Origin of the sequence: Mesorhizobium sp. M0410, from assembly GCF_040321435.1 — a bacterium.
In the GTDB taxonomy this organism is placed as follows: Bacteria; Pseudomonadota; Alphaproteobacteria; order Rhizobiales; family Rhizobiaceae; genus Mesorhizobium.
The window spans coordinates 226,143-282,433 of sequence record NZ_JAMYRN010000006.1 but is presented as its reverse complement, the minus strand read 5'-3'; the positions used below and the strand labels follow the sequence as shown (position 1 = coordinate 282,433).

The 56,291-nt window shown below is 63.1% G+C and carries 52 protein-coding genes, 1 tRNA gene and 1 riboswitch (1 of these 54 only partly in view); of the genes, 32 read left to right on the top strand and 21 right to left on the bottom strand.

What is annotated here, in order from left to right:
* The 3 genes in view from proS to NKI63_RS11235 are tightly spaced (each overlapping or abutting the next) and all read left to right on the top strand, a layout consistent with a single transcriptional unit that may run on beyond the window.
* Positions 1-1,096 carry the 3' portion of a proline--tRNA ligase gene (gene proS / locus NKI63_RS11245; RefSeq protein ID WP_352821495.1) on the top strand. Its footprint begins 233 nt before the window's first position, so the window shows 1,096 of its 1,329 coding nt (coding positions 234-1,329); its start codon lies beyond the left edge, outside the window; it ends in the stop codon at positions 1,094-1,096.
* Positions 1,093-2,379 (top strand): lipoprotein-releasing ABC transporter permease subunit, encoded by a 1,287-nt coding sequence (locus NKI63_RS11240; protein ID WP_352477560.1) that lies wholly within the window; start codon positions 1,093-1,095, stop codon positions 2,377-2,379. Before proS ends, NKI63_RS11240 begins: the two co-directional genes overlap by 4 nt.
* Positions 2,376-3,059, top strand: a complete 684-nt coding sequence (locus NKI63_RS11235; protein WP_254818120.1) for an ABC transporter ATP-binding protein — start codon at positions 2,376-2,378, stop codon at positions 3,057-3,059. The genes NKI63_RS11240 and NKI63_RS11235 overlap by 4 nt, the downstream gene beginning before the upstream one ends.
* 387 nt (positions 3,060-3,446) lie before the next feature.
* Here the strand turns inward: NKI63_RS11235 and lipB are convergent, their stop codons facing one another.
* Positions 3,447-4,190 (bottom strand): lipoyl(octanoyl) transferase LipB, encoded by a 744-nt coding sequence (lipB, locus tag NKI63_RS11230; protein ID WP_352821490.1) that lies wholly within the window; start codon positions 4,188-4,190, stop codon positions 3,447-3,449.
* A gap of 175 nt (positions 4,191-4,365) precedes the next feature.
* Between lipB and NKI63_RS11225 the strand changes: the two genes are divergently transcribed.
* Positions 4,366-4,450, top strand: a tRNA-Leu gene (locus NKI63_RS11225).
* 253 nt (positions 4,451-4,703) lie between these two features.
* Positions 4,704-5,771, top strand: a complete 1,068-nt coding sequence (locus tag NKI63_RS11220) for a cyclic nucleotide-gated potassium channel (RefSeq protein WP_352821487.1) — start codon at positions 4,704-4,706, stop codon at positions 5,769-5,771.
* 344 nt (positions 5,772-6,115) lie between these two features.
* Here NKI63_RS11220 and NKI63_RS11215 read toward each other — a convergent pair whose 3' ends face one another.
* Positions 6,116-6,931 carry a phosphatase PAP2 family protein gene (locus NKI63_RS11215; protein WP_352821549.1) on the bottom strand — a complete coding sequence of 272 codons (816 nt, stop codon included), beginning with the start codon at positions 6,929-6,931 and terminating at the stop codon, positions 6,116-6,118.
* Between the two features lie 435 nt (positions 6,932-7,366).
* On the opposite strand from NKI63_RS11215, the gene NKI63_RS11210 reads away from it, so the two are divergent.
* The 4 genes from NKI63_RS11210 to NKI63_RS11195 all read left to right on the top strand — a co-directional run bounded on the left by NKI63_RS11210 (position 7,367) and on the right by NKI63_RS11195 (position 10,434).
* Positions 7,367-7,684 (top strand): ArsR/SmtB family transcription factor, encoded by a 318-nt coding sequence (locus NKI63_RS11210; protein WP_023676569.1) that lies wholly within the window; start codon positions 7,367-7,369, stop codon positions 7,682-7,684.
* Positions 7,681-8,163, top strand: a complete 483-nt coding sequence (locus tag NKI63_RS11205) for an SRPBCC family protein (RefSeq protein ID WP_254818127.1) — start codon at positions 7,681-7,683, stop codon at positions 8,161-8,163. Before NKI63_RS11210 ends, NKI63_RS11205 begins: the two co-directional genes overlap by 4 nt.
* 348 nt (positions 8,164-8,511) lie before the next feature.
* Positions 8,512-9,909, top strand: a complete 1,398-nt coding sequence (mgtE, locus tag NKI63_RS11200; RefSeq protein ID WP_502894205.1) for a magnesium transporter — start codon at positions 8,512-8,514, stop codon at positions 9,907-9,909.
* Positions 9,910-10,047: 138 nt separating this feature from the next.
* Positions 10,048-10,434: a MerR family transcriptional regulator gene (locus NKI63_RS11195; protein ID WP_254818129.1), complete on the top strand. Its 387-nt coding sequence runs from the start codon at positions 10,048-10,050 to the stop codon at positions 10,432-10,434.
* Positions 10,435-10,453: 19 nt separating this feature from the next.
* Here NKI63_RS11195 and NKI63_RS11190 read toward each other — a convergent pair whose 3' ends face one another.
* Both NKI63_RS11190 and NKI63_RS11185 read right to left on the bottom strand, forming a co-directional pair.
* Complete coding sequence (locus NKI63_RS11190; protein WP_352454650.1) at positions 10,454-10,960, bottom strand: methyltransferase family protein; 507 nt, start codon at positions 10,958-10,960, stop codon at positions 10,454-10,456.
* 16 nt (positions 10,961-10,976) lie between these two features.
* Positions 10,977-11,975 (bottom strand): heparan-alpha-glucosaminide N-acetyltransferase, encoded by a 999-nt coding sequence (locus NKI63_RS11185; RefSeq protein WP_352821484.1) that lies wholly within the window; start codon positions 11,973-11,975, stop codon positions 10,977-10,979.
* 246 nt (positions 11,976-12,221) lie between these two features.
* Between NKI63_RS11185 and NKI63_RS11180 the strand changes: the two genes are divergently transcribed.
* The 5 genes from NKI63_RS11180 to cobO all read left to right on the top strand — a co-directional run bounded on the left by NKI63_RS11180 (position 12,222) and on the right by cobO (position 15,969).
* Positions 12,222-13,421 (top strand): MFS transporter, encoded by a 1,200-nt coding sequence (locus NKI63_RS11180; RefSeq protein WP_352821481.1) that lies wholly within the window; start codon positions 12,222-12,224, stop codon positions 13,419-13,421.
* 187 nt (positions 13,422-13,608) lie between these two features.
* A riboswitch (cobalamin riboswitch) is annotated at positions 13,609-13,807 on the top strand.
* A gap of 36 nt (positions 13,808-13,843) precedes the next feature.
* Positions 13,844-14,023 (top strand): CbtB domain-containing protein, encoded by a 180-nt coding sequence (locus NKI63_RS11175; protein WP_352821478.1) that lies wholly within the window; start codon positions 13,844-13,846, stop codon positions 14,021-14,023.
* Between the two features lie 15 nt (positions 14,024-14,038).
* Entirely contained in the window at positions 14,039-14,821 is a 783-nt protein-coding gene (locus tag NKI63_RS11170) for a CbtA family protein (protein WP_352821475.1), read from the top strand.
* Positions 14,814-15,335: a bifunctional adenosylcobinamide kinase/adenosylcobinamide-phosphate guanylyltransferase gene (gene cobU / locus NKI63_RS11165; protein ID WP_352821472.1), complete on the top strand. Its 522-nt coding sequence runs from the start codon at positions 14,814-14,816 to the stop codon at positions 15,333-15,335. Before NKI63_RS11170 ends, cobU begins: the two co-directional genes overlap by 8 nt.
* A 1-nt stretch (position 15,336) precedes the next feature.
* Positions 15,337-15,969, top strand: a complete 633-nt coding sequence (gene cobO / locus NKI63_RS11160; RefSeq protein ID WP_352821469.1) for a cob(I)yrinic acid a,c-diamide adenosyltransferase — start codon at positions 15,337-15,339, stop codon at positions 15,967-15,969.
* Between the two features lie 297 nt (positions 15,970-16,266).
* Here cobO and cbiB read toward each other — a convergent pair whose 3' ends face one another.
* The gene (gene cbiB, locus NKI63_RS11155) at positions 16,267-17,238 is read right to left on the bottom strand and encodes an adenosylcobinamide-phosphate synthase CbiB (protein ID WP_352505718.1); all 972 of its coding nucleotides are present in this window, start codon (positions 17,236-17,238) and stop codon (positions 16,267-16,269) included.
* Here cbiB and cobD point away from each other — a divergent pair.
* From cobD to NKI63_RS11140, 3 genes are all read left to right on the top strand, one after another.
* Entirely contained in the window at positions 17,237-18,295 is a 1,059-nt protein-coding gene (cobD, locus tag NKI63_RS11150; protein WP_352505719.1) for a threonine-phosphate decarboxylase CobD, read from the top strand. The genes cbiB and cobD overlap by 2 nt on opposite strands.
* Positions 18,292-18,795 carry a tyrosine phosphatase family protein gene (locus tag NKI63_RS11145; RefSeq protein WP_352505720.1) on the top strand — a complete coding sequence of 168 codons (504 nt, stop codon included), beginning with the start codon at positions 18,292-18,294 and terminating at the stop codon, positions 18,793-18,795. Before cobD ends, NKI63_RS11145 begins: the two co-directional genes overlap by 4 nt.
* A gap of 61 nt (positions 18,796-18,856) precedes the next feature.
* Complete coding sequence (locus NKI63_RS11140) at positions 18,857-20,068, top strand: serine hydrolase domain-containing protein (protein WP_352777492.1); 1,212 nt, start codon at positions 18,857-18,859, stop codon at positions 20,066-20,068.
* A gap of 64 nt (positions 20,069-20,132) precedes the next feature.
* Here the strand turns inward: NKI63_RS11140 and NKI63_RS11135 are convergent, their stop codons facing one another.
* On the bottom strand, positions 20,133-20,936 hold the full coding sequence (locus NKI63_RS11135; RefSeq protein ID WP_352505723.1) for a creatininase family protein: 804 nt from the start codon (positions 20,934-20,936) through the stop codon (positions 20,133-20,135).
* A gap of 222 nt (positions 20,937-21,158) precedes the next feature.
* Complete coding sequence (locus tag NKI63_RS11130; RefSeq protein WP_352505724.1) at positions 21,159-21,542, bottom strand: RidA family protein; 384 nt, start codon at positions 21,540-21,542, stop codon at positions 21,159-21,161.
* 381 nt (positions 21,543-21,923) lie between these two features.
* Between NKI63_RS11130 and NKI63_RS11125 the strand changes: the two genes are divergently transcribed.
* The 6 genes from NKI63_RS11125 to NKI63_RS11100 all read left to right on the top strand — a co-directional run bounded on the left by NKI63_RS11125 (position 21,924) and on the right by NKI63_RS11100 (position 28,067).
* Complete coding sequence (locus tag NKI63_RS11125) at positions 21,924-22,928, top strand: ABC transporter substrate-binding protein (protein ID WP_352505725.1); 1,005 nt, start codon at positions 21,924-21,926, stop codon at positions 22,926-22,928.
* Positions 22,929-22,931: 3 nt separating this feature from the next.
* Complete coding sequence (locus NKI63_RS11120) at positions 22,932-23,774, top strand: ABC transporter ATP-binding protein (protein WP_352505726.1); 843 nt, start codon at positions 22,932-22,934, stop codon at positions 23,772-23,774.
* Entirely contained in the window at positions 23,761-24,612 is an 852-nt protein-coding gene (locus tag NKI63_RS11115; RefSeq protein ID WP_352505727.1) for an ABC transporter permease, read from the top strand. The genes NKI63_RS11120 and NKI63_RS11115 overlap by 14 nt, the downstream gene beginning before the upstream one ends.
* A gap of 178 nt (positions 24,613-24,790) precedes the next feature.
* Positions 24,791-26,092, top strand: coding sequence for a cytosine deaminase (locus NKI63_RS11110; protein WP_352505728.1), 1,302 nt, complete (start codon positions 24,791-24,793; stop codon positions 26,090-26,092).
* Entirely contained in the window at positions 26,089-27,489 is a 1,401-nt protein-coding gene (locus NKI63_RS11105) for an FAD-binding oxidoreductase (protein ID WP_502896041.1), read from the top strand. Before NKI63_RS11110 ends, NKI63_RS11105 begins: the two co-directional genes overlap by 4 nt.
* Positions 27,486-28,067 (top strand): NAD(P)H-dependent oxidoreductase, encoded by a 582-nt coding sequence (locus NKI63_RS11100; RefSeq protein ID WP_352738707.1) that lies wholly within the window; start codon positions 27,486-27,488, stop codon positions 28,065-28,067. Before NKI63_RS11105 ends, NKI63_RS11100 begins: the two co-directional genes overlap by 4 nt.
* A gap of 6 nt (positions 28,068-28,073) precedes the next feature.
* Here NKI63_RS11100 and NKI63_RS11095 read toward each other — a convergent pair whose 3' ends face one another.
* The 5 genes from NKI63_RS11095 to NKI63_RS11075 form a co-directional block, all read right to left on the bottom strand.
* Positions 28,074-30,548 (bottom strand): GcvT family protein, encoded by a 2,475-nt coding sequence (locus NKI63_RS11095; RefSeq protein WP_352505729.1) that lies wholly within the window; start codon positions 30,546-30,548, stop codon positions 28,074-28,076.
* Positions 30,545-31,726: a pyridoxal phosphate-dependent aminotransferase gene (locus tag NKI63_RS11090; RefSeq protein WP_352505730.1), complete on the bottom strand. Its 1,182-nt coding sequence runs from the start codon at positions 31,724-31,726 to the stop codon at positions 30,545-30,547. The genes NKI63_RS11095 and NKI63_RS11090 overlap by 4 nt, the downstream gene beginning before the upstream one ends.
* Positions 31,726-32,625: a homocysteine S-methyltransferase family protein gene (locus tag NKI63_RS11085; RefSeq protein ID WP_352821457.1), complete on the bottom strand. Its 900-nt coding sequence runs from the start codon at positions 32,623-32,625 to the stop codon at positions 31,726-31,728. Before NKI63_RS11085 ends, NKI63_RS11090 begins: the two co-directional genes overlap by 1 nt.
* Positions 32,622-35,075 (bottom strand): GcvT family protein, encoded by a 2,454-nt coding sequence (locus NKI63_RS11080; RefSeq protein WP_352821454.1) that lies wholly within the window; start codon positions 35,073-35,075, stop codon positions 32,622-32,624. The genes NKI63_RS11085 and NKI63_RS11080 overlap by 4 nt, the downstream gene beginning before the upstream one ends.
* A gap of 76 nt (positions 35,076-35,151) precedes the next feature.
* Positions 35,152-35,739: a helix-turn-helix domain-containing protein gene (locus tag NKI63_RS11075; RefSeq protein WP_352505733.1), complete on the bottom strand. Its 588-nt coding sequence runs from the start codon at positions 35,737-35,739 to the stop codon at positions 35,152-35,154.
* A gap of 276 nt (positions 35,740-36,015) precedes the next feature.
* Here NKI63_RS11075 and NKI63_RS11070 point away from each other — a divergent pair, with 276 nt between their 5' ends.
* Positions 36,016-36,714: a nitroreductase gene (locus NKI63_RS11070; RefSeq protein WP_254818152.1), complete on the top strand. Its 699-nt coding sequence runs from the start codon at positions 36,016-36,018 to the stop codon at positions 36,712-36,714.
* A gap of 21 nt (positions 36,715-36,735) precedes the next feature.
* Here the strand turns inward: NKI63_RS11070 and NKI63_RS11065 are convergent, their stop codons facing one another.
* The 4 genes from NKI63_RS11065 to NKI63_RS11050 all read right to left on the bottom strand — a co-directional run bounded on the left by NKI63_RS11065 (position 36,736) and on the right by NKI63_RS11050 (position 41,956).
* The gene (locus tag NKI63_RS11065; protein ID WP_352505736.1) at positions 36,736-37,323 is read right to left on the bottom strand and encodes a sarcosine oxidase subunit gamma; all 588 of its coding nucleotides are present in this window, start codon (positions 37,321-37,323) and stop codon (positions 36,736-36,738) included.
* On the bottom strand, positions 37,316-40,312 hold the full coding sequence (locus NKI63_RS11060) for a sarcosine oxidase subunit alpha (protein ID WP_352821449.1): 2,997 nt from the start codon (positions 40,310-40,312) through the stop codon (positions 37,316-37,318). The genes NKI63_RS11065 and NKI63_RS11060 overlap by 8 nt, the downstream gene beginning before the upstream one ends.
* Entirely contained in the window at positions 40,309-40,605 is a 297-nt protein-coding gene (locus tag NKI63_RS11055) for a sarcosine oxidase subunit delta (protein ID WP_023676536.1), read from the bottom strand. The genes NKI63_RS11060 and NKI63_RS11055 overlap by 4 nt, the downstream gene beginning before the upstream one ends.
* Positions 40,606-40,696: 91 nt before the next feature.
* The gene (locus NKI63_RS11050) at positions 40,697-41,956 is read right to left on the bottom strand and encodes a sarcosine oxidase subunit beta (RefSeq protein WP_352821447.1); all 1,260 of its coding nucleotides are present in this window, start codon (positions 41,954-41,956) and stop codon (positions 40,697-40,699) included.
* Between the two features lie 236 nt (positions 41,957-42,192).
* Between NKI63_RS11050 and NKI63_RS11045 the strand changes: the two genes are divergently transcribed.
* The 7 genes from NKI63_RS11045 to NKI63_RS11015 all read left to right on the top strand — a co-directional run bounded on the left by NKI63_RS11045 (position 42,193) and on the right by NKI63_RS11015 (position 51,565).
* Complete coding sequence (locus NKI63_RS11045) at positions 42,193-44,682, top strand: mechanosensitive ion channel family protein (protein WP_352738695.1); 2,490 nt, start codon at positions 42,193-42,195, stop codon at positions 44,680-44,682.
* Between the two features lie 154 nt (positions 44,683-44,836).
* Positions 44,837-45,100, top strand: coding sequence for a hypothetical protein (locus NKI63_RS11040; RefSeq protein WP_254818157.1), 264 nt, complete (start codon positions 44,837-44,839; stop codon positions 45,098-45,100).
* A gap of 268 nt (positions 45,101-45,368) precedes the next feature.
* A complete protein-coding gene (locus NKI63_RS11035) occupies positions 45,369-47,930 on the top strand; it encodes a GcvT family protein (protein ID WP_352738693.1) in 2,562 nt (853 codons plus the stop codon).
* A gap of 93 nt (positions 47,931-48,023) precedes the next feature.
* Positions 48,024-48,872, top strand: coding sequence for a DUF1194 domain-containing protein (locus NKI63_RS11030; RefSeq protein WP_352738691.1), 849 nt, complete (start codon positions 48,024-48,026; stop codon positions 48,870-48,872).
* A gap of 112 nt (positions 48,873-48,984) precedes the next feature.
* The gene (locus NKI63_RS11025) at positions 48,985-49,935 is read left to right on the top strand and encodes an ABC transporter substrate-binding protein (protein ID WP_352821441.1); all 951 of its coding nucleotides are present in this window, start codon (positions 48,985-48,987) and stop codon (positions 49,933-49,935) included.
* Between the two features lie 71 nt (positions 49,936-50,006).
* Positions 50,007-50,783, top strand: a complete 777-nt coding sequence (locus NKI63_RS11020; RefSeq protein ID WP_352737211.1) for an ABC transporter permease — start codon at positions 50,007-50,009, stop codon at positions 50,781-50,783.
* Positions 50,780-51,565, top strand: coding sequence for an ABC transporter ATP-binding protein (locus tag NKI63_RS11015; RefSeq protein ID WP_352737210.1), 786 nt, complete (start codon positions 50,780-50,782; stop codon positions 51,563-51,565). The genes NKI63_RS11020 and NKI63_RS11015 overlap by 4 nt, the downstream gene beginning before the upstream one ends.
* A gap of 31 nt (positions 51,566-51,596) precedes the next feature.
* Here the strand turns inward: NKI63_RS11015 and NKI63_RS11010 are convergent, their stop codons facing one another.
* The 3 genes from NKI63_RS11010 to NKI63_RS11000 all read right to left on the bottom strand — a co-directional run bounded on the left by NKI63_RS11010 (position 51,597) and on the right by NKI63_RS11000 (position 53,538).
* Positions 51,597-52,535: a GlxA family transcriptional regulator gene (locus NKI63_RS11010; RefSeq protein ID WP_302895626.1), complete on the bottom strand. Its 939-nt coding sequence runs from the start codon at positions 52,533-52,535 to the stop codon at positions 51,597-51,599.
* Positions 52,536-52,882: 347 nt separating this feature from the next.
* Positions 52,883-53,029: a hypothetical protein gene (locus tag NKI63_RS11005; protein WP_198030510.1), complete on the bottom strand. Its 147-nt coding sequence runs from the start codon at positions 53,027-53,029 to the stop codon at positions 52,883-52,885.
* A gap of 323 nt (positions 53,030-53,352) precedes the next feature.
* Positions 53,353-53,538 (bottom strand): hypothetical protein, encoded by a 186-nt coding sequence (locus NKI63_RS11000; RefSeq protein WP_023719925.1) that lies wholly within the window; start codon positions 53,536-53,538, stop codon positions 53,353-53,355.
* Positions 53,539-53,766: 228 nt separating this feature from the next.
* On the opposite strand from NKI63_RS11000, the gene NKI63_RS10995 reads away from it, so the two are divergent.
* On the top strand, positions 53,767-54,666 hold the full coding sequence (locus tag NKI63_RS10995; RefSeq protein WP_023676521.1) for a LysR substrate-binding domain-containing protein: 900 nt from the start codon (positions 53,767-53,769) through the stop codon (positions 54,664-54,666).
* Between the two features lie 6 nt (positions 54,667-54,672).
* Here NKI63_RS10995 and NKI63_RS10990 read toward each other — a convergent pair whose 3' ends face one another.
* Positions 54,673-55,656 (bottom strand): alpha/beta hydrolase, encoded by a 984-nt coding sequence (locus NKI63_RS10990; RefSeq protein ID WP_352737209.1) that lies wholly within the window; start codon positions 55,654-55,656, stop codon positions 54,673-54,675.
* Positions 55,657-55,926: 270 nt separating this feature from the next.
* Entirely contained in the window at positions 55,927-56,109 is a 183-nt protein-coding gene (locus NKI63_RS10985) for a hypothetical protein (RefSeq protein ID WP_352477599.1), read from the bottom strand.
* Between the last annotated feature and the right edge of the window lie 182 nt (positions 56,110-56,291).

Here is a 56,291-nt window from a genome sequence, read left to right as displayed (position 1 = left end):
GCTGTGGCGCGAAAGTGGCCGCTATGAAGATTACGGCAAGGAGATGCTGCGCATCAAGGACCGGCAAGACCGCGATATGCTCTACGGGCCGACCAACGAGGAGATGGTCACCGAGATCTTCCGCTCCTACGTCAAGTCCTACAAGGACCTGCCGCTCAACCTCTATCACATCCAGTGGAAGTTTCGCGACGAGGTGCGCCCGCGCTTCGGCGTCATGCGTTCGCGCGAGTTCCTGATGAAGGACGCCTATTCCTTCGACCTCGATTATGAAGGCGCCAAGGCTGCCTATAACCGCATGTTCGTGTCCTACCTCAGGACGTTTACGCGCATGGGGCTGCAGGCTATCCCGATGCGCGCCGACACCGGGCCGATCGGCGGCGACCTCAGCCATGAGTTCATCATCCTGGCCGACACCGGCGAGAGCCAGGTGTTTTGCCACCGCGATTATCTCTCGCTGGCAGTGCCTGGCGCAGACACGGATTTTTCGAACGACGTCGAGATCGGCGCCATCGTCAAGACATGGACGACGCCCTATGCCGCCACCGACGAGATGCATGACGAGGCGGCATGGGAGAAGGTGCCCGCGAGCGACCGGGTCTCGGCGCGCGGCATCGAGGTTGGGCATATCTTCCATTTCGGCGACAAATATTCCAAGCCGATGGGCGCCAAGGTGACCGGCCCGGACGGCAAGGATCATTTCGTTTCTGGCGGTTCCTACGGCATCGGCCCGTCCAGGCTGGTCGCCGCGATCATCGAAGCCAGCCATGACGATAACGGCATCATCTGGCCGGAGGCGGTGGCGCCGTTCGATGTCGGCTTGATCAACATGAAGGCCGGCGATGCCGAATGCGACCGCGTCTGCGGCGAGTTGAATGCCGCCTTTGCCGCCGTCGGCAAGGAGGTGCTCTACGACGACACCGACCAGCGGCCGGGCGGCAAGTTCGCCACCGCCGATCTGATCGGGCTGCCGTGGCAGGTGATCGTCGGGCCGCGCGGCATCGCCGCCGGCGAGGTCGAAATCAAGAACCGCAGGACCGGCGAGCGCGAGACGCTGCCGATCGCGGACGTGAAGCAGCGTTTCGGTGCCGCCGCATGAACAAAGCGGCGGCAGCAAGACCATCGGGCGCCGGGCCTTTTTCCGGCTTCGAGCGCATGGTGGCCTGGCGCTATCTGCGGTCGCGTCGCAAGGAGACGGTGATCTCGGTCATCGCCTCGATCTCCTTCCTCGGCATCATGCTGGGCGTCGCCACGCTGATCGTCGTCATGGCGGTGATGAACGGCTTTCGCGCCGAACTGCTGACGCGCATCCTAGGCGTCAACGGGCACCTGATCGTGCAGCCGCTCGACATGCCGCTGGAGGACTATGCCCAGGTCGCCGGCCGCATCAACGGCGTGCCCGGCGTCAAATACGCCATCCCGCTGATCGACGGGCAGGTGCTGGCGCAAGGCAATGTCGGCGGCGGCACCGGCGCGCTGGTGCGCGGCATACGCGGCGAGGATCTCGGCAAGATCACCATCGTCGCCAACAATATCAAGGAGGGCTCGATCGTCGGCTTCGACACCGGCGAAGGCGTCGCCATCGGCAGCCGCATGGCCGAGAATCTCGGCCTAGTGCTTGGCGATACGATCACGCTGATTTCGCCCGAGGGCGACATCACGCCGCTTGGCACGACGCCGCGCATGAAAGGCTATCCGGTCACCGCGATCTTCGAGGTCGGCATGTCGGAATATGACAGCTCGATCGTCTACATGCCGTTCTCGGAAGCGCAGCTTTATTTCAACATGGACGGCCGGGCGCAGACGATCGAGATTTACGCCGACAATCCCGACAATATCGACGCTCTGAAGCCGAAGGTCGAAGAGGCGGCGCAGCGGCCGATCAGCCTTGTCGATTGGCGGCAACGCAACAAGACGTTCTTCGACGCGCTGCAGGTCGAGCGCAACGTCATGTTCATGATCCTGACCCTGATCGTGCTGGTGGCGGCGCTCAACATCATTTCGGGCCTGATCATGCTGGTGAAGGACAAGGGCCACGACATCGCCATCCTGCGCACCATGGGCGCGACGCGCAGTGCGATCCTGCGCATCTTCCTGATGACCGGGGCGGCGATCGGCGTTGTCGGCACCATTGCCGGCGTGCTGCTCGGCATCGTGATCTGCCTCAACGTCGAGCGCATCCGCCAGTTCTTCTCCTGGCTGGCCAACGAGCGGCTGTTCAATCCCGAGCTTTATTTCCTGAGCCAATTGCCGGCCCGCATGGATGCCAGCGAGACGATCTCCGTCGTTCTCATGGCGCTGGCGCTGTCGTTCCTGGCGACGCTGTTTCCGGCGTGGCGCGCGGCCAGGCTCGATCCGGTCGAAGCGCTGAGGTACGAGTGATGGCCGAGGCCATTATCGAGCTGAAGAGCGTCGAACGGCACTATGTGCAGGGACCGCGCAAGCTGACCATCCTGAACGGCGCCGATTTTTCGCTGAAGCGTGGCGAGATGGTGGCGCTTGTGGCGCCGTCGGGCACCGGCAAGTCGACGCTGCTACACACCGCCGGGCTGCTGGAGCGACCGGACGCCGGCGACGTGATCCTGGCGGGGCGCGCCTGCGGCCGGCTTTCCGACGACGAGCGCACGGCGATCCGCCGCAACGACGTCGGCTTCGTCTATCAGTTCCATCATTTGCTGCCTGAATTCTCGGCGCTGGAAAACATCATGATGCCGCAGCTGATAAAAGGGCTGCCGCGCAAGGAGGCGGCCGAGCGGGCGGCGCAATTGCTCGACTATATGCAGATCGGCAAGCGGGCACAGCATCGCCCCTCCGAGCTCTCCGGCGGCGAGCAGCAGCGGGTCGCCATTGCGCGTGCCGTCGCCAATGCGCCGCTGGTGCTTTTGGCCGACGAGCCGACCGGCAATCTCGACCCGGTGACCGCTTCCTATGTGTTCGAGGCGCTGGCAGCACTGGTCCGGCAATCGGGCCTGGCGGCGCTCATCGCCACTCATAATCACGAGCTCGCCTCGCGCATGGACCGCCGCGTGACGCTGGCCGACGGCAAGGTTGTGCCGCTTTAGGGTGCGCTGCAATTGAGGCGATGACGGCCTGCGAGCTGCCGTGCGCCGTCCCGCCGCTTTCGCGCGCCTGTCGGCCCCGAAACGCCCGGCATCTCCCGCTCAACCCTTTCTTAACCCTGTCGAAATGACCGAGCGCAATTCCGGTGACGCCCGGGCTGCGATCGTTGACATTCGAACAAAATTAGAACAAAATACGAACATACTAACAACAGGAGAGAGTTATGACCGATCTTGTTCAGGATGTCGTTTCGCTGGTGTGCATGAGCACGTTCCTCATTTCCATGGCAATCTGGATCGGCGCGATGTGAGGCTTGAGCTCAAGGGCGGGCTCGATGCTGATGAGCGAGGGCCGCCTTCGCATATTGGCGCAGGCATTGGGCGAGTGTTTCAGCCGGCCTTGCGGGACACTTCGACAGGCGACACCGCGGCGGGCCCGAACACGTCCTCGAAAGCGGATTTCAGCGCCAGGTCGAGGTCGGCCATGGTTACGGGAAGGCCGAGGTCGACAAGGCTGGTGACGCCGTGATCCTGGACGCCGCACGGCACGATGCCGCTGAAATGGCTAAGGTCCGGCTCGACATTGATGGCGATGCCGTGAAAGCTCACCCAGCGCCTCAGCCTTATGCCGATGGCGGCGATCTTGTCCTCGGCCGCCGAGCCGTCGGGCAAAGCGGGGCGGTCCGGCCGAACCACCCAGACGCCGACGCGGTCCTCGCGGCGTTCGCCGCGTACGTTGAAGGCGGCCAGCGAGCCGATGATCCATTGTTCGAGAGCGGCGACGAAGGCGCGGACATCCTCGCGCCGCCGCTTCAGGTCGAGCATGACGTAGGCGACCCGCTGGCCTGGCCCATGATAGGTGTATTCGCCGCCACGCCCGGCGGCAAAGACCGGGAAGCGGTCCGGCTCGATCAGGTCCTCGACGCGGGCGCTGGTGCCGGCGGTGTAGAGCGGCGGGTGCTCGACCAGCCAGACCATCTCGCCGGCGGCGCCGCTCCGGATTGCCTCGGCTCGCGCCTCCATCAGGGCGAGCGCATCGGGATAGGCGGTGAGCCTAGGCTCGATGCGCCATTCGACCGGCGCCGAGCCGGGCAAGGGCAGGAACGACGTGGCGATCTGGCTGCGGTCCGTCATGATATCTCGTCTCGCCACTCATATGGCGGCAATCGGTACAAACGTCCAGTTCCGGCACGTTCGGCCCTTGAAGAGTTATGCCGATGTCCGGCCGATTATTGCTGGCCGCGCACTTGTTTCACCGGAAACGATTTGCTACACGCCGCGGGCCGGTTGGTTCCGGCTCCTACCACGTGCGGTCGTGGCGGAATTGGTAGACGCGCAGCGTTGAGGTCGCTGTGGGGCAACCCGTGGAAGTTCGAGTCTTCTCGACCGCACCAATCAGTCTTCTGGCTGTTCAGTCTTTGGCTGTGGAAGTTATTGCGATTTTTCAGGCTTGTCGCACAGCCGTGCAAATACGGCAAAAAGCCCACTGTCACCGTAATTTGTTAATTCGCGTCCTATGCCGTCTATTCACTTTCCCGGACATCTGAGTTCACGGTTGGTGATGGGCATCGCAGCGAAAGCAAGCACCTTTGCGCTTGCCTTGAAGGCATCCTATTCTGGAGGGTAGCATCCGCTCGTGGGCATAGAATGTCGGTACTGCCTTTCTTAAGAATTTACGCGCCGCTCAACGCGGTGCTGGCTGCGACTGGGCTTGTGGCGGTGGCTGCGCTCACGACACCGGACATGTCCGGGCGAAGCAGACTGGCTTTGGCTGCCGTGCTCGCGGTCATTTGGGGCATCTATCTCCTGGAATTGGCCGAGAAACTGCTCAGGCGCCGGGCGGGAGACGTTCGGGACAGGACGCCGGCAATCGCCATTGATGTGGTCGCGGTTTTGGTTCCACTCGCCGCATTTCTGCTCGTCGGCACGCCCGATCGGAGCCTCTACTGCGCTGTCTGGCTGCTGAAACCGCTGCGCGATTCAACTTTCTTCCCGCTGCTGGGCAGAATCCTGACCAACGAAGCGCGCAACCTGATCGGCGTCGCCACGGTCTTCGGCATCGTTCTGTTCGGTGTTGCGCTCGCAGCCTATGTGATCGAGCGCGACGTCCAACCGCAAAAGTTCGGCAGCATCCCCCAGGCAATGTGGTGGGCGGTGGTCACGCTGTCCACCACCGGCTATGGCGACGCTATTCCGGAAAGCTTCGCCGGCCGCGTCCTTGCCGGGGCGGTCATGATGAGTGGCATCGGCATCTTCGCGCTCTGGGCTGGCATTCTTGCCACGGGCTTTTATCAAGAAGTCCGTCGCGAGGATTTCGTCCGTAATTGGCAATTGGTCGCCGCCGTGCCGTTGTTTCAGAAGCTCGGCCCGGCCACACTGGTCGAGATCGTGCGCGCATTACGACCTCGCATCGTGCCGGCAGGCGCTGTGATCTGCCGCAAGGGCGAGACCGGTGATCAGATGTTCTTCGTCGTGGAGGGGCGCGTCAGCGTCGCGACGCCGAACCCGGTGGAACTGGGCCCTGGCGCCTTCTTCGGCGAGATGGCGCTGATCACCGGCGAACCGCGCTCGGCGACCGTCAGCGCCACAACGGTGGTCTCACTCCTGTCGCTACACTCGGCGGATTTCCAGATGCTGTGCAGCAGCAGCCCGGAGATCGCAGAAATCATTCGCAAAACCGCGCTCGAGCGGCGCGGCGCGGCGCCTAAGGGTTGACCGTACTAGGTGTTCGTCAGGGGGAGGATGCGCTGCCAGGGCGGCCAATTGCCCGCCGACAGTGGCTGGCTGGAACTACATGCTCTGCCGCTGCCGAACCGCCCTCAATACAAATTGCCGCGGAATCGTAGAGAAATGCTTTAAAATCAACGCGGCAGGCGTTGCGGCGCTGCATCTCGAGCGCACCATTAAATTCGAAAGCGGAATCTCTTGCCCGTTGAATTCTTGCACGGCGGGGAGCGTCCTTGTCGGGGCACGTGCTTTTTGCCTGACTGCGATCGCGAGTTTGGCTTATGCGAAGTGGCCATCGGCGGGCATGGCCATCTATCGACAAGCGCGCATAACTATTCGCGCACCAGGCGTCCGGTCGCCCACCAGATCACCGATACAACAACGATCGATGCGTAGCCGTCCACGGCATAGTGCCAGCCAGTGAACACCGATCCGTACAGGATCAGGGCTGCAAAGGTCCAACCCAGAACGCCAAGCCAGCGATTGATCGATGACAGCAAATAGGCGTTCAATACGGCAAAGGCGACATGCATGCTTGGCATGGCCGAGATGCCGCCGCCAAGACTTGGCCGGCCGCTCTGGTAAGCCATCAGGAGATATGCCGCGGGGTCCCTCACCATGTAACTATGGTCCAGCCTGTCCAGGGCCGCATTCAATCCGTGGAAACGATCCACGCCGACAAAGTGGTGGTAGTAAACCGGTCCGACCGATGCCAGCGCCAGGGCCAAGACCGTTCCGAGGATGGACAACGTCAGCGCTGCTGCGCAGAGATAGCGGATGCGGGCAATCTCGTTCGACCAGAGCGACACGAAAAGGATGGTGCCGAACCACTGGTAAAACCAAATGACTTCATAGCTGTTGAAGACGACGGACGACCAATTGTTGCTGTCGAGCTTATGGACGATCTCCCATGGCGGCATCCCGTGCAGCCATTCATCAGCGTCGGCAAACCAGTTGTCGGCATAGTATGGGACGACGGACGGGATGGCGATCTTGTAGGTAGAGAACGCGGTCAAGCTGGCAAAGAAGAACAGCAGCACCAACAGACAACCACGCCAGCGCCCTTGAGCCAAATCCAGTGCGTAGCGAACCGGTTGCCGCCGGCCATGGATTAGCGCGGCACAGCAGACGCCACCGATAAACAACACCGGGATCCCAACAAGAAATTTGTGAGAATAGATTAAGGCAGACGTATAGAATACTTCTGGGTATAGTGCGGATGCGCCTAAAACATACGTCGCCATGAACAATGAGAGGCGCAATTGCCATATGGCGGAGGGCCTGTAGCGAGAGGCTTCCGTGGTTAGGGCCAAACCAATTTACCCGTTCTTAACGTTTCGCCGGAGAGACACATATACCGATAAGGTAAAAACCTTGCCGCCAGGTTTACTTTTCCCCGGTGGTCGACATTTGCCGCCGGCTCGCATGCGACGGATTGTTTCCCTGTAATCTTGCATCCGCATTTGCTGTCCAAGCCCCTGCGTGAAGGGATTGCCCCGGGGGCTGGAAACCGAACTGGTCGGTGCTTAACGCGGCCTGCCGCCTCCTGTTGACGTATCATAAGTTTTAGCTTATCATAAGTCATGATTTATGATTACGCAGGCATGGTGGCCTTGGCCGATCCGACACGCCGCAAGGTGTTCGAGCTCATCGCCGATCGGCCACGCTCGGTCATCGATCTGACGCGAGTGCTTCCGGTCTCGCAGCCGGCGGTATCGCAGCACCTCAAGGTTTTGAAGGAAGCCCGGCTGGTCCGCGCAGAGCCGAAAGGTGCCAGCAACATCTATCATCTCGACCCGCATGGGCTCGGCGAGATGCGCGCCTGGCTCGACCGCATGTGGGGCGATGCGCTCGACGCCTTCAAACGGGAAGTCGACAACAGCAAGGAGAAGAGGAAATGACGACCATGATCAAGCCCGCGCCGGTCAGGAAGTCGGTGACCGTGGAGGTGCCGCTCGACAAGGCATTCGATGTGTTCACCACAGGATTCGGGCGCTGGTGGCCGGCTTCGCACTCGATCGGCAAATCCGCCCTGACGACCGCGGTGATCGAACCGAAAGCCGGCGGCCGCTGGTACGAGATTGGCGAGGATGGGTCACAATGCGATTGGGGCGAGGTTCTCGCCTGGGATCCGCCGTCAAGGCTGACGCTCGCCTGGCGCATTGGAGCCGGCTGGCGCTACGATCCGGCACTGCTGACCGAAGTCGAGATCCGCTTTGTCGCGCTCGGCGAGAACGCGACGCGTGTGGAACTCGAGCACAGGCTTCTGGAGAACATGGGCGAAACCGCAGAGGCGATGCGCGAGGCCTTCGAATCCGAGGGTGGCTGGAGCGGTCTCCTGGACCGCTATGCGGCTGAGGCGAAGCGCCACGCCGCCTGATCGGGAAGCCTTCCATTCCAATACAGCGAGGCCCTCGCACTGTCGGCCTCGCCGTTTTGAATCAGTGTCGATCTGCCCATCTGGTTGACCGGGGCGGGGAGATACGCTGCCCTTTACCTGCCGCCGCGAAGGTTTGCAGCGCCGCAGGTTTGTAGAACGTCTTCTCCTCCTACCCTCCGGTATGCGTTGCGTCGTTTGGACGCGCGAACGGCGCTGTAGCAATTTGCCGTTGCGCATGGTCCTTTCGCAAAATCGATTCCGATTGTCAGGGTCATGCGTTAGACCTGACAGGCACCTTATCCGGAAATCCGATGGCGGGAGGCGCTGGTGGAAGGCCAGGACGAACAGATGACCGGCGCCAGGGCGGCCGAGGAGCGCCGCGCCGACATCTATGACGAGGACGGCGTCATCCTGTCGTCGTTCCTCGCCCAGATCGGTGCCGCGATCGCCGATCGCGATACGCTGACGCTGAAGCGTGAAGTCGACGATCTGCACCAGTCGGAACTCGGCCACCTGCTCGAGGCCCTGCACCCGGAACAGCGCCGCGCGCTGGTCGAATTGCTGGGCAAGGATTTCGATTTTTCCGCGCTGACCGAGGTCGACGAGGCGATCCGCCGCGACATCGTCGACAGTCTGCCCAATGCGCAGATCGCCCAGGCGGTGCAGGATCTCGATTCCGACGATGCCGTCTACATTCTCGAAGACCTCGACCAGGAGGACCAGGACGAGATCCTGTCGCAACTGCCGTTCACCGAGCGGATCAGGCTGCGGCGCTCGCTCGATTATCCCGAAGAGACCGCCGGCCGCCGCATGCAGACGGAGTTCGTCGCGGTGCCGCCCTTCTGGACGATCGGCCAGACCATCGACTACATGCGCGAGGACAACAATCTTCCCGACCGTTTCAGCCAGATCTTCGTCATCGATCCGAGCTTCAAACTGCTCGGGGCCATCGACCTCGACCAGATCCTGCGCACCAAGCGCTCGGTCAAGGTGGAAGAGGTCATGCATGAGACCAGGCATGCCATCCCGGCCACCATGGACCAGGAGGAGGCGGCGCGCGAATTCGAACAATACGATCTTCTGTCCGCCGCCGTCGTCGACGAGAACGAGCGGCTGGTCGGCGTGCTGACCATCGACGACGTCGTCGACGTCATCCAGCAGGAGGCCGAGGAAGATCTGCTGCGCATGGGCGGCGTCGGTGACGAAGAACTCTCGGACAGCATCTTTTCGACCTCGCGCTCGCGCGTGCCCTGGCTGCTGGTCAATCTTTTGACGGCTTTCCTAGCGGCTTCGGTGATCGGCCTGTTCGACCGCACCATCGAGCATATCGTGGCGCTGGCGGTGCTGATGCCGATCGTCGCCGGCATGGGCGGCAATGCCGGCTCGCAGACCATGACCGTCACGGTGCGGGCGCTGGCGACCAGGGACCTCGACATCTACAATGCCGGCCGCATCATCCGCCGCGAAATCGGGGTGGGCTTCATCAACGGCATCATTTTCGCCATCCTGATCGGCCTCGTGGCTGCTGCCTGGTTCCACGATCGCAATCTCGGCGGCATCATCGCTGCTGCGATGATCATCAACATGTTCGTGGCGGCTCTGGCGGGCATCCTTATCCCGCTGCTGCTCGACCGCTTCAAGATCGACCCGGCTGTGGCTTCGGCGGTTTTCGTCACCACGGTCACCGATGTCGTCGGTTTCTTTGCCTTTCTCGGGCTCGCCACATGGTGGTTCGGCGTGCGCTGAACGGCACCTCAATTGACTTTTACGTAAATGCCGTGCGAGGCTTTGGAAGGTGCCTTGTCCGCCGATTCTGTAAACGCCTGGGCGCCGGCGGCGCCGGCCAGTTGGAACTCGCGGCGTGGCCGGGGCATTGGAGTGACGATGCGGGAATATTATTCGATCACGGAACTGACCCGCGAATTCGACGTGTCGACGCGGACGTTGCGCTTCTACGAGGACGAAGGGCTGGTGCAGCCGGTACGGCGCGGCCGCACCCGGCTGTTCCGGCCATCGGACCGGCATCTGATCCGCCAGATCATGCGGGGAAAGAGGCTCGGCTTCTCGATCAACGAGATCCGCGAAATCATCCAGATGTACAGGGAGCCGCCCGGCGAGGTCGGCCAACTCAAATTGATGATCAAGCGAATCGAGGAAAAGCGCGAGCATTTGCGCCAGAAACGCCGCGACCTCGAAGAGACCCTGGCCGAACTCGACCAGGCCGAGGAATCCTGCGTCGAGCGGCTGGTGGAACTCGGCGTCACCACATAGGCGCGGTGTCAGCCTCGGCTCAAATCCAGCGCCGCACCCTTTTGGCGTAGTCCCGGTACTTTTTGCCAAATTTGGCGGTCAGCACCTTCTCCTCGCTCTCGATCGTCAGCTTCTGCGTCAGGAACGCCGCGATGACCGCCAGCGGCAGGAACCAGGCGATCCCCGTGACAAAGGCGAGGCTGACCAGCAGCAATGTGTTGGCGAGGTAAATCGGGTTGCGGCTGACGGCGAAGGGTCCGGTGGTCACCAGATGGTCAGGCACGCCGTTCGGGTTGAGCGTCGTCTTGGCGCGGATCATGGTGCGGATTGCCGTGAACCAGAGCGCCGCAACCGCCACCAACCCCACAAGGCCGGCGGCGAACAGGATGTCGCCGAGAAGATCGCCGATCCACGGCAGCGGATAGAACAGCCCTAGTGCGACGCTGACGATGATGGCGGCGATATAGATCAGCGGTGGCCATGGGATGTGCCCCAGCTTCGGCTGCCCAGGATTTTGCTGCACGGGTTTCGGGTGACTGTCGCTCATTATTGTCCTCCCTCGATTAGCGCGTTCCTGGTTCCGCCGCCTCGGTTTGGGCGGTGCAGGTGCCGGCGAGCTCGCCAATATGCGCCTTCCACTCCGGGGACTGATCGTTGCTGTAGAGCCGGTCAAGCGAGGCTTCGCCCTGGAGAGTGTCCAGCATGCAGGCACAATAGCTGGAGCAGAACCCGGTGTCGCGTGCCTGCTCGCAGGATATCTGGCAGGATTTCAGAAAACTCACCTCCCTGGTTTCGGCCTGCGCCGGCATGAATTGCGAAAACAGCCAGACCGAGCCGATCAGCACCGGCTGATGGATCAAATAGAAGGCAAGGCTGTGCCGGCCGATGAAGACCAGCGGGTTTGCCCAGCGGCCGGGCGCCAAGGCCGACAGCCGCGTCAGTGCGCCGGAGGTGGCGGCGAGCTTGGTAACCGCGATGCCGGCAAGTACGGCGCCGAACCAGGGCAGCAGCGGAACGTAGTCATTGGAGCGCGGGTTGGTCGCCGACAGGCCGACCCACCACAAAGCCGGATGATCGAAAAGCTCGGATCGCAAGTAGAAAGGCGCGGCGATAACGAGGGCCGCCACGGCAAGCGTCAGCAGCGCCGGCAGCCGCAGGAACGCCAGGCCGAGCAAGCTGGCGAGCGCGATCTCGTGCAATATGCCGAAGAAGATGAAGCCGTCGGGCGTGGCGATGCGGGTGACCAGCGATATTGCGAGCGCTGCCCCGGCAACCATGGCGAAGCGCTTCCAGAAGCCGGTCCAGCGGATTTTTTTGCCATGGGCGAGATAGAGGCTGATGCCGACCAGGAACAGGAAGCTCGAGGCGATGCAGCGCGCGTAGATTTTCCACCAGCCGAAGGCGGTGAGGCCGGGATCGGTGTAGCCGAAGAATTCGAGGTCCCAGGTGAAATGATAGCTCGCCATGGCAAGCAATGCGATGCCGCGTGCAATGTCGATAGCGGCGATGCGCTTCGACTTCGGTTGATCCTGAACGGCTGCGCTCGGCGTGTCGATGCTCATTGGTCTCGCTGTCTTGGTTCAGCCCCGGCAAGACGACTATCACGGTTGCCACCGTCAAAAGAAGCAGGGCCTTGCGTCGCGTTGGTGACGGTCGGCGTCAGGGCTGCTTTAGGCCAGAGCCGGAAAGCCTTTGGCCGGCTTCGCTTTTTGCCGTGAAGGCGTCGGTTTCCTGTTACCCGGCCAGGAATCGCCGCGGCAGATTTGTGCTCCAACCCTGCTTCGGGCGATTCGGCTTCGGGGAACACAATGGCTACCCATGTGCGCCATCCGATCTGGCTTGCGGCCTTGCGGCCGGCGGATGCCCGCACCTTCGCCTCGCTCTATGCGGTCGAATCCTTCGCGCGCGCCACCGTGTCCAGCGTCATCCCGATCCAGGCCTATGAGATACTGCACAACGAGCAGATTGTTTCGATCCTCTACACGATCGTGGCGATGCTCGGCCTGTCGGCGACGCTGTTCATGCCGATGCTGATCGCCCGCTTTGCCCGGCGCTGGGTCTATACCGCCGGCGCCTGCCTGCTGGCCGCCGGCTCGCTGTTCTTCGTCACCCATACGCTGGCCGGCCAGGTGGTGGGCATGCTCTGCCGCGTCGTCGGCGCCGGCGCGCTGGCGATCACGCTCAACCTCTACATCATGGACCATATCCGCAAGACCGATTTCATGCAGGCCGAGTCGCTGCGCATGGCGTGGTCGATGCTTGCCTGGACCGCCGGGCCGACCCTCGGCATTTACCTCTACACGCGTTTCGGCATCTATGCCGCGCATGGCGCGGTGGCCGTCTTCGCCATGGCTTTGCTGGCGCTGTTCTGGACCTACCGGCTTGGCGATAACCCGTCGATCCGCCCCGGCAAGACGCGGCCGGTCAATCCGCTGGCCAATATCGGCCGCTTCGTCGCGCAGCCAAGGCTGAGGCTGGCCTGGCTGATCGCCTTCGGCCGCTCCTGCTTCTGGACGACGTTCTTCGTCTATGGGCCGCTGTTCATGGTGATCACCGGCGAGGGCAAGCTCGCCGGCGGCCTCTTGGTTTCGGCCGGCAATGCGCTTTTGTTCATGGCCATCTTCTGGGGCAGGGCAGGAAAGCGTTTCGGCGGCCGGCGCACCATGACGTTCGCCTATTTCGCGATGTCGGCAACGCTGCTGGCGGCCGGCGCCGTCGGCGAGGCCGCACCGCTCATCACCGGCGCCTTGCTGCTTTGCGGTGCCTTCTTCACCATCGCGCTGGATGCGCTGGGCTCGACCGCCTTCATGCGCTCGGTGCGCTCGTATGAGCGGGCACAGATGGCGGCGGTCTACCGCACCTATCTCGACTTTTCCGAACTGACGCCGCCGCTGGTCTATTCCGTGGTGCTGGCGTTCTTCCGCCTGGGCGCGGTTTTCGCGACCCTCGGCCTGCTGGCGGCGATCTGCGGCTTCGTCACCTGGCGCTATCTGCCCAAATCGCTTTGATGTTCGAGCGCCGCATGGCGCTCGCGCACCCAATTGTGGAAGCGGTGCAGTGCCGCATCGAACGCAGGCCGTTCTGTTCGACCGCGCAGATCGCGACGTCGCGGCGCCAGTTCTCCGGTTTGGCGAGGCGGCGCATTCGCCACACGATCCGGCGGAATTTGGTTTGCCGGGCGCGGCGATTCTGCCTATAGTCGCTGATGTCGTCGGTTCCGTTTTGGAACCAAGAGGGAATGCGGTGCGGGCGAAATTGTTTGCCCAATGCCGTGGCTGCCCCCGCAACTGTGTGCGGTAGTCCTCTCCATATGCCACTGAAGGTTCGCCTTCGGGAAGGTGGGGAAGGGCGCTGATCCGCGAGCCAGGAGACCTGCCGGCGACAGGAAACTGACTTCTATGCCCTCGGGTGGAGGGCGAAAGGACAAGACATGAATACCGCTTCCGTCTCGCTCGGCACTTCCGTCTCCTCGCAGTCGCGTTTCATGCAGCTGGCGCTTGCTGCATTCCTCGGCATTTTCGTCATGGGCTTTGTCGGCTTCTCGCATATCGATGCGGTCCACAATGCCGCGCACGACTATCGCCACTCGATGGGCTTTCCCTGCCACTGACAAGGGGCTGACATCATGACACTGTTTCGCAACGTCGTGTTCATCGCGGCGATCGCAGGGCTTGTGGCCGGCGTCGTTCTCGCCTGCATGCAGGCCTACGCCACGGTGCCGCTCATCCTGAAAGCGGAAGTCTACGAACAGGCCGGCGGCGGCCATGACCATGCCGCGGCACCTGCGGCACCGGCCGAAAACGCCGCCGGCACGATGGCTATGAGCAGCGCCGCGCCGGCACCGGCTGAAGCAATGGCTCCGGCGGAAGACGAAGGCTGGGCGCCGGCCGACGGCTTCGAGCGCTTTGGCTTCAGCGTCGTTGCCAATATCGTCACCGGCATTGGCTTCGCACTGGTCCTGGTCGCGGTTTCGGAATTCGCCGGCGGCATCGGCAATTGGCGCCAGGGCCTGTTCTGGGGGCTGGCCGGCTTTGCCGTGTTCACGCTGGCGCCCGGCCTCGGCCTGGCGCCGGAACTGCCGGCGATGCCCGTGGCCGACCTTGTCCAACGCCAGATCTGGTGGTGGGCAACAGTGGTGGCGACAGCGGCCGGTCTCGGCCTTATCGCCTTCCGCAGATCGCTGCCGCTGGCGATCCTTGCCGTGGCGTTGATCGTTGCGCCGCATATTGTCGGCGCGCCGCAGCCCGACAGTTTCGAGACGGCGATCCCGGAAGGCCTGCATCATCAGTTCGTGGTGGCGGTGACGCTGACCAATCTGGTGTTCTGGCTGGTGCTCGGTATGGTCGTCGGGCTGGTGCGCGGACGCTTCACCGGCGCGGCAACCAGCCTGCGCGACAGCTTTGCCTGACCGCGCTGCCGGGGCGCTGACCCTGGTCATCGGCGGTGCGCGCTCCGGCAAGAGCGCGCATGCCGAGAGGCTGGTGAGCGCCTGTCCGGCGCCGTGGAGCTATATCGCCACAGCGCAAGCCTATGACGAGGAGATGCGTCAGCGCATCGCGCGGCACCGCTCGCGACGAGGCGATGGCTGGACGACCATCGAGGCGCCGCTCGACCTTGCCGGCGCGATCGAGGCACTGCCCGACGGCCAGCCGGTGCTGATCGACTGCCTCACGCTGTGGCTGACCAACCACATGCTGGCCGGCCATGATGTCGAGGCCGAATGCCGAAGGCTGGCCGATGTGCTGTCGCGGCCGCGCGGCCCGTGGTTCGTGGTGTCCAACGAGGTCGGCCAGGGCATCGTGCCGGACAATGCGCTGGCAAGACGGTTTCGCGATGCCGCCGGCCGGCTGAACCAGGACGTCGCGGCGGTCGCCAGCACCGTGCTTTTGATGGTGGCGGGGCTGCCGCTCAAGGTGAAATGACATGGCTGATACTATCAATCCCAAGACCATTGAACAGGGGGACGAGGAACGCCACCGCGCCAAGATGGCCAAGCGCAAGGCGGTGCAGGACGCCGAGGTTGCAGCCAAGACGGTCGAGAAGGGGCTGTTGATCGTCAACACCGGGCCGGGCAAGGGCAAGACCACGGCCGCCTTCGGTCTGGCGCTCAGGATGCTCGGCTACGGCAAGCGCGTCGGCGTCGTCCAGTTCATCAAGGGCAGATGGCACACCGGCGAGAAGGACGTGTTTTCCAGTTTTGGCGATCGCGTCGTCTGGTACGCGATGGGCGAGGGCTTTACCTGGGAGACGCAGGACCTGAAACGCGACATCGCGGCGGCCGAGGCCGCCTGGGCGAAGGCGCTCGAGCTGATGGCCGAGCCGTCGATCAGCCTGGTGGTGCTCGACGAGTTGAACATCGCGCTGCGTTACGACTATCTCGACCTCGAAAAGGTGGTCGCGGCGCTGAAGTCACGCCGCGAAGGCTTGCATATCGTCGTCACCGGCCGCAACGCCAAGCCGGCACTGGTCGAGGCGGCCGACCTGGTCACCGAGATGGCCGTGACCAAGCACCACTTCTCCGCCGGCGTGAAGGCGCAGCAGGGGATTGAGTTCTGAGGGGTGTTGCTGGTTTGTCAAGGTCAGCGCTGCCCCTCATCGCCTGCCGGCGACTTCTCCCCGTGAAGGACGGGGACAAGGAGCTAGCCGCAACGCTGGCGATCTCCCTCTCCCTGTCTTTTCACGGGGAGCTAAGGCTGAGGGGCAGCGCCGACCTGAACCGATTATTTGAGGCGTTGCCCTATTTTGTTCTTGCTTTGTGCCGGCAGCTATGCTATTAATTTCGCTATGGTGCTAATTGGCTCCAACGACCCGCCGCTTGGCGGGTTTTTTGTTTCCGTCGATCTCGAGCGCAGGTCACGCCAAGATAACAACCACTGCGACCACCCCGAACAGCGCAATCAGCAGCAAGTCGGCGACCTGGTAGAGTTTCAGCGCCCGTCGGACGTCGGTGCTCTCGACATCGTCGCGGCGGCCGCCCTCGCCCATCAACGCGTCTTCGACCATCACGCCGTCGTAGGAACGGGGGCCGGCGAGCGCCAGGCCGAGCGCGCCGGCCATCGCTGCCTCCGGCCAGCCGGCATTGGGCGAGCGGTGTTTTTTCGCATCGCGCCGCACGGCGTGCCAGGCGGCTTTGGCGTCGGCGCCCTTGACCAGGAAAGCCGCAAGCACGATCAGCAGCGCCGTCAGCCGCGACGCCGGCAGGTTGATCCAGTCGTCGAAGCGCGCAGCCGCCCAGCCGAAGGCTTCGTGGCGCGGCGTGCGGTGGCCGATCATCGAATCGGCGGTGTTTGCGGCCTTGTAGGCGACGCCGCCGGCGAGCCCGCCAATACCGATCCAGAAGGCCGGCGCGACGACGCCGTCGGAGAAATTCTCGGCAAGACTTTCGATCGCTGCGCGGCAGACAGCGGCCCTGTCGAGCTTTTCCGGATCGCGGCCGACGATCCTGGAGACGGCGATGCGGCCCATGTCCAGTCCGCCGCTGTCGAGTGCGTCGGCCACCGCTTCGACATGCTCGGCCAGGCTCTTCTGCGACAGCAGCGACGTCGCCAGGATTGCGGTGACCAACAAGCCGAAGGGAATGCTCCAAAGCATGACTTCGATCCAGAAGGCGAGGGCGGCCGGCACCAGCACGATCACCAGCAGCGCGACGACGCCCCAGCGGCGACGGTCGGCGTCGGAATCAGTGGCGCGGTTGAGCCTGCGGTCGAGAAAGGATATCAGCCTGCCGAACCAGGTGACGGGATGGCCAATGGCATCGAAGAGCCGGGCCGGGTAGCCGAGTACAAGTTCGATGGCCAGCGACAGGAAAGTGATCAGGATCGACATGAAGTCTCTTGATGGGGTGACGGCGGCAGTGGACCACGGCGGAAGCCTTGGCCGGGCGAGGGCGCTTTTCCCTCACGCGCCGCTGCCTTTCGTCGACCTCTCGACCGGGATCAATCCGCACTCCTACCCGCTTTTCGATTTGCCCGCCACCGCCCTGTCGCGATTGCCGGAAACGGCGCGCAGCCGCGACTTGGCTGAAGTCGCGGCAAGCGCCTATGGCGCGCCGTCGGCGGCGAACGTCGCGGCGGCGCCCGGCACGCAAATCCTGTTGCCGCGCGTCGCTTCGCTGGTCAGCCCGGGCAAGGTGCTGGTGCTCGGGCCGACTTATGCCGAGCATCGGCGGGCAGCAGCGATCGCCGGCCACGCGGCGGCTGAAGTCGATAATTTCGAAGCCCTGGCGGCGGCCAACCTTGCGATCGTCGTCAATCCAAACAACCCGGACGGGCGCGTCGTCGAGCGCGAAAGATTGCTTCGACTTGCCCGGGCATTACGCGCCAGAGGCGGGCTGCTGGTCGTCGACGAGGCCTTCATGGATGTCGGCCCGCGCAGCGAGAGCCTGGCCGGCGACGTCGACCAGGGCGGCATCGTCGTGCTGCGCTCGTTCGGCAAGTTCTTCGGCCTGGCCGGCCTGCGGCTTGGGTTTGCATTGGCCGACGCGCTGATGGTCGAGCGGCTGGAGGCGCAATTCGGGCCATGGGCGGTTGCCGGGCCGGCGCTCGAATATGGCATAAGGGCGCTTGCCGACACCGGCTGGCAGGCCGGGATGCGGCGCCGTCTGGCCGAGGACGCCGCACGGCTCGACACGCTGTTCGGCCGCTTCGGCGTGCCTGTCGCCGGTGGCACCACGCTGTTCCGCTATCTCAGGCTGGCGAACGCTGCCGGCCTGTTTTCGGCGCTTGGCCAGCGCGGCATCCTGCTTCGGCATTTCGCCGATCGTCCGGATGTGCTGCGCGCCGGCCTGCCGGGAGCCGACGAAGAATGGCGGCGGCTCGAATCCGCACTTGCCGGCTGGGCCTCGCGGCGCGACGATGATGCCAAGGGAGAAACGACCCAATGATCCATGTCTGCTCGCTGTCCAAAGTCGAGGAAACGGTAGCGAAGACCGGCGCCGGGCGGCTGCTTTCGCTGCTCGCCGCCGGAACGGAGGTGGTGCGACCGGCCTCGATCACCAGGGAAAACCATCTGCATCTGGTCATGCACGACATTGCGGTGGCGCAGGAGGGCATGACCATGCCGGGCGAGGAGCACGTTGTGACCCTGCTCGATTTCGCCCGCCAATGGGATCGCTCGCGCCCGCTGGTGGTGCATTGCCATGCCGGCATCAGCCGCTCGACCGCCTCGGCCTATATCATCGCGGCAGCGCTGGCGCCGAAGCGCGACGAGGCCGAGTTGGCCGAGACTCTGCGCAGGCTGTCGCCGACGGCGACACCCAATCCGCGGCTGATCGCGATCGCCGACACGCTGCTCGATCGCAGGGGCCGAATGATCGAAGCGATCCAGGCGATCGGGCGCGGCGCGGATGCTTTCGAAGGCACACCGTTCGAATTGAAAATCTGAGCCTAAAAACAAGTTCCAGGAAAGAGCGCAGGAGTTCTAGGACACAGCCAAGGAGCGAATGATGATCGGGAGAATTTTGGCAATCGTTGTTGGCGTGGTCTGCACGACAGGCAGCGCCATGGCCGCCTCCATGCCGGCTCTCAAGTCGATCGACCTGGCAGCGCTCCAAGCCACTGTCGAGCGTTTGGCCAAGGAACTTATGCTGCCCGGTGCTATGGTTTTGCTCAAGACTCCGCGGGGCAACCTCGTCTTCGGCTACGGTACGACTGAACTGGGTGCCACGAACCCGCCGCGCGCCGATACCCACTTCCGTGCGGCCTCGAACACCAAGACGATGACCGCCGCTGTTATCGTGCAACTGGTGCAGGAACGGAAACTGAGCTTCGCCGATCTGATCTCGAAATACGTCCAGCGCGTTCTCAACGGCGACGAGATAACCATTCGACAGCTCATAACAATGCGGAGCGGCCTCCCTAACTTCACAAATGCGCCGGAACTTGCCGAAAGCCTGGACAAGTATCCTTACAGGGTATGGACCGCCGATGAAGTACTCGGTATGGCGTTCAAACGGCCGCCGGACTTCGCGCCGGGTGCCGAATTCGAGTACAACAACACCAACTACTATCTGCTCGGCCTTGTTGCCGAGAAGATCGACGGCAAGCCGCTCTCGACCATCTTCCGGGACCGCTTGTTCGGGCCGCTCGGCATGAAGAACACGGCGTTGCCGCCGAGCACGTCGAACGCCATCCCCGAACCATACTCAAACGGTTACCTCTACGGCAGTACGTCGTACGCCCTGGCTGATGCGCCCTATCCGGACGACCTCCAGGCTGCGGCCAGGGCCGGAACGCTCAAGCCCAACGACGACACATGGCAGAACCCGTCCGCCTACTTTGCGGCTGGCGGAGTCATCTCCACCGCCGATGACCTCGCGACGTGGATGCGCGCGCTGGTCGGGGGCAAGCTCTTCAATGCCGACTTCCAGCGGCAGTGGCTTGCAAGCCCTGTGGCGCCGGAGCCGGGCGAACCCGCCATGCAAAAATACGGCTATGGCATCCTAACGCTGACCTTCGGGCCTAACGTAATCTACTATCACGAAGGCGAGATGCCCGGTTACCAGTCCTTCATGGGCTACGATCCGGCCAATGACGTCACCCTGGTCATATGGACCAACCTGACTCTCGCGCTCGACGGCCAGGCGACCGCCAACACCTTGATGGTGAAGATACTGGACGAAATCTACACGGTGTCGCCGCTTCAAGAGGGGAAGTGAGGATCCTCGCGCGCGAATGGAATCGCCCCTCGTGAGCGAGGCCTGAGCTGGTGGGATCAAACACCTACGCCAGCCAATCCGCCAGCTTGGCCTTGCGCATGTCCCTCACCAAGCCGATGAAGCCGTCGGCCTGATGCTCGGCGGTGAGCCGGCCTTTTTCGGCGGTGGCAATGCTGGCGTCGCCGACCACGCCATTCGGGTTGAGATCGCTGGCGATCCAGGCGAAGGCGTGCGTTCCGGTGTGGCGCAGCAGCGAAAATTCCTTTTCGGCGCGGGCAACCTTGGACACGAAATTGTCGGCCTTGGCCATATCGACGAGGTCGGACCGGAAATGCAGCATCAGCGAGGTCTCGACGTCGCCGCCATGAATGCCGTGGCGGTCTTCGAGATCGGTGTACATACCGGCCGGCCGGCCAAAGCGCTGCCAGCTGGTCTTTAACGCCAGCATCTTTGCCCGCACACGCAATTCGCGCGTGACGATGCCCATGATCTCTTCATTGCCGCCATGCGAGTTGACGACAATCAGTTTTCGGACGCCGGCGCGCGCGACCGACAGGCCGAGTTCGGTCCATGCCTCGACCAAGGTCGTCGCCGGCAAAGTGAGGGTGCCGGGCGCATGCAGGTGCTCGTTCGACTTGCCTACCGCCTGCACCGGCAGGATGCGGATGTCGAGATCGCCGGGCAGGCGGGCGATCACCGTTTCCAGCATACCGTTCATGATCGAGGTGTCGGTCGAAACCGGCAGATGCGGCCCGTGCTGCTCGATCGCTGCCAGCGGCAGAACGGCAATGGTCGCCTCAGGATCGATGGTCGCGTATTCGGTGGTCCGGTAGTCACCCCACCATACGCGCTTTTTTGTTCCGGCCATTTTGAACCTCGAAGAGACTGAATGGGCGTTTGCGCTGCCCCTCACCCTTAGCCTCTCCCCGTGAAGGACGGGGGAGAGGGCGATCGCCAGCGTTCCGGCTAGCCCTGTCCCCGTCACTACACGGGGAGAAGGTGCCGGCAGGCGGATGAGGGGCAGCGCCAACCTTTGTCGTGTAACTTGAGATCATCGGCCTGTCGATTCCAGCCGCTGGCCAGCGCCTGCTCAACCCGCAGCGATGACCTCGATCTCGACCTTGAATTCCGGCCGGGCAAAACCGGAAACGACCATCAGCGTCGAAGCCGGCGCAGGGCTGGCGAACAGCCGGTCGCGAACTTCCATATAGGGGCGCAGGAAGGCGCGGTCGGTGACGTAGGCGTTGATGCGGACGATGTCGGACAGGCTGAGCCCGGCCTCGCCGAGAATCGCCGATATATTCTGGAAACAGAGCTCGGCCTGCGCGCCGGCGTCTTCCGGGATCTGGTCGTCCGCTGTGATCGCAACTTGGCCCGAACACAGCACCAGCCGCTTGCCGGGTGGCAACTCGACGCCGTGGCTGTAGCGGGCGAAGGGCGGCTTGATCGACTTCGGCGTGAGAAATTTGAACATGGCAATCTCCGTTCACGGCAGCCTATCGCATCGGCCCGAAAATCGAGATCGATTTTCGGAAAGCACGATGCGACAGGATACGAAGTTTTAGAGCGTACTTTGTGCGTCCAAGTGGACGCACGTCGCTCTAATGCGGGATCGATGCGGGCATCAAGATGGCGGTGCATGTCACGAGGGCGATTGTGGACAGGCGATCAAAAAATAGGCACGATGCCTTTCGTACAGCATGACCCGTCCGGCCTTCGCGCCGCCATTGCACAGGCGGGCATTGCACAAGCGGGCGGTCCCGGCGCAACGCGCCGGTGGCATGTGTCTTGCTTCTTGAAACAATGGTGTCGAGCCCGCCGCGTAATGCGCCGGAGCGAACAAAGGGTGGTGTGGATGTACGGAAAACTGAAGATTTCGGCCGGCGCGATCGTGCTGCTTGGCGCAGGCACGCTTGCTGCGGCAGCGAACGAAAAAGTCACCTTCGGCACCAATTGGTTGGCCGAGCCGGAGCATGGCGGTTACTACCAGGCGGTGGCGGATGGCACCTATGCGGCCTGCGGCATCGACGTGACGATCATGCAGGGCGGCCCACAGGTCAGCGGCCGGCCGCTGCTGCTGGCCGGCAAGATCGATTTCTACATGGGCGGCAATTTGCTGTCGGCCTTCGATGCCGTGCAGCAAGGCATACCGATGCGCGTCGTGGCCGCCGACTTCCAGAAGGACCCGCAGGTCATCATGTCCCATCCCGGCCAGGAGCTGGACAAATGGGAAGACCTGAAGAACGCCGACCAGTACATCCTCGGCGACGAAGGTGCGCAGACCTTCTTCCAGTGGATGGTCACCGACCTTGGCTTCGATGCCGCCAAGCGCGTGCCATACACCTTCAACCCTGCGCCGTTCATCGCCAACAAGAAGTCGATCCAGCAGGGTTACGTCACCTCGGAGCCATTCGCCGTTCAGAAGCAGGGCGGTTTCACGCCGAACCAGTTCCTGCTGGCCGACTATGGCTGGGACACATATGCAACGACGGTCGAGACCATGCAGGAGACGATCGACAAGCGGCCCGAGGTGGTCCAGTGCTTCGTCGATGGTTCGGCCAAGGGCTGGTACAATTATCTCTACGGCGACAACAAGGCCGCCAACGAAATGATCAAGAAGGAAAATCCGGACATGACGGATGAGCAGATCGCCTTCTCGATCGAGCAGTTGAAGAAGTTCGGCGTGGTCGATTCCGGCGACAGCGAAAAGCTCGGCATCGGCGCCATGACCGACGCGCGCATCCAGAGTTTTTACGACAAGATGGTCAAGGCGAAGGTCGCGCCGGCGGGCATCGACATCAAGAAGGCCTACACGCTTTCCTTCGTCAACAAGGGCGTCGGGCTCGACCTGAAGAAGTAGACCGTGAAGCTGGAGAAAGTGGCGCAACAGCCAGGAAGTGTACCGGGGCCGACGCTGTTGGCGCTGCGTGGCGTCGGCAAGGTTTTTTCCAACGGCGTCACCGCGCTCAGCAATGTCGAGCTGACGATCCGGGAAGGCGACTTCCTCAGCCTGCTCGGCCCGTCCGGCTGCGGCAAATCGACGGCGCTGCGGCTGATTGCCGGCCTGTCGACGCCGACCTCGGGCCTGCTCGACTGGCGCGGCAGCGGCGCCCGCGATCGTTCGAATATCGGCGACCGTTCGAATATCGGCTTCGTCTTCCAGGAGCCGACGCTGCTGCCCTGGGCCGACGTCTTCGACAATGTCTGGCTGCCGCTGCGGCTGAAGGGCGTGTCGCGGGCCAAGGCGGCACCGACGGTGATGGAGATGCTGGCACGGGTTCACCTGACCGGCTTCGAGAAGGCGGTGCCGCGCGAACTGTCGGGCGGCATGAAGATGCGCGTCTCGATCGCCCGCGCCATGGTGACCAAGCCGCGGATTCTGTTGATGGACGAGCCGTTCGCGGCACTCGACGAGATCACCCGCTTCAAGCTCAACAATGACCTTCTGGAGCTATGGCAGGATGAGCATTTCACCGTCGTTTTCGTCACCCACAGCGTCTTCGAAAGCGTTTTCCTCTCCAACCGCGTCGTCGTCATGGCGGCGCGGCCGGGCCGAGTGTTCGCGGAGCTTGCCGTCGACGCGCCCTATCCGCGCGACGAGGCGTTTCGCACCTCGCCCGACTATGCCGCGCTCTGCCGCCAGGCATCCGACGTGCTGATCGGCGCCATCAACTCAACTGCCGGACCGCATCATGACGGCCATTGAAGAACCAGTCCTGGCGCTCGACCCGGAGGAGGCGCGCCGCGTCCGCCAGGAGCGCTTCGAGCGCATCGGCAGATGGCTGCTGCCGCTGGCCATCATGATCCTGGCGATCTGGCTGTGGGACCGTGTCTGCGTCTGGAACGACGTCCCGAAATACATCCTGCCGCGTCCCGGCGTGGTGCTGCAGACGTTGCATGACGATGCCGGGCTGCTGTTCTCCTCGCTGCTGGTGACACTCAGGATCACCTTCTTGAGCCTGCTTCTCGCCGTCATCGGCGGCGTCGGGCTGGCGGTGCTGTTCGCTCAGTCGAAATGGGTGGAGATGTCGTTCTTTCCGTTCGCCATCGTGCTGCAGGTGACGCCGATCGTCGCGATCTTTCCGCTGATCAACATCTATGTCGACAACCAGACGACAAAGCTTTTGCTTTGCGCCTGGATCGTCGCCTTCTTCCCAATCCTTTCCAACACCACGCTCGGCCTCAATTCGGTCGACCGCAATCTGCGCGACATGTTCAAGCTCAACGGTGCGACCCGCTGGCAGCAATTGCGCTATCTGCGGCTGCCGGCGGCGATGCCTTATTTCCTCGGCGGGCTGAAGATCGCCGGCGGGCTGTCGCTGATCGGCGCGGTGGTGGCCGAGTTCGTCGCCGGCGCCACCGGCCAGTCGTCTGGCCTCGCCTCGCGCATCATCGAGGCCGGCTACCGGCTCAACGCACCAAGGCTGTTCGCCGCGCTGATCCTGATCTCGCTCACCGGCATCCTGATCTTCCTGGTTCTGTCGCTTGTATCGCATCTCATTTTGCGGCGCTGGCACGAGAGCGCACTGAGGCAGGAGCGGTAGGCATGGTCGGCGCCGTTACCCCCCTCTGTCCTGCCGGACATCTCCCCCTCAAGGGGGGAGATTGGACCTCATTTCGGATTTCGCCAATTACTGACGTGGCAAGGCGCGTGCCCCGGTTGAAGCTGCCGATCTCCCCCCTTGAGGGGGAGATGTCCGGCAGGACAGAGGGGAGTGCGGCTTGATACCAGCCTCTGGTCCTTATCATCTTGCAAACGTTCGTGTTCATCAGTCGCTGACGCCAGGACTGGCCGCAGCATTCGATGCCGACGGCTTTGCGCTTACGGATATCGCCGTCGCCAACGGAAAAATCTCCAGCATTGCAGCACATCAGCGATCCAATGCACCGGCAGGCGCCATCGACCTCGGCGGCCGGATCGTCTTGCCCTGCTTCGTCGACTGCCACACCCATATCGACAAGGGCCATATTTGGCCTCGAACGCCCAACCCGGACGGCACCTTCATGGGCGCGCTGAACGCAACGGGCGCCGACCGGGCGGCGCGCTGGAGCGCCGACGACGTTGCCCGCCGCATGGATTTTTCGCTGCGCTCGGCCTATGCGCATGGTACCAGGGCGCTGCGCACGCATCTCGACAGCGTTGCGCCGCAGGAAGAGATCTCCTGGCCGGTGTTCGAGACGATGCGGGATAAATGGCGCGGCCGCATCGAGCTGCAGGCGGCCTGCCTGCTCGGCATCGAGGGCGTGCGCGACAGGAAATGGTTCGAGAGGCTGGCCAAGCGAGTGGCTGCGGCCAACGGCGTGCTCGGCGTCGTCACCTATATGGTGCCGGATCTCGAAGAACTACTTGACCAGGTATTTGCGCAGGCGATCGAGCACGGCCTCGATCTCGATTTCCATGCGGACGAGACCGACGATATCGCGGCGATCTCGCTGAAGAAAATCGCCGAAGCCGCCCTTTGGAACGGTTTCGAGGGGAACATCCTGGTCGGCCATTGCTGCTCGCTGGCGCGCCAGCCCGATCTTGACGTGCTCGACACGCTAGACAAGGTCGCCAAGGCCGGCCTGGCGGTGGTGTCGCTGCCGATGTGCAATCTCTATCTGCAGGACCGGCGCGGCGACAACACCACGCCGCGCTGGCGCGGGGTGACGTTGCTGCACGAGATGAAGGCGCGCGGCATTGCCGTGGCCGTCGCTTCCGACAATACGCGCGACCCGTTCTACGCCTATGGCGATCTCGACATGCTTGAGGTTTACCGGATGGCGACGCGCATCCTGCATCTCGACCATCCCGTCGCCGACTGGCCGCAAGCGGTGACTTCGACGCCGGCCAAGGTGATGCGGCTCGACGGTTTCGGCACGCTTGCCGCCGGAGCGCCGGCCGATTTCGTCGTCTTCAAGGGGCGGAGCTGGACGGAATTGCTGTCACGGCCCGAATCGGATCGCATCGTTGTACGCGACGGCCTGGCGATCGAGCGTCAGTTGCCCGATTATGCCGAACTCGATGATCTGATGGTGGAATGATGGATATTGCGGCGCTCAAGCGCGACCTGTACGGTTTGAAGATCGACGACCATCCGGCGATCGTCCAGCAGAAGAGCCGCGACTTCTACTGGTACAGCCCGGTGCTGAAGCAGCAGCTCGATCACGTCACCGGCGACCTGATCGTGACGCCGAAAACCGAAGACGAGGTCGTCCGCATTCTCGCCGCCTGTCACCGGCATGGCGTGCCGGTGACGCCGCGCGGCAGCGGCACTGGGAACTACGGCCAAGCGATGCCCTTGTCCGGCGGCGTCGTGCTCAATCTCGCCGAGATGAACGCGGTCAAGACGATCGCCCCCGGCCGTGTCGTCACCGACCCCGGCGCCGTGCTCGCCGACATGGACAGAGCGACGCGGGCGCATTCCGGCCAGGAGCTCCGCATGTCGCCGTCGACCTACAACACGGCGTCGATCGGCGGCTTCGTCGCCGGCGGCTCCGGCGGTATCGGCTCGATCCGCTGGGGCGGACTGCGCGACCTCGGCAATGTCATCCGGCTGAGGACCGTGACGATGGAGGCTGAGCCGCGTGTCATGGAGCTCACCGGCGAGGACGTGCTGAAGGTGATGCATGCCTACGGCACCAACGGCATCATCACCGAAGTCGAGATGCCGCTGACCGCCAGCTATGACTGGATCGACGTCATCGTCGGCTTCGACGATTTCATGGATGCGGCCGGGTTCGGCAACGACCTCGCCATCCAGGACGGCATACTGGCGAAACTGATCACGCCGATCGCAGCACCGATCCCCTACGATTATTTCAAGCGCCACCAGCGGTTTTTCCGGCGCGGCCAAAGCATCGTCGTCCTGATGATCGCACCGCATGCGATGGATGCCTTCCTTGCCTTCACGGCGCGCAGCAAGGGCGAGATTGTCTTCCGGGCCGACAAGGAGGCCGATCTCAAAGGGTTGCCGCCGGCCTATGAGCTGACCTGGAACCACACGACGCTGCGTGCCATCCGGGTCGATCCGACGATCACCTACCTGCAGACCCGCTACCCTTCGCCGGACCACCTCGGCCACGTCAAGGCGATGGTCGATCGCTTCGGCGACGAGGTGCCGGCGCATCTCGAATTCATCCGCTTCGACGGCGCCATCGGCATCGCAGGGCTGCCGCTGGTGCGTTTCACCACGGCGGAGCGGCTCGACGAGATCATCCGCATCCACGAGGACAATGGCTGCTGGATCTTCAACCCGCACCGCTACACGCTGGAAGAAGGCGGCATGAAGCGCACCGACGAGGTGCAGCTCGCCTTCAAGCGCGAAACCGACCCGCAAGGGCTGCTCAATCCGGGCAAGATGATCGCCTGGGAAAATCCGGACTATGATTATCGCTCGGGCAAGTCGTTTCTGTTCAAGGGGCTGGAGAACGCGGGTTGAACATCCTCGTCCTCTACGCTCATCCGGTGGAGACCAGCTTCAATGCCGGCCTGCACCGGACCATCGTCGAGCGCCTGAAGGCGGCCGGCCATGTGGTAGACGACTGTGACCTCTATGCCGAGAATTTCGATCCCAGGCTGACGCGCGCCGAACGGATGTCCTATCACGACGAACGCAGCGACGGCGATCCGGCGTCGCCTTATGTCGAGCGCTTGCTGCGGGCCGAGGCGCTGGTGCTGTCGTTTCCGGTGTGGAACTTCGGCTATCCGGCCATTCTGAAAGGCTTTTTCGATCGCGTCTTCCTGCCCGGTGTGTCGTTCAAGCTGGTCGCCGGCAAGGTGCAGCCGTCACTGCACAATATTCGCAAGGTGGTCGCCGTCACAACCTATGGCGGCAGCCGGTTCCGAGCCATGCTGATGGGTGACCCGCCGCGCAAGCTGGTCAATCGGGTGCTGCGCGCGACGATCCAGCCCGGCGGGTCGGTTTCCTACCTTGCGCATTACTCGATGAACCAGTCGACCGAGGGCAGTCGGACCAGGTTCGTGGCGAAGGTCGCGGCCAGGATGGACGCGCTCTGAGGTGCGCTACATCCGCACCCGTGCCGCCTTCGGATCGTACATCGGCTTAAGCGACGCCTCCGCCGCAAAGCGCTCGCCGGCGATCTCGATCTCGTAGGACGACGACAGGACATCCGCCTCGCTCTCGCCCTTGCAAGGCACGTAACCAAGCCCGATAGCGCCGCCGAGATGATGGCCGTAATTGCCCGAGGTGATCGGACCGACGATCCTGCCGTCGCGCAGGATCGCCTCGTTGTGGAAGAGCAGCGGCTCGGTGTCGTTCAGGCGGAACTGCACCAGCCGACGTGATAGGCCGGTTTCTTTCTTCTTCAGCACCGCATCGCGGCCGAGGAAGTCTCCCTTGGCCGTCTTCACGGCAAAGCCAAGGCCGGCCTCCAGCACATTGTCTTCGTCGGTGATGTCGTGGCCGAAATGCCTGAAGGCCTTTTCGATGCGGCAGGAATCCAGTGTGTGCAGGCCGCATAGCTTCAGGCCGACGTCGGCGCCGGCTTCTTCTATAGCCTCGAAGACGTGGGCGGCCTGATCGGTCGAGACATAAAGCTCCCAGCCGAGCTCGCCGACATAGGTGACGCGGTGGGCGCGGGCCAGCCCCATGCCGATTTCGATCTCCTGAAACGTCCCGAACGGGTTGTTTTCGTTTGAAAAATCGTTGGGGCTCACCCTTTGAATCAGCTTTCTCGCATCCGGGCCCATCAGGCAGAGCACGGCTTCGGCAGCGGTCACATCGGTGATGACGACGAACTCGTCGGCAAGGTGTTTTCGCAGCCAGGCTAAATCGCGCTGCAGCGTCGCACCGGGCACGACGAGGAAGAAGGCTGTTTCAGACAGCCGCGAGACGGTGAGGTCGCTCTCGATGCCACCGCGCTGGTTGAGCATCTGGGTATAGACGATCTTGCCCGGCGCCACATCCATGTCGTTGGCGCAGAGCCTTTGCAGGAAGGCGCAGGCGTCGCGGCCTTCGACGCGGATCTTGCCGAACGAGGTCATGTCGAACAGGCCGACGCCGTTCCTGACCGCCAGATGCTCCTCACGCTGGTTGTCGAACCAGTTCTGCCGTTTCCAGGAATAGCGGTATTCGCGCTCCTGGCCGGGCCTGGCGAACCAGTTGGCGCGCTCCCAGCCGGCGACCTCGCCGAACACCGCACCGCGCGCCTTCAGATGCTCATGCAGCGGCGAGCGCCTTATGTTCCGCGAAGTCGCCATCTGCCGGTAGGGGAAATGATCGGCGTAGAGCAGGCCGAGCGTTTCGGAAACGCGCTCCTTGAGATAACGGCGGTTCTTCTGGAACGGCTGAGCGCGGCGGATGTCGACCTCCCAGAGATCGAAAGGCGCCTCGCCGTCATTGATCCATTGCGCCAGCGCCATGCCGGCGCCACCGGAGGAGACGATGCCGATCGAATTGTAGCCGGTCGCCATCCAGTAGCCGGAAAGCTCCGGCGCCTCGCCGAGATAGTAGCGATCGTCGGGCGTGAAGCTTTCGGGGCCGTTGAAGAAGGTGTGGATGCCGGCGGTGCCCAGCATCGGCATGCGGTTGACGCCCATTTCGAGGATCGGCTCGAAGTGATCCATGTCCGCGGGCAACTGGTCGAAGCAGAAATCCTCGCTTATGCCGTTCATGCCCCACGGCTTGGCTACCGGTTCGAAAGCGCCGAGCATCATCTTGCCGGCATCTTCCTTGTAGTAGGCGCACTCGTCCGGGACGCGCAGCACCGGCAGGCGGGAAAGCCCGGCGATCGGTTCGGTGACGAGATAGAAATGTTCGCAGGCGTGCAACGGGATGGTGACGCCATTCTGGGCGCCAAGCTCGCGTGCCCACATGCCGGCGCAGTTGACGACGATGTCGGTATCGATCGTGCCTTGCTCGTCGCCCTGCGCCCAAGACACTCCGGTGACGCGGCCGGCCCTGGTATGGACCTTGGTCACCTTCACATTCTCGACGATCGTCGCACCACGCTGGCGCGCGCCCTTGGCCAAGGCCATGGCGATGTTGGCGGGGTCGCACTGGCCGTCGAGCGGCAGATGCACGGCGCCGACCACATCGGATACATTGAGATGCGGGTACATCTGCTTGACTTCACGTGGCGAAATCTCGCGCACGTCGACATCGAAGGCGCGGGCGAGAGACGCCTGCCGATAGATCTCGTGCTTGCGCTCCTCGGTCAGCGCCACGGTGATCGAGCCGACCTGGCGCATGCCGGTGCCGACATCGGTCTCGGCCTCGAGCTTGACGTAGAGGTCGGCCGAATATTTCGCCAGCCGCGTCATGTTCTGCGAGCCGCGCAATTGGCCGATCAGGCCGGCAGCGTGCCATGTTGTGCCTGACGTCAGCTGCTTGCGCTCGAGCAGCACGATATCGGTCCAGCCGAGTTTGGCCAGATGATAGGCGACCGAACAACCGGAGACGCCGCCGCCGATGATGACCGCCCTTGCTTTGGGAGGAATGGCCTTAGTCGGAATGGCTTTGGTGGGCGGGGCGCTCATGCGGCCTCGCGGCGATAGCTGGATGCGAAGCGGCGCAGGCGTGTGGCAGCCTCCATCAGCACCGGCTCAGGCTGGCAGAGGCTGAAGCGGATGTGGCCTGCTGCGGCCGCGCCGAAGCTCGAGCCGGGCATAACGCCGACCTTCTCCTGGTCGAGGAAAGCCCAGGCGAATTTTTCGTCGTCCGGCTCGATCGCCGATATGTCGAGCATCACATACATGCCGCCTTCGGAGCCGCGCACGGTGACGTTGTTCATACCGCGCATGGCATCGAGAACGACGGCGCGCCTCGCGGCATAGCGCTCGGCGATCTCCTCGACGCCGTAGCCGTTTTCGAGCGCCTCGGCGCAGGCGAGGCTGATGAAGGCCGGCAGGCCGTAGGTCATCACCAGATTGAGGTCGGTCAGCAGCGAGATCATCTCCTCGGGCCCGGTCAGCCAGCCCATGCGCCAGCCGGTCATGCCGTGGCTCTTGGACATCGAATTGATGACTAGCGTGCGTTCCGTCATGCCAGGCAGTGAGCGTGGTGAGACGTGCTCGCCGCGGCCCAGCGTCCAGTAGACCTCGTCCGACAGGAGCCAGAGGTCATGCTCGCGGCAGATCTGCGCCAGCTCTTCCAGGCGCTCGCGCGAATAGACGGCGCCCGTGGGATTGTTCGGCGTGTTGATCAGGATGGCGCGGGTGTTCGGCCGAAGGGCGGCGCGGATGTCGGCGGCGCGCGGCTGAAAGCTGTCTTCGGCGGGGGTCTCGACGACGCTGAACTCGGCGCCCGCCGCACTGAAGGTATTCGGATAGGTGGCGTAATAGGGCGCAACGACAATGGCATGGTCGCCCTGGTCGAGAACCGCTTGAATGGCCGCGTAAAGCGCGGCCTGCCCGCCCGGCGTGGCGATGACCTGGTCGGGGCTGGTCGCAACCCCGGTGCACCGCGTCGACGCCGCCGCCATCGCCTTGCGCAGGCGTGGAACGCCGGCAAGCGGCGTGTAGTGGTGATTGCTGGCGCGGACGGCCGTCACGCAGGCTTCGATCGTCTCGCCCGGCGTGTCAAAATCATGGTCGCCGACCGACAGCATGATGATGTCCTCGCCAGCCTGCTTGCGCGCCCAGGCAGCGGAATGGACCTCCCAGCCATCCTTGCCCGAGGGCACGATGCCGGAAATGCGCGATGATGGCCTAGGCATTATGCTACTCCCGAAATTTCGTAGCCGGCTTGTTCGAGCCGGTCGCGCAGCGCGGCGATGTGGGCCGGTCCGACTTCGCAGCAGCCGCCGACGATGCCGGCGCCAGCCTCGACCCAGCCGATCGCCTGGCCGGCATAGGCATCCGGATCGAGGTCGTGGCGGGCGTGCAGCACTTCCACGGTGCCGCCATGCTTGAGTGCCTCGACCGAGGTGAAGCCGTTGGCATAGGCGCCGACCGGCCCGCCGAGGGCGATCAGTTCGGGGAGCGCTGCAGCGATCGCCTCGGGCCGGCAGCAATTGATCAGCCGGGCCGCGACGGGCAGGCCGTCGAGAGCGCTTGCCGCCGCCGCAATGGCTTCGCCGCTGCGCAGGCGCGGCGCGCCGTGGTCGGCGAGCGTCCACGACACCCATACGGGCTTGCCGCTTTCCGATGCCGCGGTGACGGCGGCGCGCGCCTCTTCGGCCGACGCCATGGTTTCGCACAGAAACAGATCGACGCCGTCCGCCTGCTCGGCAACGATACGGCGATAGACGTCGAGCGTATCCTGGAAGGATATCGTCAGCGCTGGCGCATAGCTGCCGAACAGCGGCGACAGGCAGCCGGCGATCGCCGCGTCGCCGGCCTGGTCGCGCGCTTGCCTTGCCAGTTCGATGCCGCGCTTCTGCAGCGGCTTGAACAGCTCTTCCGCGCCTTCGCGCGCCAGCCGCTCCGGCGTTGCGGAATAAGTGTTGATGGTTATGACGCGGGCGCCGGCGCGGATAAATTCGGCATGCAGGTCGCGCACCAGATCCGGTTCGTCGATGAGCACCCTGGCCGACCACAGCGGCGTCGGCTCGGAGCTGCTGCGGCGGACCAGCTCTTGGCCCATGCCGCCATCGGTGAGGATCACTTTCTTCATGCTCTGAGCCTCTCGTTCTTTGGATCCCATAACGGCTCATCCTCCTGCACGACCGCCCGAAAACGTTCGCCGAAGATCTCGACCTCAACTGCCGTTCCCGGCTCGGTCAGGTCGGAGCGCAGCATGCCGAGCGCGATCGACTTGTCGATGCGATGACCCCAGCCGCCGGATGTCGTCTCGCCGACGATCCGGCCGTCATGCCACAGCGTCGACATATAAGGCGCATCGCAGTCGCCGGGGTTTTCGACGACAAGCGTGACGAAGCGTTTCTTGACGCCCTGCTGCTTCTCGTTCTGCAGTGCTGCCTTGCCGCGGAAGTCAGGCTTGTCCCATCTGACGAAGCGCTCCAGCCCGCCCTGCAGGATCGAATAGGCGGTCGACAGGTCGCCCTTCCAGGTGCGGTAACCTTTTTCGAGCCGCAGCGAATCCAGCGCGTACATGCCGAACGGTTTCAGGCCGTGCTTCTGGCCAGCTGCCCAGACGGTGTCGAAGATCGCTGCAGTATCATCGATCTTGCTGTGGATTTCCCAGCCGAGCTCGCCCGCGAAGGACACGCGCACCAGCTTTGCCCAACGTCCGGCGATACTGGTCTCCTGATGCGTCAGCCAGGGCAGGGTGAGGTCGGCCGCGCAGAGTTCGGCCAGGATTTTTCGCGAGTTGGGGCCGGCGAGGATCTGGGTAGAGTATTCCTCCGTCCTGTCGATCAGCTTGAATGTGGCGTCCTTCGGGATGCGCGACTTCAGCCATTCGAGATCATGCCACTGAGCCACAGCGGCGGTGATCAGCGTCATCAGGTTCTCGTCGTGGCGGACCACCGACATCTCGGTGACGATGCGGCCCTTGTCGTCGGCAAAATAGACGAGGCCGATGCGGCCGGGTTTCGGCACCAGGCCTGTGACCTGGAGGCTGAGCCATTCGGCCGCACCTGGACCATCGAGATTGAAACGGGAAAAGCCCGGCAGGTCCAGAATGCCGGCGGCATCGCGGACGGCGAGGCATTCTTGGCGCACACGATGCTGCCACGGCCCGTCGCGACGGAAAGTCAGCGTGGCTTCTTCGGAGACGTCGTCGCCGGGCTGAGCATACCAGGTGGCGCGCTCCCAGCCATTATAGGCATCGAACTGGGCGCCGAGTGCCTTGATGCGGCCGTGGAGCGGCGACAGCTTGCGGTCGCGTCCGGCCGGCCAGGCATGGCGCGGGAACTGGATGGCGTATTCGTTGCCGTAGATTTCCATGCCCTTGGCAACACAATAATCCGGAGCCGAGGCGAAGGCGGTGAAACGGCGCGGATCGCAGGACCACATATCCCATTCGGTCTGGCCCTCGGTCACCCATTCGGCCAGCACCTTGCCGGCGCCGCCGCCCTGGGCGATGCCGAAGGTGAAGACGCAGGCCTCGAAGGCGTTGGGCACGCCGGGCATCGGCCCGATCAGCGGGTTGCCGTCCGGCGCGTAGGGGATCGGCCCGTTGATGACCTTGGATAGGCCGGCGGTGCCGAGGATCGGCACGCGGGCGACAGCATCGGCCAGGTAATCTTCCAGCCGATCGAGATCGTCGGGAAACAGCTGGAACGAAAAGTCGTCGGGCATCGGGTCGTTGTGGCCGACCCAGTGGGCGCGGCAATTGCGCTCATAAGGGCCGAGATTCATGCCGTTCTTTTCCTGGCGCAGATAATAGGACGTATCGACGTCGCGCAGCAGCGGCAGCTTCTTGCCCTGTTCCTTCGACCACGCCGCCAGTTCGGGGATTTCCTCGAACAGGATATATTGATGGCTCATCACCATCATCGGCACCTCGCGGCCGAACATCCTGCCGATCTCGGCGGCGCGGTATCCGGCGGCGTTGACGACGATCTCGCAGCGGATCTCGCCTTGCGCCGTCTCGACCACCCACTCGTCGTTTTCTCGGCGCACGCCGGTGACCGGGCAGAAGCGGATGATCTTCGCGCCCATGTCGCGGGCACCTTTAGCCAGCGCCTGGGTCAATTGCGCCGGGTCGATGTCGCCGTCATTCGGATCGTAGAGCGCGCCTTTCAGCTCATGCGTCTCGATGAAGGGGTAACGACGCTTGATCTCGTCGAGCCCGACGACATCGATGTCCATGCCCTGGTAGCGGCCCATGCCCTTGGCGCGCTGGAATTCCTGCATGCGCTCCGCGCTATGGGCTAGCCTGAGCGAGCCGGTGACGTGGTAGTTCATTGGATAGCCGACCTCGTCGCCCAGCCGGCGATAGAGTTCGGTCGAATATCGCTGCATGTTCATCAGCGACCATGACGAGGAGAAAGTCGGCACGTTGCCGGCGGCATGCCAGGTCGAGCCGGAAGTCAGCTCGTTCTTCTCCAGAAGCACGCAGTCGATCCAGCCCGCTTTGGCGAGATGATAGAGCGAGGAGGCGCCGACGACACCGCCTCCGATGATCACAACGCGTGCCGTGGTCGGCAAACCGGCCATGTTCTTCTCCGACTATTTGTTTTGATGCATGTCGTTGTCCCAAACCGCCACGCACTTTTGGGCGACATGCATTCGTTCAGTAGACAGGCGGCGAAACCACCCAGATGACGACAGCCGGCTCGGCTCCAGGATTGCGCCAGCGGAACGGCTTGCCGTCGAAGCGGAAGGAGTCGCCTTCGCCAAGCCGGTGCCAGACGCCAGCAATTTCGATGTCGAAGCTGCCGGAAGCGACGTAGCCGGCTTCCTCGGTCGGCCGGCGCGCCTCGGTCTTCAGCTCGGCACCCGGGGCGAAGGCCGAACGCAGCATCTCGAAGCTACCGCCGAGATCGGGCGACAGCAGCTCCTCCACCAGGCCAGAATCGCTTGTGCCAAGCACGCGTCGGCTGCCGGCGCGCACGACCACGCCGCGCTCGGTCTCGACAGGCACGTCATGGCTGAAGAACAGGCTGACCGGCACGCCGAACAATTCGGCGAAGGCTCTGAGGTCGCCGAGCGACGGGATCGACAGGCCGCGCTCGACCTGGCTGACCCAGCCGACGGAGCGGCCGAGCTTGAGGCCGGTCTCGGCAAGCGTCAGTCCGCGCGCCTTGCGCAACGCGCGGATGTCGCCGGCCAGCAGCCGTTCGCCGCTGTCTTGTTCCGATCTGGCCGCGGTTGAGGGCAAAGCTGTCCCTGTTTCGGTGAAAAATTCCCAGCAAATTTCATGTGAAGGCACGTTTGTGAAAAAATCAAGAGGATTTTCATGCGCCCACAAGATTTACTTGCGCCATTTTGACGGTTCGGGCAAAGGCTCGGCGCACGAGCGGCGAGTGGGGCGTCCGGTCGAGGCGGATAGGCTTATCGGGCGTTCAAAAAGACGCGCAAGGATGCTCCATCACTTCTAGTCGGCGCATGATCCTTCCGGAGAATCGGGTTCGGGATCATACGCAAAGGGACGGCCATGCTGGAAAACAACTCCCGGATTGCGGCGGCGATCGTCGATGACGCGATCACCTCGCGTCGATCGGTACGCGCCTTCTTGCCCGATATGATCGACGACGACACCATCCGCGATATTCTCGCCGTTGCCGCGCGCGCGCCCTCAGGCACCAACATGCAGCCCTGGAAGGTCTATGTGACCAAGGGGGAGGTCAAGCAGCGCATCACCGATGCCATCCTCAGCTCGGGCATCCGCGCCGAAAAGGCGGAGTGGGACGAATATCGCTACTATCCCGACCAGTTCTTCGAACCCTATCTGACGCGGCGGCGGGCCAACGGCTTCGGTCTCTACGGCGTGCTCGGCATCGGCCGGCGCGAGGTCGACAGGATGCGCGCGCAGCACGACCGCAACTTCATCTTCTTCGATGCGCCGGTCGGCATGATCTTCACCGTCGACCGGCGGCTGAACAAGGGGTCGTGGATCGACTACGGCATGTTCCTGCAAAACATCATGGTCGCGGCGCGGGGCAGGGGCCTGCACACCTGTCCGCAAGCTGCCTTCGCGCCCTATCACCGGCAGATCAGGCCGGTGCTCAACATTCCCGACGAGGAGATCGTCGTCTGCGGCATGGCGCTCGGCCATGAGGACACGTCCAAGCCCGAAAACGCATTCCGCACCGACCGCGCGCCGCTGGAAGAGTGGGTGACGTTCGCCAGCTAACGTGGCGACGCGCCGCCTGAGTTATTGCACGTCGTAGCCGACTTCCTCGCTGGCGTGGCAGAGTGCCTTCCAGAACGAGCGTGCGAACGAGCGGAACACGTAGATGTCGAACTGATCGGCCGCGGTGCGCTGGATCTGCGCGAAGACGTCGTGATGCATGGTCGAGCGGCCGGCGCCGATCGGGAAGGCCGGCAGCGCGAAGTCGATGGCGAAGAATTTCGCCAGCACCCACTCGGCCTTCGGCCCGGCGATACGGATCGCGGTGCGGCCGTGCGAAAGGTCGGTGACCGTACCGATGGCCGGAGTGACGACATCGGCAAAGGCCGTCGCCAATCCCTCGGCTTCATCGACAACCGTAAATTTTCCCGGCGCAAAGCCGAACACCGACCTGGCGCCGTTCGTCACACCGCCGCCGGCGCCGTCGGGCAAAGTCAGGCCGGTGACCGTATGGATGCCGGCCATCAACGTCTTCTCCTCGCCGGGCCAGGCGGCGAGCTGCAGAATCGACCCCGGCCTGGTTTCGGAGAGGATGATTTCGACGCCGTGCTCGAAATCGCCATGCGAGCCCGGATGCAGCACCGGCTCAAGCGGTGATTGGCGTTCAACCATGCATGCGGCTCCCGTCCGGATCGAAGAAATGGTTGGAGACGATCTCGACCGGCCCGAACCGGTTGCGCAACGGGTCGGAAACGTAGGCACGCGAGCCGCGCCGCGCCTTGCCGCCCTTGACCAGGGCAAGCGCGATATATTTGCCGAGCGCCGGCGAATAGCAGCAGGCGGTGATGTGGCCAAGCGAGCCGTGGGGATTGGCTTCGTCAAGCTGCTCGACGATGTGTGCGCCCCCATTGAGCGGCTGGTTGTCGAGCGAAACAATACCGACGAGTTCCAGGCGGTCGGGTGCGATCAGCCCCTCGCGATCCATCATCGCCGAGCCGATGAACGGCTTCTTCTTCGACAGCATCCAGTCGAGATGCAGGTCGCGTGCCGTGGTACGGCCGTCGATCTCGGCACCGGTGACGTGGCCTTTCTCGATGCGCATGGTGCCCAGCGCCTCCAGCCCGTAGGTCACCAGCCCGAACGGCTTGCCGGCTTCGATGAGCGCCTCCCAGACATAGGTGCCGTAACCGGCGCCGGAATAGACCTCGAAGGCCATTTCGCCGGAGAAGGACAGCCGGCAGATCATCACCGGCACGCCGGCGATTTCGCCGTGGACGATGGCCATGAAGGGCAGTGCGGCATTGTCGACGGCGGTGCCGCTGACGCAAGCAGCCAATATCTGCCTTGCCTTCGGCCCGCCGATGGCGGCACCGGCCCATTGATCGGTTACCGAGGTGACGTGGACCTTCAGCTCCGGCCAGATCACGTCGAGGAAATACTCCAGATGCTGCATCACCTTGCCGGCATTGGCGGTGGTGGTGGTCATCAGGAAATCCTGCTCGCCGAGCCGCCATGTTGTGCCGTCGTCGAAGGCGAGACCGTCCTCGCGCAGCATCAGCCCGTAGCGCGCCTTGCCAACGGCCAGCGTCGAAAACATGTTGGTGTAGACGCGGTCAAGGAATTCCGCCGCGTCCGGGCCTTGCACGGCGATCTTGCCCAGTGTCGAGACGTCGACGATGCCGGCGCTCTCGCGCGTGGCTCTCGCTTCGCGCACATAGGCCTGCTCGATCGTCTCGCCGGGATGGCCATAGATCATCGGCCGGTACCAGAGGCCGGCCGAATACATGGTGGCGCCGTTGGCGACGTGCCAGTCATGCATCGGCGTCAGTCGCTCGGGTTTCAGATCGCCGAAGCGTTCGGCGGCAAGCGAGCCGATCGATACCGCCGAAAAGGGCGGGCGAAAGCGCGTCGTGCCGACCTGCGGGATCGGCTTGCCCAGCGCCTCGGCCATTATGGCCAGGCCTGGTATGTTGGAACTCTTGCCCTGGTCGGTCGCCATGCCGAGCGTGGTGTAGCGCTTCAGATGCTCGACCGAGACGAAGCCTTCCCGATGCGCCAGCCGCACGTCGTCGGCCGTCACATCATGCTGGAAATCGACGAAGCTCTTTCCACTGGCCCTGATCTCGAACACCGGCGCCGGATCGGGATCGCCGGGAGCGGCTTCGACAACCGGCAAGGCCGCCGGCGTGCCGGTTCCGCCCGTCGCGGAAAAACCGGCGGCGCGACCTTCGGCGATCGCCTCGGCGGTGGAGAAACTGCCGGTGAAGGCGCCGGCGCCGATCCATTGCCGTGTTGTAGGTTTCGGCGGCAGGAACGCTTGCAACGTTTCGTTCCATTCCGCCTTGGCGCCGGCCTGGCTGGCCAGATGGATGGTCGGCGACCAGCCGCCCGACATCAGCAGGCAATCGGCGTGGATGCTGCGCGCATCGCCGGAAAGCGCGCCACTCGCCATATCGAAGCGCTGCACCTTGAAGCCGGACAGCGCCTTGCCGCCCTCGGTGGCGATCACCGCGTGGCCAGAAAAGATCTCGGCCTCGGTTTCGCCGGCCAGCTTGCGCATCTCGCTCGAAAGCTCAGGGCGTACGTCGACGATGGCGACGACCACGGCGCCGGCCTTCTTCAGCGCCAGGGCCGCGCGATAGGCGCTGTCATTGTTGGTGAACAGCCCGATCCTGTCGCCGGGCAGCACGCCATATTCAGTGGCAAAACGCTCGGCCGCATGCGCCAGCATCACGCCTGGTCGATCATTGCCCGGAAAGACCAGCGGACGCTCCAGGGAGCCGGTGGCCAGCACCACCGACTTGGCGCGGATTGTCCAGTAGCGATGGCGGGGTTCGCCCTTGCCGGGCGTTTCCTTGTGGTCGGTGACGCGTTCGAGCGCAGCAAGCGTGTTGCCGTCATAATAGCCCCAGACCGTGGTGCGCGGCAGCAGGCGGACATTGTCACGGCCTTCGAGCTGGCCAGCGGCGCGCGCCGCCCAGCCGGGGGCCGGCATGCCATCGATCGTCTCGCCCGACCAATTGGCCGAGCCGCCGAAATGCGGCTCGAGCTCGGCCAGGATGACGCGTGCACCCTGATCGGCAGCAGCCCTGGCGGCCATCAGCCCGGCCGGGCCGGAGCCGACTACCAGCACATCGCAAAACGCGTTCATGCGTTCGTAGCGCGCCGTATCGGGAGCCGTGCCTGCCTTGCCCAGGCCGGCGGCACGGCGGATGAAATGCTCACAGAACATCCAGAAGCGTGTGCCCTTCAGCGGACCGATCACCGGTCCCATGAAGGTCTTGTAGTAGAAGCCGGCCGACAAAAGCTTGCCGCCGAGCTGGTTCACGGCACTGACGTCCCAGGCAAGTGAGGGGAAACGGTTCTGGCTGATTGCGGTCAGCCCGTCATAGATCTCGACCATGGTGGCGGGAATGTTCGGCTCGCGAACCTCGCCCCTCAACACGGTGACCAGCGCGTTAGGCTCCTCGACGCCGGCGGTCAGCACGCCGCGGGGACGGTGATATTTGAACGAACGCCCGAACAGGGTGACGCCGTTGGCCAGCAGCGCCGAAGCCAGCGTGTCGCCGGCGTGGCCGGTATAGGGCGCGCCGTCGAAGGTGAAACGAATGGTCCGCAGCCGGTCTATGAGGCCGCCGGCCTCGGTACGGCGCGGGCTCATGGCTTGTCCTCGGCCCGGTGCCGCGCAACCGAATTGTGATCGCCGCGCGCGAACGCGGTGCTGGAGATCTCGTGCGTCAGCGTGTTGCGCACGACCCTGAGATGGGCGCGGCAGCCGCCGGAATGCTGCCAGATCTCATTGTGGTCACCGGCCGGGTTCAGCCGGTCGTAGACATAAGCGTTCCAGGCGTCGAGATTCTGCGAGGCGGGCTGTGGGCGCTGGCGATTGCCGTCGCCCTGATAGGTGAATTCGATCACGTCGCGCGGGCCGCAATAGGGGCAGGTGATGAGCATGGATCTCTTAAACTTCTCGTTTGACCACGATCTTGTCCGAAAACCGGTTTCCACTTTTCGCTGACGCGGACCTGCGGTTCGGGATCATGGCCTAATGCAGCCGGGGCGTGGCGCCCTGGCCCTTGTCGTCGATCACCAGGCCACGATAGAAGCGGTCGAACGTGAAGGCCGCGTTGAGATCGTGTGGCTCGTCCTTGGCAATGGTCCAGGCAAAGCACCAGCCGGAAGCCGGCGTCGCCTTGAAGCCGCCATAGCACCAGCCGCAGTTGAGATACATGCCCGGCAGCGGACCGGTGGTGATGATTGGCGAGCCGTCCATAGACATGTCGCAGACGCCGCCCCATGAGCGCAGCATGCGGACACGGGCCAGCCCAGGGAACAGCGCCAGCATCTCGCTCATCACCTCATCGACGATCGGCAGGCTGCCGCGTTGGGCGTAGCTGTTGTAGCCGTCGAGATCGCCGCCATAGACAAGGCCGCCCTTGTCCGATTGCGACATATAAAAATGGCCCATGCCGAAGGTCAGGACCGTATCGATGAACGGCTTTAGCGATTCCGTGACGAAGGCCTGCAGCACGTGGCTCTCGATCGGCATCGTCTCGATCCCGGCGAGCCGCATGACTTGCCCGGTGCTGCCGGCCACTGCGACGGCTACCTTCTTGGCGCGGATTTCGCCGCGCGTCGTCGTGACGCCGGTGATACGGTCGCCGTCGCGCAGGAAGCCGGTGACCTCGCAGTTTTCGATGATGTCGACGCCGCGGCGATCTGCGCCGCGCGCATAGCCCCAGGCGACGGCGTCGTGGCGGGCGGTGCCGGCGCGCCGCTGCATCAGGCCGCCGACAATCGGGAAGCGCGCGGTGGCCGAGACGTCCAGTGCCGGTATCAGGCGGGCGATCTCCGCCGTAGTCATCAGTTCGGCGTCGACGCCGAGATGGCGCATGGCGTTGCCGCGCCGGGCATAGTCGTCGAGCTGGGCAGGTGTGTGGGCGAGGTTCAGGCAGCCGCGCTGCGAGAACATGACGTTGTAGTTGAGGTCGTGGGCCAGGTTCTCCCACAGCTTCATCGAATGCTCGTAAAAGCGCGTGTTGGCCGGCAGGAGATAATTGGAACGGACCGCTGTGGTGTTGCGGCCGACATTGCCGGAGCCGAGCCAGCCCTTCTCCAGCACCGCGACATTGGTGATGCCGTGCTCCTTGGCTAGGTAGTAAGCGGTCGACAGGCCATGGCCGCCGCCGCCGATGACGATCACGTCATAGGACGCCTTCGGGTCGGGCTTGCGCCAGGCCGGCCTCCAGTCCTTGTTTCCGGTCAGCGCGTTCTTGAGAAGCGAAAAGGCCGAATATTCCGCCATTCTTATTGTCATCCATTTCAGGCTTGGCGGCAGACTATAGAGCAGGTGGCCAACGCAAAGCCAAGATTGCGCCATCGCTTTTCGACTCCCCGACTTCGATTGACCGTCTCCGATTGGCCGAGTTCGATTGGCCGACTTCGAAAAACGAGACGCCTGACTTGCCCCGTGATATGAGCCTCTTTATCAAGGACGTGCTTCAAAACTGCCGATGCCGCTCGCGAGTCGCCAGAAAAGTCATGTTCTTTCGTTTACTCCGCCTGGTCTTGATTCTTGCGCTTGTCGTCTCGGCCCCGCCGTCGTTCGTTGCAATGGCGCAGGCACTCGGGCAGGGCGCCGCCGGGTTGATCGCAGACCAGCAGAAGGTCATCCAGAGTCTGACGGCCAAGACCGACGGTCTCGAGAAGAAAATACAGCAGGACGGCCAAGACGATGCCACCCTGGTGGAAATCCGTCTGCAACTGGAGGATCTGTCGCGGGCGGCGCTCACCAGCGCGCTAGCGTTCCGCTCGCGTCTCGGCGATATCAACGATCGGATTGAGGTGCTGGGACCTCCGCCGGCCGCGGGCCAGCCGGCCGAGCCAGACATCGTAACCGGTGAACGCCAGGCCTTGGCTTCCGAAAAAGCCGAGATCAACGCCGTTATTGCCAGCGCGCAGAACCTGTCGATCCGCATCAGTGGGCTGATCGAGAAGATCGGCAACATGCGCAGCGAGCTGTTTCGCAATGTGCTTACCAAGCGCTACGTGCTGTCCGATGCGCTCAGCCCCGAAGTCTTTTCCGACGCCAACGCTGAGTTTTCCGGCTTCTATAAGGCGGTCTCGTCCTGGCTGAGCTTCGCCTTCAAGTTCAAGTTCCAGGCCATTCTTGCCGCGACTTTGATGGCGCTCGCATTCGCTGCAGTGCTTTTTATCGGCGGCCGACGCCTGTTCGGCCGCGTCTTCGAAGCGGATCCCTCCGTCGAGGACCCCTCCTATCTCAGCCGGCTGTCGGTGGCGTTCTGGTCGACATTGCTGCCGACGCTGGCGGTCGGCGCCTTCCTTGTCTCGACGATCTTCTTCTTCAATTATTACAACGTTTTACGCGGTGACATCGGCATCTTCCTGAATTCGCTGGTTGCCGTTGTCGCGGTGGTGTTCTGCGTCAACCGCCTGACCAACGCAGCGCTCGAGCCCCGACTGCCGAACTGGCGTCTGATCCCGGTCGAAACCGGCCCGGCGCGCTGGCTGGTGCGGCTGACGACCGCTATGGCCGTCGCCATCGGCATCAACTATTTCCTGTCGGTCGTGAACGACAAGATGGGCTCGCCACTGTCGCTGACCATCGCCAGAAGCTTCATCGCCACCATCATCGTCGGCATCATCCTGATCCTGATGGGCTTGCTGAAGCCGTTCAAGGCTCCCGACGGAAGCTGGCGCCCATGGCCGGCGTGGCTGCGCTACACCGCCATCGCGCTAGGCCTTTTCACCATCGCATCGGCACTGCTTGGCTATATCGGCCTTGCAATTTTCGTCTCGCTGCAGGTCGTAGTCACCGGCACGATCCTGGTCACCGCCTATATCGGTTTCCTGTCGGCGCGGGCGATCGGCGAGGAAGGCGGGTTCGCCAAAACTTCGATCGGGCGCTGGCTAGCGGCCAATTCAAGCTACGAAGAGACCGCCCTCGACCAGCTCGGGCTTGTCGTCAGCGCCGCCATCAACATCATGATTGTGCTGGTGTTCCTGCCGCTGATCCTGTTGATGTGGGGTTTCCAGCCCGGCGACATCCAGGCCTGGGCCTACAAGCTGGCGACCGGCCTCACCATCGGTTCGGTGACGATCTCGGTCACCGGCATTCTCACCGGCGTCGTCGTCTTCATTATCGGCTATTTCCTCACGCGCTGGTTCCAGGGCTGGCTCGACGGCTCGGTGATGGCGCGCGGCCGGGTCGACACCGGCGTGCGCAATTCGATCCGGCTGGCGGTCGGTTATGCCGGCGTCGCGGTCGCGGCACTGGTCGGCATCTCGGCGGCTGGTATTGACCTCTCCAATCTTGCGCTGGTCGCCGGCGCCCTGTCCCTCGGCATCGGTTTCGGCCTGCAAAATGTCGTCTCGAATTTCGTGTCGGGCCTGATCCTGCTGGCCGAGCGGCCGTTCAAGGTCGGCGACTGGATCGTCGCCGGCGACATCAGCGGCACGGTCAAGAAGATCAGCGTGCGCGCCACCGAGATCGAAACGTTTCAACGGCAATCGGTGATCCTGCCCAATTCAAACCTGATCAACAATGCGGTCGGCAACTGGACGCACCGCAACAAGCTCGGCCGCATCGACATCAAGGTCGGCGTTGCCTATGGCAGCGACGTCAAGCACGTGCATGGCGTCCTGTTGGAGATCGCACGCAGCCATCCGCTGGTGCTGAAGAACCCGGAACCCTTTGTGTTGTTTTCCAATTTCGGCCCGGCCGCGCTCGAATTCGAGATCCGCGTGTTCCTGGCAGACGTTCTTAGTGGCAATATCGTCCAGAACGACATCCGCTTTGCCATCTTCGATGTGTTCGCCGACCAGCATATCGAAATTCCGTCGACACCGCGCGCCGTCGTCGAGACCAAAAAGCACGAGGCGTGGCCGATCGACGACGACAAGATCGAAGTCGAATTCGCCGAACGGGAACAAGCAAAAGCTCTAGCGGCGGTCGAGGCGAAACGTCTCGCCAAGTCGGGACGCAAGGTACGCAAGCCCGATCCTGACTAGCGTTTGGAGCTTGCCTTCAAGCTTCGGAAATCAATTGCGGCATGAATGCGGCATTCAGTTGCTGTTCAGCTTGCATTGCATATAAGCTCACCTGCAAACGGCGAGAATGCCTTGCGAAATGCAACAGAGGCGGTGGCAACACCGATACTGCAAAATGTGGAAGTCTCTCGTCGCCGCCATCGCTTTTCTGGCCGTGGGCGGTTCGGCCCATGCCGCCAGCGCGGTCAACAAGGACGCCGAGACCCGCACGCTGATCGTGACGGAAGGCGGCGGCAAGACCGAGCTGGCGCTGGCCGCCGGCGAAACCGTGGAATTTTGCCCGAGCGGCTGTTTTGTTACCTTGCCGAATGGCGACCTCGAGGCGCTGACGGGTTCGGAAACCGTCGAGATCTCGGGCGGCGTCGCGCGCATCAAGTAAAGTCGACGCCATGATTTTTGAAGGCCGGGCAAACGCCCGGCCTTTTATTTACTTCCAGTAGTCGGCGATGAAGGTATTCACTTTTCTTCGAAGCTGCGCAGAACGGGCTCTAGCAGCGCTTTCGTACCGAGCAGGGTGAAGGCGTAGGTCCAACTGCATTCGACGAGCTGGTGGCGCGGGCTTTTTTGGCGATGTCGCAAACAGGCTGCAAGCGCGCCGCCGCGCCGACCTATAGTCTGCTCGCAATAGCATCTTGGAGTCGCGGGCAATGGCAGGGTTTCCGGAAAAGGCGAAGGTCGTCATCGTCGGGCTGGGCGGCATCGTCGGCGCATCGGTCGCCCATCACCTGATCGAGCGCGGATGGGACGATATTGTCGGCATCGACAAATCGGGCATCCCGACGGATATCGGCTCGACGGCGCATGCCTCCGACTTCTGCTACACGACCAGCCATGATTTCCTTTCGTGCTGGACGACGCTCTATTCCATCGATTTCTACGAAAAGATGGGTCATTACGCCCGCATCGGCGGCCTCGAGGTCGCACGCGTCGGCGACGACGCCCGCATGGCGGAAATCAAGCGCAAGATCGCCTCGGCGAAGGCCTTCGGCACACGCGCCCGCCTGATCGATCCCGCCGAGATCAAGGAAAAATTCCCGCTGATCGAAGAACAGATGGTACAGGGCGGCCTGTGGGATCCCGATGCCGGCCTCGTCATCCCACGTTCGCAGACAGTCGCCGGCAAGCTGGTCGACCAGGCGGAAGCCTCGGGCAAACTCAAGGCGTTTGCCAACACCTCGGCCAGGTCGCTCGTCATCGAGAACGGCCGCATCAAGGGCGTGGTGACCGACCGCGGCACCATCCAGGCCGACTACGTCGTGGTCTGCACGGGCATTTGGGGGCGGCTGATCGCGGAAATGGCGGGCGAGGACCTGCCGGTCATGCCGATCGACCACCCGCTCACCTTCTTCGGGCCGTACACCGAGTTCGCCGGCACCGGCAAGGAGATCGGCTGGCCGCTGCTGCGCGACCAGGGTAATTCGGCCTATATGCGCGATACCGGCGATCCCAAGACCGCCGAAGGCGGGCAGATCGAATGGGGTTATTACGAAGAGACCAATCCGCGCCTTTGCCATCCGCGCGATATTCTCGAGAAAAACGAGGCACGGCTTTCGCCGTCGCAGCGCGATCTCGACATGGAGCAGATCCTGGCGCCGCTCGAGCGGGCCATGGAACTGACGCCGATCCTGGGCGAGCTGGGCTACAATGAGAGCCATTCCTTCAACGGGCTGCTGCAGGTGACGGCGGACGGCGGCCCTTCGATGGGCGAAAGCCAGAAGGTGAGGGGCCTCTGGTATGCCGTGGCGATCTGGGTCAAGGACGGTCCCGGCATGGGCAAGCTCATCGCTGACTGGATGACAGACGGCCGCACGGCGATCGACCATCACGCCATCGACTATTCGCGCTTCTATCCGCACCAGACGAAAGAGCAGTTCATCTGGGACCGCTGCACTGAAACGGCGATGAAGGTCTACAATCCGGCGGTCCATCCGCGCGAGCCCTTCTCCAAGGCTCGCAATGTCCGCCGCTCGCCGTTCTGGGAGCGCGAGAAGGAACTCGGCGGCTATTTCATGGAGCTCGGCGGCTGGGAGCGCGCCCATGGCTACGCCGCCAACGAGCATCTGCTCGAGAAATACGGCAACCGGGTGCCGGTGCGCCAAAACGAATGGGATAACCGCCACTTCTGGCGCGTCTCGAACGCCGAGCATCTAGCCATGAGCGAGGATTGCGGCATCGTCAACCTGTCGCATTTCGCCATGTACGACGTCGAAGGCCCGGACCATGTCGCGCTGATGGAATGGCTGTGCGCGGCAAAGATCGGCGGTGACGGCAATATCGGCAAGGGCATCTATACCCATTTCCTCGACGAGGCAGGCATGGTGCGCGCCGACCTGACCGTCATCCGCATGGCCGACCGCTGCCGCGTCATCGACGGCGCTGATGCCGGGCCGCGCGACTTCCAGTACATGCGCCGGACGGCAAAAGACAAAGGCTTCGACGTTACCGTCACCGACGTGACCGAGAAGTACGTGACCATCGGCATCTGGGGTCCGAACGCGCGGGCGACATTGGGCAAGTGCGTGGAAAACCCCGACGGGCTGACGCCGGAGAATTTTCCCTTTGCCGCGATCAAGCCCGTCAGGATCGCCGGCAAGGACGTGACCGCCTTCCGCATCTCCTATGTCGGCGAGCAAGGCTGGGAACTGCACATGCGCTACGAGGACGGCCTCGCCGTCTGGGACGCGCTGCGGTCGACCGGCGTGATGGCCTTTGGCGTCGAGACCTATGCCAACAGCCGCCGTATGGAGAAGAGCCTGCGTCTGCAAAACGCGGATCTGTTGACCGAATATAATCTGCTGGAAGCCGACCTTGCCCGACCGAAGGTCAAGGAGGCCGATTTCTGCGGCAAGGCAAAGCATCTGGAATATCGCGCCCGGGTGCACCAGCCGGCCATGCTTTGCACGCTTATCATGACAGACAATACCGATTCCAACGGCGTTCCGCGCTATCCGGTCGGCACGATGCCGGTGATGGACCCGCAAACCGGTGAGACGCTCGTCGACGAGCTCGGCCGCCGCTCCTTCACGACCTCGGTGGCCTATGGTCCGACCCTCGGCAAGAACATCGCGCTCGCCTACCTGCCCTGGGCGTATTGCCAGGAGGGCCGCAAGCTGAACGTCGAATATTTCGGCGAGAAATACCCGGTCGAAGTGGCCGCCGTCGGCTACAGGCCGCTCTATGACCCGGAGAACCTCAATCCGCGCAGCTAAGCATTGGGACGGTCGCAAAAATGTGACCGAGTGAGCCCGGCTCTCCACCGGGCTTTCTCTTTGTCGATCGGCGATTTTCGCTTAACGTGCGGCATGTCTGGTTTTGCCAGTGCAAGACATTTCGTCTCGGGTGCCGCCGCGCTGGCGTCGGTGCTATGGCCAGCGGCAATCTCCCGCGCCGCCGAGCCGGTCGATGTCGAACTGGTGCTGGCAGTCGACGTATCCTTGTCCATGTCGCCGGACGAGCTCGAAATCCAGCGTCATGGCTATGCGGCGGCGCTGACGCATGACGATGTCCTGCAGGCAATCGGCGAAGGCGCTCATGGCAAGATTGCCGTCACCTATGTCGAATGGGCTGGCGCGACCTGGCAGCAGGTCGTCGTGCCGTGGACGGTGATCGCCAATCGTGCCGACGCCGAACGGCTGGCAGCGCAGCTTTCCGCTCATCCGCCGGCCAGTGCCAGGCGCACCTCGATCTCCGGCGCGCTGGAATTCGCCAGCGATCTCTTTGCCGAAAGCGGCTTCCAGGGCGTCAAGCGGGTGATCGACATTTCGGGTGACGGCCCCAACAACCAGGGCGCACCTGTCGATATCACCCGCGACGCCGTGATCAAGCAGGGCATCACCGTCAACGGCCTGCCGCTGATGACCAGGGGCGGGTTCACCAGCGCCTACGATGTCAACAATCTCGACCGCTACTACAGCGACTGCGTCATCGGCGGGCCGGGCTCCTTCATGATCCCGGTCAATGACTGGACGCAGTTTCCGGAGGCCATCCGCCGCAAGCTGGTGCTGGAGCTTGCCGGTCCGGCCTCGCCGCAGCGAGCGGCGGAAGAGGCGGCGCATCCGCCATTGGTGCTGGCACAGGACATCCCCGTCACCGACTGCCTGGTCGGCGAAAAAATGTGGCGCGACCGCAGCTGGATGTACAACACCCGCTAATGGCGAAGTTTGCTGCCGGTGGTGACATACCGCAGTGCAGCATCTGCTTCATTGACAAGCCTGTGCGCGTCTGTGACACAATTCTCCATCCGAACAAAAAAGGGGAACCGACATGAACAAGATCGGAATTCTTGCAGCAAGCTTGACGCTTGCCGTCGGATTGTCCGCGCCGGCCACCGCCGCTACATCGGTCAGCATCGGCATCAGTGGATGGACCGGCTTTGCGCCGCTGACGCTCGCCAAGCAGGCCGGCATCTTCGAAAAGCACGGCCTCGACGTCACCTTGAAGAAGGTGCCGCAAGCCAGTCGGCCCCTCGCCATCGCCAGCGGCGACCTGCAATGCGCCGCCACTACAGTCGAGACCTGGCTGGTCTGGAACGCTAACGGCGTGACGACCAAGCAGATATTCCAGCTCGACAAGTCCTACGGGGCCGACGGCATCGTCGCCCGCAACGACATCAAGACCGTCGCCGATCTCAAGAGTAAGTCGGTCGCGTCCTCGGCGCCGGGCACGTCGCCCTATTTCATGCTGGCCTGGGTGCTCAACAAGAACGGCATGTCGACCAAGGACGTGACGGTCGTCAACCTGGAGCCGGACGCGGCGGCGCAGGCGTTTCTCGCCGGACAGAACGATGCGGCGGTCACCTATGAGCCGTTCATCTCGGCGGTGCGCGAAAAGTCCGACCAGGGCCATATCCTTGTGACCACTCTCGATTATCCGATGGTGCTCGACACGGTCGGCTGCACGCCGGAGTTCCTCAAGGCCAATCCGGATGCGGCCAAGGCGCTTGCCGACAGCTATTTCGAGGCACTTGACCTGATCAAGAGCGACCCGGCGAAATCCTATGAGACGATGGGCGCCGACGTGAAGCAGTCGGCCAAGGAGTTCGAAGAGTCGGCAAAATACCTGAAATGGGCCGACAAGGCTGAAAACAAGCAGTTCTTCACCAAGGAATTCCAGGACTTTTCCAAGACCGCCGGCGAGCTTCTGCTGCAGATGGGCTTGATCAAGGAAGCGCCCGACGTATCGACATTGGCCGACACCAGCGCCGTCGCCGACTAATCGGCAGGATTGTCGCCCGGCGGCGGCGCGTGCGCCGCCGCTTTTTCATTCCGATCAGAGGACGGTCGAAGATGCCGCGCCCCTTGCATCCGGTCTCGCCGGGCATTCGAACCGTGCTCGGCATTTCGTTCTTCGTGCTGTCCGTGGCGTTCTGGGCGTGGATCACGCTTGGCGGCCACGTCAATCGCATTTTCCTTGCCGATCCGCTGTCGATGGTGAGAGACGGTTGGCGGCTGCTGGTCGAGGACCGCTTCTGGCTCGACATCCTTATCACCATCTGGCGCGTCTTCGGCGGGTTCCTGATGGCGGCCATCGTTGCCGTGCCGCTTGGCATCGTGATGGGTGCCTGGAAGCCCGTGGAGGCGTTCCTGGAGCCGTTCGTCTCCTTCGCCCGCTATCTGCCGGCATCGGCCTTCATCCCGCTGCTCATTCTGTGGGCGGGCGTTGGCGAGCTCGAAAAACTGCTGGTGATCTTCGTCGGCTCGGTGTTCCAGATCATCCTGATCATCGCGGTCAAGGTCGGCGGCACACGGCGCGACCTGGTCGAGGCGGCCTACACGCTTGGCTCGTCCGACAACGGCATCGTGCGGCGCGTGATCATGCCGGCCAATGCGCCGGAGATTGCCGAGACCCTGCGGCTGGTGCTCGGCTGGGCCTGGACCTATGTCATCGTCGCCGAGCTGATCGGCTCGTCGTCGGGCATCGGCTACATGATCATCAACAGCCAGTCGCGGCTGGCGACAGGGCAGATCATCTTCGGCATCATCGTCATCGGCCTGATCGGGCTGTTGTCCGATTTCGCCTTCAAGGCGCTCAACCGTTGGCTGTTTCCATGGAGCCTGGCGTGAGCAAGCTGGTCATCGAAGGCGTCTCGCGCACCTTCGCCGGTGTCGGCGGTGGGCAGCCGGTCAAGGCGCTGATGCCGATCGATCTGGCGGTCGCCGCCAACGACTTCATCACCATCCTGGGGCCATCCGGCTGTGGAAAGTCGACGCTGCTCAGGATCGTCGCCGGCCTCGAAGCGCCGAGTGGGGGACGTGTTATGCTCGACGGCAGGGTGGTGGACCGGCCCGGTCCAGACCGCGGCATGGTTTTCCAGTCCTATACGCTGTTTCCGTGGCTGACGGTCGCCGAGAACATCGGCTTCGGCCTGCGCGAACGTGGAATGGCCGAGCACGAGCGCAGCGAAATCGTCGCTTCTTACGTCGATCTCGTCGGGCTGAGAGGTTTTGAAAACCATTGGCCGAAGCAGCTTTCCGGCGGCATGCAGCAGCGCACCGCGATTGCCAGGGCACTGGCCAACGATCCGGAGATCCTGCTGCTCGACGAGCCGTTCGGAGCACTCGACAACCAGACCCGAGGGCTGATGCAGGAGCTGCTTCTCGGCATATGGGAGCGCCGGCAAAAAACGGTGCTGTTCGTCACCCATGACATCGAGGAGGCGATCTTCATGGCGTCGCGCGTGGTAGTGATGACGGCGCGCCCCGGCCGCATCAAGTCGGACGTTGCCGTCGACCTGCCGCATCCGCGCCACTACACGCTGAAGACCAGCCCGGAGTTTTCGGCACTGAAGGCGCGGCTGACCGAAGATATCCGCGTCGAGGCGATGCGCACGGCCGAAGTGCATTGACTCGGCGGGCTTCGTTCAGCCGATGGCCCGATCAAGCCGCCAGAAGCTGCTTGCGGTCGACGCGTTCCTGTTGCGGCGAGCGGGCGTACAACTCGCGATAGCATTTGGAGAAATGCGAGGCGGAAACAAAGCCGCAGGCGACCGCCACTTCGACCACCGGCAACGACGACTGGATCAGCAGGTGCCGGGCGCGGTCGAGGCGGATCTCCAGATAGTAACGGGCAGGGGAGCGCCCCATCTCGGTGCGGAACAGGCGCTCAATCTGCCGGCGCGACAGGTCGACATGGTCAGCGATCTCGATCAGCGAGAGCGGCTCGGAGAGATTGGCTTCCATCAGCTCGATAATGGTCAGCACCTTGGAATTCTGCACGCCAAGGCGGGCGCGCAGCGGCAGGCGCTGGCGGTCGGTCGGGCTGCGCACGCGATCGGTCAGCACCTGCTCGCAGACGCGGTTGACGAGGCTCTCGTCGAAATCGTCGCCGATCAGCTTCAGCATCATATCGAGGGCGGCGGTGCCGCCGGCGCAGGTGTAGATGTTCTGGTCGATCTCGAAGAGGTCGGCGAAGACATTGGCCTTGGGGAACGCCTCGGAAAAGCCCGGCAGGTTCTCCCAATGGATGGCGCAGCGCTTGTTGGACAACAGGCCTGCTGCGGCCAGGATATGCGCGCCGGTGCACAGGCCGCCGACGGCAACGCCACGATTGTACTCTTCGCGCAACCAGGCAAAGGCCGATTTGTTCTGGTAGCGCTCGACATTGATGCCGCTGCAGACGATGGCCATGTTCGGCCGGTCCGGTCCGGACATTTTCTTGCGCTCTTCCTCCAGCGAGGTGTTGACGGCGCATTCGACGCCGTTCGAGGCGCGCACCGGCTTGCCGTCGATGCTGGCGAGCCGCCAGCGATAGGCTTCATAGCCGAGCATGCGGTTGGCCGAACGCAACGGATCGAGCGCCGTCGCGAAGGCGATCATGGTGAAATCGGGGACCAGGAAGAATACGAACGATCGCCGGATCGGGTGCTTTACGACGTTCACGGGTAGATCCTCACGCTGCAATGGCGCGAACAGGATGTCGCGATCAGCATAGCGACATCAGGAAAGACGTTTCCTGTCAATTGGCTAGATGGCAACGGAGCGACTTTATTTGCGACACGGGTCGCAAATGGGCAATCGCTGTGCGGCGAAGGACGTGACAGGCCGCCGGATCGACCAACGAGCCTACGCAGTCTGCGCACACGAAAACGCCGCCTCGGCAAAACCAAGGCGGCGCTGGATCGACTTCGAAGCAGCGCTGGGCTGCTTCCGCCAGGATTGCTGTCTCAGGCGACGAAGCCGAGGCGCGCGGCAGCCATGGCCCCGGTCTGGCCGGGCATGGTGTTGGCCAGGCGCTGGCGCTCGAGCGCGGTCGTCAGGTTCATTTCGCGGCGGGCAAAGAGGCGGGCAAAAAGCTTCATGATCATCTCCATTCGGTTGCTCAGACGGGTCGCCTTCGCTTGATGGAGTGGGGCAGCTCGTTTGTTGATGATGATATAGGCTTACGTGAGGGGAAACTAAATCGCAAAAGCGAAGCACTTGATATGAAAAGCGACACCGAATGCGACAAATTTGGGCAATCTGCCTAGGATTTTCGATTATTTACAATGTGTTGATTGCCAGTGCGGGCTGCTATGCGACTTGCTCATATGCGGCATGCGACGGCGACATGGCTCGGGAAAATCATTTGAATACAAACAAAAAGGCCTGCCGGGCTGATCTGCGCGGCAGGCCTTCAGCTGTTGATACACACGGTTTACTTTGCTCCAGCCCAAGATCCCACACCATGGCGAGTGCCGGTCTTGGCATCGGCAGCTTCGGGCCAGCCGATATCCTTCTGCAGTTCAATCGGCAGCGCGCGGATGGCGCGTTCCGTCTGGTAGCGGGCACGGGCCTCGCTGAACTCGGTCGCGATCCGACCGATGGATGACAGGATAGACATCTCATTCTCCTTCGCGTTGGCCGGGATGTCCCGGCGCTTGCAGCGTCAGGCGGTACACCGGGTTTGTTTCAGCTTCATTTCGTGTCGATTGCAGGTCCGTGTCATGGTTGTTTCGGGACCACTTCGATGCGTCCTGCCTTCGATGGAGTTGACTATCCTCCCAAACTGATGTTCAATCAAACGAAATGGAATGATGGTTTGCATCAGAAAAATTGAAGGTCGCTTGCCATGAACGCCCCACTCAATCATCCGCTGCCGCTGCTCGATCTCGACGTTCTGCGCACTTTCGTCGCAATCGCCGAGACCGGCAGCTTCACCACTGCGGCCAATGCGGTCTTCCGCACGCCGTCGGCCGTCTCCATGCAGATCAAGAAGCTGGAGGACATTCTCGGCCGCTCGGTGTTCGCGCGCGACGCCCGTTCGGTGACGCTGACCACCGATGGCGAGATGCTGCTCGGCTATGCGCGCCGGCTGCTGTCGATCAATCGCGAGGTGGTGTCGAAGTTCATCATTCCAGACATTGTCGGGGTGGTGCGGCTCGGCTCGCCGGACGATTATGGCGAACGTGTGCTGCCGCATGTGCTGAAGCGATTCGCACAGTCGCATCCTTCCATCGCGGTCGACGTCACCATCGACCAGAGCGTCAACCTGCGCCGTCGCATGGACGATCGGGCACTCGACATCACGCTGCTCACCAACTCATACAAGACCAGCGCGATCGGCGCCGAAGTACTGCTCACCGAGCCTATCGTCTGGGCCGGCGCCAAGGGGGGCTGTGCGCATCTGCGCGAGCCGCTGCCGGTCTCCTTGTGGGAAGAAGGCTGCGCCTGGCGGGCGGGTGCATTGGAGGCGCTTGGCCGCGAGGGCCGCAACTACCGTATCGCCTATATGAGCGCGCACACGGCCGGCCAGCGCGCCGCGATCATGGCGGATCTTGCAGTCGCGCCGCTGCCGAAATCCTTCCTCGGCAGTGACATGGTCGAGCTGTGCCCGAAGGACGGCATGCCAGACATAGGCACCTACAACCTCGCCATGGTGGTGACGCCGGACGCCAGCGCGCCGGTGAAGGCAGTCGCCGACCATATCCGAGCGACGTTTGAGATGTTCAGGGAAACTGGGAAGTTCTGAGCCAAACTACGACCTGAGCGGCGCAACCAGATCGCGAGGGGTTCCGTCGCGGTCTGCCCTTTGCAGCGACAACTCTCCTGCCTTGGCATGATAACTGTCAGTTTCGTTGGTCAAGAAGGCCACTATGCTGTCCCGCGCGCGTCGCGCCTCCGGCATGTCGATCAACGGCCAGACATGGAACATGCCTTGCTCGTGGACGACCTCAATGTCGACGCCGGCCGCGCGTGCCTTTTCCGCGAAGATCAGATTGTCGGGTGTAAGCAGATCGCGTGAACCGGTCAGCAGCAGCGTTTTGGGCAGCACCGACAGGTCGCCGTAAACCGGGCTGATGCGCCAGTCGGTGGGATCTATGCCGGCGCTGTAAAGCCGGATCGCCTCGCGGCCGCCGGCAATGCCCAGCCATGGATCGTTGCGTTCGGCCTCATACATTTCTGGGTTGGCGAGCGACACGTCAAGGCCGGGCGAAATCAGCACGTGGCGCGATGGCAAGGGCAGGCCGTCTTGCGCAGCCATCATGGTCAGCACGACAGCCATGTTTCCGCCGGCGGAATCGCCCATGAAGATGATGTCATTTGCCCTGGTTTCGCCGAACATCTGGCGGTAGACGGCGCCGACCATACCGAACATCGCGTGGAAATCGTGTTCGGGAGCAATGGGATAGATCGGCACGGTGATACCGAACCCGAGGCGGTCGGCCATGTCGGCGATCAGCCGCCAATGATAGGGGGTGATTTCAAAGACGTAAGCGCCGCCGTGCAGGTAGAGAATCCGCCTCCGCTCACCAGCCTTGGGCGCGATCTCGTAGACGGGAAAGCCGTTGATCGTGCGGGTTGTGATCTCCAGGCGCGACCGCAGCGACGCAGGCGGCCGATGGTTTTCCGTCTTGCGCGCATAGGCGATCCAGCGCTGCAGGTTCTCCGGGCTGGAAAACGCCTTCTTACGGCTGTACCTGAGCACGAACGAAACGACGTGGCTTTTGAGACTGGGCATGCAGATACACGGACTTCGGCTGAGCCGACTAAGAGAACCCCCGACTATTTTGAAGATTGTGTCGCCACCAAAAAAGTCAATATTTATGCAATCTCAACACGGTGATTTGACTCCAGCTGGCGATAAAGCCTCAGGTCCATGAAGTCGCTAGCCCACCTGGGCAGCTCAGCGCCGCGGGCGGCAGTGCGGCGCGCAGCCAATTGCTGGGTGCAGCCGGAGCCGCATTGCGGCCCCGGCGAATACCAAGCAGCTTGCATTTGTCGATGAAGTTCATCCGCGCTGCATGCCCCAGCCGACCGAAAGCTGCCTTTCGCTTGAACGCGGCGACACCGGCCAGCCAATGTCCTTCTGGATCTCAGGCGGCAAGCTGTTGAGGATGCGCAGCGACTTGCGCGCTTCGCGTGTTTTCTTGAAGGCCGCACCATAGCGGCCGAGGCTTCCGAACATCGACATCTTGATCTCCTTTGGAGCGTTGCGGTGGCCGACAACTGTTTCTGCCTGCCGTTCGATGCCGGTTAAATGCTCCGCACATGTATCTGGCGGATTTCACGAAAACGCGATTTCGTTTCCAGATCGGCGCGATCTGGAAACATTTGCATACAAATGAAAATAGAAAGGCTGACAGCCGAGCGGAG

Excerpts from the sequence above, each read along its gene's own strand:
- NKI63_RS11240 (WP_352477560.1), top strand. The coding sequence starts at position 1,093 with ATGAACAAAGCGGCGGCAGCAAGACCATCGGGCGCCGGGCCTTTTTCC.
- lipB (WP_352821490.1), bottom strand. The coding sequence starts at position 4,190 with ATGACGGACCGCAGCCAGATCGCCACGTCGTTCCTGCCCTTGCCCGGC.
- NKI63_RS11220 (WP_352821487.1), top strand. The coding sequence starts at position 4,704 with ATGTCGGTACTGCCTTTCTTAAGAATTTACGCGCCGCTCAACGCGGTG.
- NKI63_RS11210 (WP_023676569.1), top strand. The coding sequence starts at position 7,367 with ATGATTTATGATTACGCAGGCATGGTGGCCTTGGCCGATCCGACACGC.
- NKI63_RS11205 (WP_254818127.1), top strand. The coding sequence starts at position 7,681 with ATGACGACCATGATCAAGCCCGCGCCGGTCAGGAAGTCGGTGACCGTG.
- mgtE (WP_502894205.1), top strand. The coding sequence starts at position 8,512 with ATGACCGGCGCCAGGGCGGCCGAGGAGCGCCGCGCCGACATCTATGAC.
- NKI63_RS11195 (WP_254818129.1), top strand. The coding sequence starts at position 10,048 with ATGCGGGAATATTATTCGATCACGGAACTGACCCGCGAATTCGACGTG.
- NKI63_RS11190 (WP_352454650.1), bottom strand. The coding sequence starts at position 10,960 with ATGAGCGACAGTCACCCGAAACCCGTGCAGCAAAATCCTGGGCAGCCG.
- NKI63_RS11185 (WP_352821484.1), bottom strand. The coding sequence starts at position 11,975 with ATGAGCATCGACACGCCGAGCGCAGCCGTTCAGGATCAACCGAAGTCG.
- NKI63_RS11180 (WP_352821481.1), top strand. The coding sequence starts at position 12,222 with ATGGCTACCCATGTGCGCCATCCGATCTGGCTTGCGGCCTTGCGGCCG.
- NKI63_RS11175 (WP_352821478.1), top strand. The coding sequence starts at position 13,844 with ATGAATACCGCTTCCGTCTCGCTCGGCACTTCCGTCTCCTCGCAGTCG.
- NKI63_RS11170 (WP_352821475.1), top strand. The coding sequence starts at position 14,039 with ATGACACTGTTTCGCAACGTCGTGTTCATCGCGGCGATCGCAGGGCTT.
- cobO (WP_352821469.1), top strand. The coding sequence starts at position 15,337 with ATGGCTGATACTATCAATCCCAAGACCATTGAACAGGGGGACGAGGAA.
- cobD (WP_352505719.1), top strand. The coding sequence starts at position 17,237 with ATGAAGTCTCTTGATGGGGTGACGGCGGCAGTGGACCACGGCGGAAGC.
- cbiB (WP_352505718.1), bottom strand. The coding sequence starts at position 17,238 with ATGTCGATCCTGATCACTTTCCTGTCGCTGGCCATCGAACTTGTACTC.
- NKI63_RS11145 (WP_352505720.1), top strand. The coding sequence starts at position 18,292 with ATGATCCATGTCTGCTCGCTGTCCAAAGTCGAGGAAACGGTAGCGAAG.
- NKI63_RS11140 (WP_352777492.1), top strand. The coding sequence starts at position 18,857 with ATGATCGGGAGAATTTTGGCAATCGTTGTTGGCGTGGTCTGCACGACA.
- NKI63_RS11135 (WP_352505723.1), bottom strand. The coding sequence starts at position 20,936 with ATGGCCGGAACAAAAAAGCGCGTATGGTGGGGTGACTACCGGACCACC.
- NKI63_RS11130 (WP_352505724.1), bottom strand. The coding sequence starts at position 21,542 with ATGTTCAAATTTCTCACGCCGAAGTCGATCAAGCCGCCCTTCGCCCGC.
- NKI63_RS11125 (WP_352505725.1), top strand. The coding sequence starts at position 21,924 with ATGTACGGAAAACTGAAGATTTCGGCCGGCGCGATCGTGCTGCTTGGC.
- NKI63_RS11115 (WP_352505727.1), top strand. The coding sequence starts at position 23,761 with ATGACGGCCATTGAAGAACCAGTCCTGGCGCTCGACCCGGAGGAGGCG.
- NKI63_RS11105 (WP_502896041.1), top strand. The coding sequence starts at position 26,089 with ATGATGGATATTGCGGCGCTCAAGCGCGACCTGTACGGTTTGAAGATC.
- NKI63_RS11095 (WP_352505729.1), bottom strand. The coding sequence starts at position 30,548 with ATGAGCGCCCCGCCCACCAAAGCCATTCCGACTAAGGCCATTCCTCCC.
- NKI63_RS11090 (WP_352505730.1), bottom strand. The coding sequence starts at position 31,726 with ATGCCTAGGCCATCATCGCGCATTTCCGGCATCGTGCCCTCGGGCAAG.
- NKI63_RS11085 (WP_352821457.1), bottom strand. The coding sequence starts at position 32,625 with ATGAAGAAAGTGATCCTCACCGATGGCGGCATGGGCCAAGAGCTGGTC.
- NKI63_RS11080 (WP_352821454.1), bottom strand. The coding sequence starts at position 35,075 with ATGGCCGGTTTGCCGACCACGGCACGCGTTGTGATCATCGGAGGCGGT.
- NKI63_RS11070 (WP_254818152.1), top strand. The coding sequence starts at position 36,016 with ATGCTGGAAAACAACTCCCGGATTGCGGCGGCGATCGTCGATGACGCG.
- NKI63_RS11065 (WP_352505736.1), bottom strand. The coding sequence starts at position 37,323 with ATGGTTGAACGCCAATCACCGCTTGAGCCGGTGCTGCATCCGGGCTCG.
- NKI63_RS11060 (WP_352821449.1), bottom strand. The coding sequence starts at position 40,312 with ATGAGCCCGCGCCGTACCGAGGCCGGCGGCCTCATAGACCGGCTGCGG.
- NKI63_RS11055 (WP_023676536.1), bottom strand. The coding sequence starts at position 40,605 with ATGCTCATCACCTGCCCCTATTGCGGCCCGCGCGACGTGATCGAATTC.
- NKI63_RS11050 (WP_352821447.1), bottom strand. The coding sequence starts at position 41,956 with ATGGCGGAATATTCGGCCTTTTCGCTTCTCAAGAACGCGCTGACCGGA.
- NKI63_RS11045 (WP_352738695.1), top strand. The coding sequence starts at position 42,193 with ATGTTCTTTCGTTTACTCCGCCTGGTCTTGATTCTTGCGCTTGTCGTC.
- NKI63_RS11040 (WP_254818157.1), top strand. The coding sequence starts at position 44,837 with ATGTGGAAGTCTCTCGTCGCCGCCATCGCTTTTCTGGCCGTGGGCGGT.
- NKI63_RS11035 (WP_352738693.1), top strand. The coding sequence starts at position 45,369 with ATGGCAGGGTTTCCGGAAAAGGCGAAGGTCGTCATCGTCGGGCTGGGC.
- NKI63_RS11030 (WP_352738691.1), top strand. The coding sequence starts at position 48,024 with ATGTCTGGTTTTGCCAGTGCAAGACATTTCGTCTCGGGTGCCGCCGCG.
- NKI63_RS11025 (WP_352821441.1), top strand. The coding sequence starts at position 48,985 with ATGAACAAGATCGGAATTCTTGCAGCAAGCTTGACGCTTGCCGTCGGA.
- NKI63_RS11020 (WP_352737211.1), top strand. The coding sequence starts at position 50,007 with ATGCCGCGCCCCTTGCATCCGGTCTCGCCGGGCATTCGAACCGTGCTC.
- NKI63_RS11010 (WP_302895626.1), bottom strand. The coding sequence starts at position 52,535 with ATGATCGCCTTCGCGACGGCGCTCGATCCGTTGCGTTCGGCCAACCGC.
- NKI63_RS11005 (WP_198030510.1), bottom strand. The coding sequence starts at position 53,029 with ATGGAGATGATCATGAAGCTTTTTGCCCGCCTCTTTGCCCGCCGCGAA.
- NKI63_RS11000 (WP_023719925.1), bottom strand. The coding sequence starts at position 53,538 with ATGTCTATCCTGTCATCCATCGGTCGGATCGCGACCGAGTTCAGCGAG.
- NKI63_RS10995 (WP_023676521.1), top strand. The coding sequence starts at position 53,767 with ATGAACGCCCCACTCAATCATCCGCTGCCGCTGCTCGATCTCGACGTT.
- NKI63_RS10990 (WP_352737209.1), bottom strand. The coding sequence starts at position 55,656 with ATGCCCAGTCTCAAAAGCCACGTCGTTTCGTTCGTGCTCAGGTACAGC.
- NKI63_RS10985 (WP_352477599.1), bottom strand. The coding sequence starts at position 56,109 with ATGTCGATGTTCGGAAGCCTCGGCCGCTATGGTGCGGCCTTCAAGAAA.